Genomic DNA, 55,434 nt, shown 5'->3' with positions numbered 1-55,434 from the left:
CGGCGGTGGATGCCACGGGCATCGGTCTCGGCGCATGGATCCTGGGCCTCGTGTTCGGGGGCTTCCCGCTCGTGATCCCGATCGCGATCGCGGTGTTCCTCGGTTCCTTCATCCCGGTGGTCGGCGCACTCGTCACCGGCACGATCGCCGTGTTCATCGCCCTCGTCTACCTCGGGCCGCTGCCCGCCGTGCTCATGCTCGGCATAGTTCTGCTCGTGCAGCAGGTCGAGGGGCACATCCTGCAGCCGCTCGTGATGGGGTCTGCGGTGAAGGTGCATCCCCTCGCTGTCGTGTTCGCCGTAGCTGCCGGATCCTTCCTGGCGGGCATCCCCGGTGCCCTGTTTGCGGTTCCGGTCATTGCGACAGTCAATGTCATGGTGAAATACATTGCAGGCGGTGAGGGGAAGACCAACCCGCGTCCCACAGCGGAGGAACTTCTTCCTAATGCTTAACACCAACATTGGCCCCACCCTGGCTGAGTTCCAGGAGGCGCGCGATCGCGTGTCCGGCGTGGCAGACGTCACTCCCATGGAGAGCTCTCGATACCTCGCCGAGGTGCTCGGCTCGCCGGTGTTCCTCAAGTGCGAGAATCTGCAGCGCACAGGGTCGTACAAGATCCGCGGAGCCTATAACCGCATCTCGCGATTGAGCGACGAAGAGAAGGCACGGGGCGTCGTCGCGGCGTCGGCCGGCAACCACGCCCAGGGCGTCGCGTTTGCCGCGCGCGAGCTCGGCATCCCGTCCACCATCTTCATGCCGCTCGGCGTTGCCCTGCCCAAACTGCAGGCGACCAGGGCCTACGGCGCCGATGTCGTGCTGCGGGGCCATTCGGTCACGGAGCCGCTGAGGGCCGCGGCGGAATTCGCACGCACGACCGGGGCGGTGTTCATCCACCCGTTCGATCACCCCGATGTGGTCGCCGGCCAGGGCACAGTCGGTCTCGAGATCCTCGACCAGCGGCCCGACGTCGACACCATCGTCATACCGATCGGCGGGGGCGGGCTCATCTCCGGCGTCGCCAGCGCCGTGAAACAGCGCGCCGCGCTCGACGGGCGAACCGTGCGCATCATCGGGGTGCAGGCGGCCAACGCGGCGCCGTATCCGATGTCGCTGCAGATGGGCACGCCCACCGAGGTGCCCATGACACCCACGATCGCCGATGGCATCGCCGTAGCGCGCCCCGGCGAACTGAACTTCGAGATCGTGCAGGCGATGGTGGATGAGGTCGTGACCGTCTCAGAGGACGACCTGGCCCAGGCACTGCTCGTGTTGCTCGAGCGGGCGAAGCTGGTCGTCGAGCCGGCGGGAGCTGCGGGAGTCGCGGCGATCCTCGCAGGCAAGGTGACCGCGAGCGGCACGACAGTCGCCATCCTGAGTGGCGGCAACATCGACCCGCTGATGATGGAGCGCGTCATCAGCCACGGGCTGTCCACCTCGGAGCGCTACCTGCGCCTGCGCATTCCGCTGCCCGACCGCCCCGGCCAGCTCGCGCGCACGGCAGCCATCGTCGCCGAAGCGAACGCGAACGTGGTCGAGGTGCTGCACACCAGGCACAGCAACGGCATGCAGATCAGCCAGGTCGAGCTCGAGCTCCACATCGAGACGCGAGGCCCGGAGCACGCCGAAGAGGTGCTAGCCAGGCTTCGTGACGAGGGCTACGAGCCCCGCATCGACTTCTGACCTTTCATTATTCAGGAGTCTGTGGGGCTGGAGTGGTCCGCGAGTCTGATGTGACCCCGCAGATCACTGCAGCCACAGAGGTCACACAACCTCCTGAATGATGAAAGCCTGAATGATGAGAGTCAGGGCAGGTAGGTCTCGACGCTGATGATCTTTACGGCGATGGATTTACCGTTCGGTGCCGTGTAGCTGGTCTCGTCGCCGACCTTGAGGCCGATGATCGCTGTGCCCAGCGGGCTGCCTTCGCTGTACACATCGAGGTCGCTGTCGCCGACGATCTCGCGGCTGCCGATGAGGAAGGTCGACTCGTCGCCCATGATCGTGGCGGTGATGACGGTTCCCGGTTCGACGACACCGGTCGATGCCGGGGCCTCACCGACTGTCGCGTGCCTGAGCAGTTCGGTGAGCACGCGGATGCGCGCCTCGATCTTGCCCTGCTCCTCTTTCGCGGCGTGGTAGCCGCCGTTCTCCTTGAGGTCGCCCTCTTCGCGCGCGGATTCGATTTTCTTCGCGATCTCCAGGCGACCCTCACCCGAGAGCTGTTCGAGTTCCGCCGTGCGGCGGTCGAACGCTTCCTGGGTCAACCAGGTTTCCGAATGTGCTTGGGCCACGGTGCTCTCCTGAAAAAAAGGAACCGGCCGTTCCCGGCCGGTTCCGTGCTGAATCTACCCAGACTAGGTGAGCCAGCAGCGGTAGATCAACCCGGTGACGGCCAGCTCGGTCGTGAGCACGCGTTCGGTGAAGACACGGGTGATCTGCGTGGATGCCGGCACATCCACCTCTTTCCAGCCCACGATGGCGAAGGTCGAGTTCAGTGCCTGCACGGCGCACCGGGCAGCGGTTCCCGGCGGGGCGGTGAACTCCCACGTGACATCCACCTCGCTGTCACTGACGATCGTGTGCCGGGCGTCGACGGCGCTGAACTGTGCGTTGGGAGCCCCGACGAGCCCGCCCCAGATGGCCCAGGCGACGAAGACCACGGTGAACGCCGCCGCCGTGATGATCCCGATGAAACGGTTGCGCCTCGACGATGACGTCGAGCGCCCGTATCGTGCATCGAGCGAGGCCGCGGTGGTCGCGGCCTTGTCGTCGGTGACGACGGGTGACTCAGGTTTCGACACGCACGACTCCAGTAGAATTGGTACCTCAAGGCTAGAGGCACAACCTAGGAGTTCGGTGACACGTCGACTGCTCGCAGTACACGCTCACCCTGACGACGAGTCGAGCAAGGGTGCGGCGACCTACGCTGCGTACGCGAAGAGTGGCGCGCAGGTGGTAGTCGTCAGCTGCACCGGCGGCGAACTGGGTGATGTGCAGAATCCGACTCTCGAACCGATGGCCATGGCCGAGCGGGATATCGCCGGGCTGCGCCGCAGGGAAATGGCCGGCGCGCAGGCGTTGATGGGAGTCGAGCATCGCTGGCTGGGGTACCGGGATTCCGGACTCCCGGAGGGCACGCTCACCGACGAGGGCCCCACCGAGCCGCTGCCGGCGAACTGCTTCGCCCTCGTACCGCTCGAGATCTCCGCAGAACCGCTCGTGCGCATCATCCGTGAGGTGAAACCCCAGGTGCTCGTCACTTACGACGAAACCGGGGGGTACCCGCATCCTGACCACATCCGGTCGCACGAGATCTCGATGTACGCCTGGGAGGCCGCGGCAGATGCCGCCCGGTATCCGGAGCAGGGCCCGGCCTGGCGCATCCCGAAGGTCTACTACGACCGCATCTTCAACTCGAACAGGGTGTCGAAGATGATCGAGGTCATGGAGGCCCAGTCGCATTCCGGCCTCGACGGCATGAAGGAGCTTCAGGGCTGGATGGGGGAGCGACCGTCCCTCGCCACGAGCCACATCCCCGTCGGCGACTTCCTCGATGTGCGGGATGCCGCGCTGCGCTCCCACGCCAGCCAGGTCGCACCGGACAGCCCCTTCTTCTTCTGGCCGAACGACGTTCAGCGTGAGGCGTGGCCGTTCGAAGACTTCCAGCTGGTGCACTCGACGGTGGAATCACCGTTGCCCGAGAGTGACTTTTTTGCCGGCATCGATCTGACTGATGAGGATTCACCATGACTATCTTCGATTCGCTAGCGACGGTCTGGGCCGACACCACACCGACGCCGCTTCCCGCGTACGAGGGCGATGTCAACCTGATCACACCCGGCGTGGTCGGGTTCGCCGTCACGTTCGTGATCGCGATTGCCACGGTGCTGCTGCTCGTCGACATGACCCGCCGTGTGCGCAAGGTCCGCTACCGCGGCGAGATTCGGGAGCAGCTCGCGATAGAGCAGGCCGAGCAGGCGCTCGCCGCCGCTGATGCAGAACCGGGGTTACGCCCCGGAGTAACGCCGGCGGGCCGACCGTCGCCCGAGGGCGACGTCCCCCCTAAAACACCGGCGGGTTAGTCGCGACGATGAAGATTCCTGTCCAGTGCGACAGGAATGCGAGCAGCGTCAGGGTGTGGAAGATCTCGTGGAATCCGAAGACACCGGGCACGGGGTTGGGCTTCTTCAGGCCGTAGATCACGGCGCCGACCGTGTAGAAGACTCCTCCGACGAGAATCAGCGTCATCATGACGGGCGCTGAGGAGTAGAAGTCGAGAATGAACGCGAACGCGGCGTAGCTCAGCAGCAGATACAGCGGCACATAGAGCCACCGCGGAGCGCCGATCCAGAAAATCCGGAACAGGATGCCGAGGCCGGCGCCGATCCAGACCAGCCAGAGCAGCACCGCCGACTTCTCCGGCGGCAGGGCCAGCACGGTGATCGGCGTGTACGAACCGGCGATCAGCAGGAAGATGTTCGCGTGATCCAGTCGCTTGAATATCGCCTTGACCTTCGGGCTCCAGTTGATGCGGTGATACAGCGCACTCGTCCCGAACAGCAGCAGCGAGCAGATGAAGAACACCGAGGTGCTCGCCTTCGCGGCCGGTCCGTCTGCTGCCACGACGAGGATGATGCCCAGCACGATTGCGAGCGGAAATGTGCCGGCGTGAATCCATCCACGCCAGGTCGGCTTCTTCTCGATGGCGTCATAACTGATGGCGTCGTCGAGGAGCGGAAGATTCGGCAGATCCGCTGCTGGTTCGCCCTCTGAGGGGTTCGCTGGCGCGGAATCTGGGCGGTTCACGGTCATTGCGCCAGTGTACGTGAGCGGCAGTTCCTCAGGCTGCACGCCCACTTTGGACTAGCGTATGCATGTGAAAGACCGCCAGAACACCCTTGGTCGAGGCTTTCTGTATGGCCTCTACCAGAACCGTTTGCGCCGCTTCCTCGAGGGTGGCACCCTGCCCCACCACGTAGCGATGATCATCGACGGCAATCGCCGCTGGGCGAAGCTCCGCGAGATGGAGACTGCCGCACACGGCCACCGTGCCGGCGCCGCCAAATACCGTGAGTTCCTGGAGTGGTGCGACGATCTCGGCATCTCGGTCGCCACCCTCTACCTGCTTTCCACCGACAACCTGACGGGTCGCACGACCACCGAACTCGACGGGCTGTTCGAGATCATCGGTGATCTCGCCGAAGACCTGTCGCACTTCAGGGACTGGCGCATCCAGCACGTCGGATCGACCGATGGGCTGCCGGCCGGCCTCGTGGCGCAGCTCACCGCGGCGGCCGAGCGGACGACGTCGAACACGGGACTGCACGTGAACCTCGCCATCGCCTACGGCGGGCGCCGGGAGATCTCCGATGCGATGCGCAGCATCGTCCAGACGCACGAGAACGAGGGCGGTACCCTCGACGCTCTCGCCGAGATCCTCACCCCGGAGCTGATCGGCGAACATCTCTACACGGGCGGACAGCCCGATCCCGATCTGGTCATCCGTACGTCGGGTGAACAGCGGATCAGCGACTTCATGATCTGGCAAAGCGCCCACAGCGAGTTCTACTTCGTCGAAGCACTGGGACCTGACCTGCGCGAGGTCGACTTCCTGAGGGCTTTGCGCGACTACTCGAGACGTCACAGGAGGTTCGGCCAGTGACCACGCCCCTCTCGATGGTCGAGTTCAGAGCACGGTTCGACGAAGAACCCGGCTATCTCGACTTCGCCAGGAGGGCGCCGGTCGGCGCGACCCCTCTGGCCGAGGAATACGCGCTGATGAGCATGCTCGCCAGGGCAAGATACGGTTCCCTCTCGATTCTGGAGGAACAAGACCTGCGCGTCCGTGAGGCCGTCTCGGCACTGACCGGCTTCGGGGCTGACCAGATCGTGTTCCAGCCCAACACGAGCCAGGGGCTCATGCACGTCATGTTCGGACTCACCGGCAGGGTCGCCGTCAGCCCCGCCGAATTTCCGAGCAGCCCGTTCGCGATCACGCGGGCCGAGAAGGCTCTCGGAGTCGCGTCCCCACTGTGGCTCGAGACCGATCACGGTCGCGTGACCCCGGGCAACCTGCGCGACCAGCTCACTGACGACACGGTCGCCGTAGCGATCAGCATTGTGGACTTCAGGACCGGATACTTCGCCGACCTCGAAGGCATTCGCGAGGTCATCGGAGATCGCCTGCTCATCGTCGACGCCATCCAGGGCTTCACTGTCGTGGATGCACCGTGGGCGTTGGCTGACGTCGTGGTGTCTGGCGGCCAGAAGTGGGCACGCTCCGGATGGGGCACCGGTTTTCTGGCGCTGAGCGATCGCGCCGCCGAGCGTCTCGTCCCCGTCTTCTCCGGATTCTCCGCCACCGATGCGGAGGGCATGCCGCTCGACGAGGTGCCACCGCCGACCAGGGGTGCAGGCGCGTTCGAGGTGACCAACCCCGATCCGATCGCGCAGGCGAGATTTGCCAGTGCGCTCGAGGAGATCGCCGAGGTGGGTGTTCCCGCGATCAACGCCGCCCTCGCACAGAACACGGCGAGGGTCATCGCGCTCGCTGACGAATTCGCGCTCGAGATCGTCTCGCCCCGCGATGATCCGGAGCGCGCGGGCATCGTCGTGATCAGGCCGCCAGCAGAGCGGATGACCGCATTCACCGCTGCTCTCCACAATCACGGAGTCTCGGTCACCACGAGGCAGGGCACGGTGCGGCTCAGCCCCCACGTCACGACCGACGACGAGACCTTTGACATGCTTAGGGCCAGCCTCGTCGCATATTCGGTCTGACGCCCAAGATTTACCTGCAGGACACATTCTGGTGGCGTGTCGATTCGCGGCGCACGGTCGCGAGCGTTTAGCGTCAGATCTATCAGGCACGGCGCCTGGTCGAGGCGGCCATGTAAGTTCGCTTCGTAACTCCATGGCCGTCTTCGCAGACTGGATCCGGGCGCACAGCGCTCGGGGATGGAGTGCACGTGGCCGAGCTAACCAACCCGACGTCGAAGCTGAACGAGTCGCGAACGGGAGGCTCTGGCACATCCCAGCTCGAGCGCACCTACGTTCTCGATACCTCGGTTCTGCTGTCGGATCCGAAATCGATCTTCCGATTCGCCGAACACCATGTGGTGCTCCCGGTGATTGTGATTACCGAACTCGAATCGAAACGGAACGATCCCGAGATCGGCTACTTCGCCAGGCAGGCGTTGCGCAATCTCGATGAACTCCGCGTGAAGCACGAACGCCTCGACTTCCCGATCGCCGTCGGTGATGGCGGATCGCTGCGGGTCGAGCTCAACCACTCCAACATGTCTGTGTTGCCGTCGGGGCTCCAGCTCGGAGACAACGACTCCCGGATCCTCGCTGTCGCGCTGAACCTGGCCAACGACGGACTCGCCGTCACCGTCGTCTCGAAGGATCTCCCGTTGCGTGTGAAGGCGGCATCCATCGGGCTTGCCGCGGAGGAGTACCGGGCAGAACTCGCCGTGGATTCCGGGTGGACGGGCCAGCAGGATATCGACCTGTCGTCGGGCCAGATGGCCCAGCTCTATGAGAACGAGTCCCTGCATTCGCGGGTGATCGAAGACCTTCCCGTGAACACGGGACTGATCATCCACTCCGATCGCGGTTCGGCTCTCGGCCGGGTCTCGGCGAGGGGCGAGATGAATCTCGTGCGCGGAGACCGGGACATCTTCGGGCTGCATGGCCGGTCGGCCGAGCAGCGACTCGCCATCGACATGCTGCTCAACCCCGATATCGGCATCGTCTCGCTCGGCGGTCGTGCGGGAACGGGAAAGTCGGCGCTCGCCCTGTGTGCGGGTCTCGAGGCCGTGCTCGAGAAGCAGCAGCACCGCAAGATCATGGTCTTCCGGCCGCTCTATGCTGTGGGCGGCCAGGAGCTCGGGTTCCTTCCGGGTGATGCCTCGGAGAAGATGAACCCCTGGGCCCAGGCGGTGTTCGACACTCTCGGTTCGGTCGTGTCGCAGAATGTGCTCGACGAGGTGCTCGATCGCGGCATCCTCGAGGTGCTGCCCCTGACCCACATCCGCGGGCGGTCGCTGCATGACGCGTTCGTGATCGTGGATGAAGCCCAATCCCTCGAGCGCAATGTGCTGCTCACGGTGCTCAGCCGCATCGGCCAGAACTCCAGGGTCGTGCTCACGCACGACGTCGCCCAGCGCGACAACCTGCGGGTCGGCCGCCACGATGGGGTCGCCTCGGTGATCGAAACTCTCAAGGGCCACTCCCTCTTCGGGCACATCACGCTCACCCGATCCGAACGTTCCGCGATCGCCGCTCTCGTCACCGATCTGCTCGAGTCGAACGAACTGGCCTGATTCGAGCCTGACCCTGCGCGCCGCAGGGGTCGCATTATCCGATTCACAGAAGACCGCATAGGGTCTATTTGTGAGTTGGGTAATCGGGGCCCTTGCGGTGACGTTGGGGATTGTGTTCCTGTGGGGACTTTTCGCACCGCGGTCACAGTGGCGAACCCTCTCGGCCTGGCTCGTATCGAACCCCGGTGCCCATGAGCCCAGCGGTGCGGCCTATGGATGGCGACGATTCCTGTCCGGCGTGGGTGTGCTCGGCCTGCTGGTCGTCGCCGGTTCCGCCTATTCCGCCGATCTTGCCCGCCAACCGCGGCCAGGGCCTCCCGTGACCGCCGTTGAGCAGATGTGGGGCTCACCGACTCCCACCCTCGTGGATCGGGCGGTCAGCCCGCTCGACGCTCCTCCGGCGGGATTCGTCGACGAGCCCATCCTCGGGTTCCAGCGTTTCGACGACGGGCGACCGGAGTATCTGCGGGCGCTGTCCGCCTTCTCTATCCTCGGTGATGCGAACATGCCCGGATATGTCGGTTCTCCGGGTGATGGCACGGTGAGCCCGGTCGGCGCATCCAATCTCGTGGTAAATGTGCGGGGACCGCTGCTGTGCATACCGCGACAGGTCGTGGTGCTCGAGTCCGAGACGGCGATCCAGATCGCTGTCTACTACGGGCTCCGCGATCCGCTCACCGGGGCGGCGCCCGATCATGTTGCAGGCTGCCCGCTGGAGGGAGTGGTGACCAGTTCCGTGCTGATCCCCATCGAACTGTCGGGGCCCGTCGGCGAGCGGGTCGTGCAGAACCTCGCGGGCAACGCCGTTCCCGAGGTCGCTGTCGTCGAGTAGGGCATCCGCTGTCAGGGCATTCCGAGCGTGTGGCCTTCCGCGCCTGTGGAATTCTCGCAGGATGCCGGCGGCTCCCGCGCTAGCTTCTGGGGATGACCACGGCCTCCCCGGTGTTCGCGCGCTCGACCCTGTGGCAGATACCCGCCGCGGTCGCACTCGCTGTCGCCGCGGTGCTCCTGGTGGGCACGGGCCCGCAATCCCTGCCGCTGCTGTATCTCGCGGCCATCACCCCCGCGTTGTGCGAGTCTGACCTGCGTCATCACCGGCTGCCGAACCGACTCCAGCTGCCCGCCTACCCGGTAGCGGCCGTTGCTCTCGGCATCCAGGCCGTGCAGTCGTCGCAGTTCCCGCTCGTGGCAATTCTCTCCGGGGTCACCTATCTCGCGTTCATGTTCGCCCTGAGCGTCGCGGGCGGCATGGGCATGGGCGATGTGAAGCTCGCCGGAGCGCTGGGACTGTCGGCAGGCATGCTGGGGCTCGATACGGCGATTGCGTCGCCCGTCGTGGCATTTCTGGCCGGAGGGGTCGTGTCCGTTGTCGTCCTTGTCGCCGGGCGCGGCCGGCGGGGCATCCGCATTCCCTTCGGCCCGTTCATGCTCGCGGGCTTCTGGGTTGCCGTGCTGCTCGAGCGCTAGCCGGGGTGGGTCATCGACATGACGTCGAGGGCCACGTCCAGCTGTTCGAGCGTCACTTCGCCGCGTTCGACGAAGCCGAGGTCGATCACGGCCTCACGCACGGTCAGGCCGGCGGCGACGGAATGCTTCGCGATCTTCGCTGCGGCCTCGTAGCCGATGATCTTGTTGAGCGGAGTGACGATCGATGGTGACGATTCGGCCAGTGCGCGGGCGCGGTCGAGGTTCGCCTCGAGGCCATCGATGGTCTTATCGGCGAGTGCTACCGAGGAGTTTGCCAGAAGGCGGATCGACTCGAGCAGCGCGGTTCCCATCACGGGGATGGCGACGTTCAGTTCGAAGGCTCCGGATGCCCCGGCCCACGCGATCGTCGCATCGTTGCCGATGACGCGGGCGCCGACCATGAGCACGGCCTCGGGGATCACCGGATTGACCTTGCCCGGCATGATGGATGATCCCGGCTGCAGGTCGGGGATGCTCAGCTCGCCGAGACCGGTGTTCGGCCCCGATCCCATCCAGCGCAGGTCGTTGCAGATCTTGGTAAGGGACACCGCCAGCACACGGAGCGCGCCGGAGGCCTCCACGAGACCGTCTCGAGCACCCTGCGCTTCGAAGTGGTCGAGAGCCTCGGTGATGGGAAGGCCGGAATCCTCAGCGAGAACGGCGATGACGCGTTGCGGGAAACCGAGAGGGGTATTGATACCCGTGCCGGTGGCCGTGCCACCGAGGGGCACTTCGGCGACCCTGACGATGGTCGAGTTGACGCGCTCGATCCCGAGGCGGATCTGGCGGGCGTAGCCCGAGAACTCCTGGCCGAGGGTGACGGGAGTCGCATCCATGAGGTGAGTGCGGCCGGCCTTGACGGCGTCTTTCCAGAGCTCGGCCTTGACGTCGAGAGAGGAAGCGAGGTGCTCGAGAGCGGGGATGAGGTCGTGGAGCAGAGCGCCGGTCACGGCGAGGTGCACCGAGGTGGGGAACACATCGTTCGACGACTGCGACATGTTGACGTGGTCGTTGGGATGCACGTTCGCGCCGAGCGAGGTGGTGGCCAGATTCGCGAGCACCTCGTTCATGTTCATGTTCGAGGACGTCCCACTGCCCGTCTGGTACGTGTCCACCGGGAACTGGTCGTGGTGCTCCCCAGCGATCAGCGTGTCGGCGGCGGAGACGATCGCGGCCGAGATGCCGCCGTCCAGGATGCCCAGCTCGGCATTGGCGATGGCCGCCGCCCGCTTGATCCTGGCCAGCGCCACGATCTGCGCGGCCTCGAGGCCGGAGCCGGAGATCGGGAAGTTCTCGACCGCACGCTGTGTCTGCGGGCCGTACAGCGCATGGACCGGCACGAGCACATCGCCCATGGTGTCGTGTTCGATTCTGAACTGTCCGTCTGGGGTGGTGGGGCTGCTCACGGCGCTGTGTCGACTTTCTCTGTGGGCCGCCCTGCTTCGGCGGCCGATCGTACCTGGTAGGTAGTGCGAGGGGCGGAGAATCAGACCATGCCGACGATGATGTCGGGAACTGCCTTGCCTTCGAGCAGCCGGTAGTTCGCTCCCACCACTGCAAGAGTACCCGCGGCAACGGCGTCGCTGATGAGTTCCGAGTTCTCGAGCAGGTCGGCGATGGTGTCACGCAGGTGCTCGCGGCCGACATCCTGCGAGTCGATGGCATCGAGGTCGAGAACGCCGGAGGTTCCACCGACCCTGCGCACGGCGGGGACGATTTTCGAGATCAGGGATTTGATGTGCGGGGGAAGCTGGGGTGCCTCCGCACCCTGGGATTCGATGGCGGCAAGCACAGCGCCACAGCTGTCATGGCCGAGCACGACGATGAGCGGCACATCGAGCACACTCACGGCGTACTCGAGCGAGCCGATCACCGAATCCGAGATGATCTGTCCGGCGTTTCTGACGACGAACAGGTCACCGATGCCCTTGTCGAAGATGATCTCGGCGGCGAGTCTGGAGTCGCTGCACCCGAAGAGTGCTGCGTGCGGCGTCTGCTGGCCGACAAGTGCTTCCCGCCGTTCGACATCCTGTCGAGGATGAAGCGGCTCACCCCGAACGAAACGCTCGTTGCCGCGCACCATCTCTTCCCAGACCTTTGCCGGGGTGCGGCGCGATTCAGGTATGGCAGTATCTGTCACTGTCGAGTTGGTCACTGCTGCGTCAACTCGGCGGCGAGTGCCGTGGCGAGGGCTTCGAATTCGGACTGTTCTGCCGTTCCATGGAGCACGATGGTGCTTCCTCCCGATGTCGTGGCAAGAGAATACGCGAAATTGCCTGGCGAGCTTGAGTCGCGCTGATCGTACTCGGTCCAGGTAACACCATCGATGTCGATCGAGCCTGTTTCCGTCGAGTTGTTCAGAACCGCCGCCTCCCAGGTGGGGTTGGCGTCGATCCCCTGGTTGAGCGCGATGAACTGTGTATCGGGCGTCACGAATCCGATGTACCAGGTGGGCACCTGCTCGCGCGATTCGAATCGTGCGGCATTGGCCGTCCAGCTGGGGGGAAGCGCGGGCGCCAGCAGCGGCTCTTCGCTGTTGACCTGTGCCTGGCTCGCGACCGTGACGTAGTCGATGGATTCAGCCGGCGCCGGTGCCGGCCGAACGACGACGATGATCAGGAACGCGACGATGGCGAGCGACGCGATAGTGGCGCCGACGAGGTTCAGCGCCGTCTGGTTGGCGCGATGCTTGCGGGAGTTTTCCGCCTTGCGTGCTGCGGTCTCATCGGGAGTTTCCGGCCTGCCGAGTTCGGCGACGATGGCGGGTTCTTTTTGAGCCATGGTTCGCAGCCTATTCGGTCGTCGTGGTCGAGCTGCGAGCGGCATCCAGCCTGGCTCTCGCCCCGATGAGCCACTCCTCGCAGCGGGTGGCGAGAGCCTCGCCGCGTTCCCACAGGGCCAGTGATTGCTCGAGACTGGATGACCCATGCTCGAGCTCGCCGACAACGCGGATCAACTCGTCACGCGCCGCCTCATAGCTGAGGGCGCTCACGTCATTCTTCGGTTCGGCAGCCACGATTTCAGTCTATCCGCGACCGGAGTCGCTGGCTTCGCCGCTGGACTTCTGTGCGGTGATCGGTGCTTCGGTGACTGTCGCAGCGAGCCTGCCGACGGCGACCGTGAGCACCAGTCGTGTGCCTTCCGGTGCGACCGCGGCGTCCCTGACCGCTGTTCCGTCGGGGAGCTGCGCGATCGCGTAACCACGCTCGAGAGTGCGCTGGGGGGAGAGGGCCCGCAACTGGCCGGTGAGTTCGGCGACACCGGTGTGCGCCCGCTCGAGTCGTCGCTCGATCAGCTCGTGGCTCCTCGCGACGTATCGCGTGAGCTCTTCCGATCTCGAGTCGATCATCGAGACGGGGTTCGCCAGTACGGGTCGTGACCTGAGCGCTTCGAGCCTGTCGACCTCCGTCGAGATGCGCTGCGTGACGCGCAGCCGCATTCCGCTCCTGGCCTGCTGCACCCGCGCCAGTTCGTCGCTGACGTCGGGCACCACGCGCTTGGCGGCATCAGTGGGGGTGGATGCCCGCAGGTCAGCCACATCGTCGAGCATCGGCCGGTCCGCCTCATGTCCGATCGCGCTCACCAACGGTGTCGAGAGAGCCGCGGCCACGCGCAGCAGGGACTCGTCACTGAACACGAGCAGGTTCTGGAAGTCACCGCCGCCGCGCGCCACGATGATGACGTCGACCTCGGGGTCGGCATCCAGAGTCCTCATGGCCGAGATCACTTCGCCGACGGCCCGGTCGCCCTGCACCGCAGCATGGACGACCCTGAACCTGACGGCAGGCCAGCGCAACTGGGCGTTGCGGAGCACATCTTTCTCAGCGTCGCTGTCTTTTCCGGTCACGAGGCCGATGCAGCCCGGCAGGAAAGGTAGCGGCCGACGGCGGTCGAACAGCCCCTCCGCGCTGAGCTTCTGCCGAAGTCGTTCGAGGCGCTCGAGAAGGTCGCCCAGCCCGACGTGCTTCATCTCGAACACCTGCATCGAGAGCGTTCCGCCCTTGACCCAGTAGTTCGGCTTGACGAGCGCGACGACCCTGTCGCCCTGCTTCAGGTCGGCCGGCAGCCGGGATTTGACCGTAGACCAGATGGTGAACGAGATGGTCGCATCTTCGTCGACGTCTTTGAGCTTGCCGTAGACGTTTCCGCCAGACACCCCCCACTGGGTGATCTCTCCCTCGACCCACGCGGTGCCGAGTCGTTCGATCCAGCCGCGGACTTTGCCAGCGAAGACCGCGACCCCCCAGGGTGCGTCGGCCGTGGGCGGGGGAAGCTCGATCGACATGCTGCCAAGGGTAGCTGGCGGCGCCGACGCCCGAACGCTCCCAGCCAGCCACCGGTAGAATCGCCTGTGTGACTACCATCTCGAACGGCAATGTCTCGGATCTCGAGATGCCGCGCATTCCTGTACTGCGCAACCGGCTGGAAAACCGTCCGGTGGCTGGCGGCAAGCGCGTGCTTCTCGCGGCACCGCGGGGATACTGCGCCGGAGTCGACCGCGCGGTGATCGCCGTCGAGAAAGCTCTCGAGAACTTCGGTGCGCCCGTGTACGTGCGCAAGCAAATCGTGCACAACATCCACGTCGTGACGACCCTCGAGCAGAAGGGCGCCATCTTCGTCGACGAGGTCGGCGAGGTCCCCGTCGGCGCCCACGTCGTGTTCAGCGCCCACGGCGTATCGCCCGCTGTCGTCAAGGGTGCCGCCGATCGCGAGCTGCAGACTATCGACGCGACCTGCCCGCTCGTCACGAAGGTGCACAGGGAAGCCACCAGATTCGCCAGGGACGACTTCGAAATCCTCCTCATCGGCCACACCGGCCACGAGGAGGTCGAGGGCACGATGGGACACGCGCCGGAGCGCACGACTCTCGTCACCAGCCCGGCCGACGTCGCCAACATCGTCGTGAAGAACCCCGACAACCTCGTCTGGCTCTCCCAGACCACCCTCAGCGTCGACGAGACGATGGAGACGGTCAGACTGTTGCGCGAGAGGTTCCCGACCCTGCAGGATCCGCCGAGCGACGACATCTGTTACGCCACGCAGAACCGCCAGGTCGCGATCAAGAAGGTGGCACAGGATGCCGACCTCGTGATCGTCGTCGGCAGCGCGAACAGCTCCAACACGGTCAGGCTCGTGGATGTCGCGCTCGAGTACGGTGCGGCAGCCGCCTACCGCGTCGACTACGCGAGCGAGATCCGGCAGGAGTGGCTCGACGGCGTCAACACCGTCGGGGTCACGAGCGGGGCATCCGTGCCGGAGGTTCTCGTTCAGGAAGTGCTGGACGACCTCGCGGACGCGGGCTACGGCGACGTCAGCCAGGTCGTGACGGCCGAGGAGGACCTGATGTTCTCCCTGCCGAAGGAGCTGCGCAAGGATGCCGCGGGCAATCCGGATGAACGAGCCCTCGGTGGCCGCATCCGGCAGCTCGACTGGCAGAAGGCCGCCATCGCCTCGGACGACGTGGTCGTCAATGACTGACGACCGACCCAGGCCCAAATACGGCGAGTACGCGCCGGCGGGGAGCATCCCGATCGCCCCCACCCCGGCCGAAGTGGCCCTCCCGGCGGCCCCCGACCAGCCTGTCGAACCCACTCGCAAGCGCCGCACCTGGGACGTGGCCCTCACGACCGCCCTCATGCTCGTCGGTGTGCTCGACGTGGTCGGGTCGTTCGCACGATTCGGCGAGCTCGCCCCGATCCTGCGCGACCTTTTCGAACAGCAGGGCATCGGCACGTTTACGAGCGACCAACTCGCCGCCGACATGGGCACCGCGATCAACGTGGCGAGAGTTGTGGTGCTGGTGGTGGGTGTCGCGGGCGGACTGTGGAGGCTGAGACGCAACAGGATCGCATTCTGGGTTCCCCTCTCTGCCGGCGTGCTCGCTTTCGTCATCGTCTGCGTCTGCCTGCTGGTGGTCGTTATATCCGATCCGGCGTTCGCGGACTACGCTATGCAGCAGTCCAGCCCCTAAGGACCAGCCCCTAACAACCTCCGACGAGCAGGAATGAGCCGTGAGAGTTGCCGTCCTGCCCCGTGATGTTGCGGCGCGAGTGGTCTCCAGTGGGATCTCCCGCGGAGTGTGGGTGGTCAACGCCGTCAGCCTCATCCTCACCTTCCCGATCCTGGCCGAATTCGCCGTGGAGAACGGGCTGGTCGGTTCGATGCTCCTGCCGTTCCTGCTGCTTGGCGTTATGCTCACGATCGCCCTCATCGCGGCATGGAAGCCGACGGTGGGGCTCGCGCTGACCTTCCTCGCGGTGGGCTCGGTGTGTGCCGTCGCTTACGAACTGTCGCTGCTCGCGGCCTACCCGGCCTTCATCAGTGAGGCCTTCTTCGTGGTGAACAGGCCGGCAGTATCGCTCGTGATGATCGGGGCGATCAGCAGCACATGGATCACCGGCCTGCTGTGGACCTCCGTCGGGTTCATCGTGTCGTGTGTCGTCAGTGTTGTCGTCGCTCTCATCGGCGGGGTGCCCGTGGTCACGGGTGGGGGGCCGCTGCTGGCATTCCTGCTGTACGCGGTGGTCTATATGGTGCTCGGTGCCATCCAGCGCAGCCAGCGGCGGCTCGTGCCTGCCTTCGACGAGCTCGCGCGGGAGACCCTGCGGCTCACCGAGGAGGAGAAGCGGAGGTCCAGGACCTCAGCGGTGGTCCATGACACCCTCCTCAACGATCTCGCGCTCGTCATGAACGGTCCCGATCTGCTCGACAAGAGAATCGTCGATCGGCTCAGCGAGGATATCGAGACTCTCACGAGCGCGGAGTGGCTGCGCGCGACTGAGGGCACCGTCGTCGACGAATCCGATGCCGAGCTGCGCAACCAGGTGATGCTGATGGTAAGCGACCTGCAGTGGCGAGGGCTGACGGTTCATGTCACGGGCTCAGGCCAGGGCATCTACCGCATTTCTCCCGAGGTCGCCGCGACCATCGTCGATGTCCTCCGGGCCTGTCTTGAAAATGTGTTGAGGCACTCCGGTTCCGTGGTCGCTGACATCGACATCGCCTACACCGCCACCGATGTGACGATCGTCGTCAGCGACCAGGGAGCGGGATTCGACCCCGACGTCATCGCCGACGACCGGTTGGGTGTGCGTGTCGCCGTCATCGAGAGGATGACCGCCGCCGGCGGCACCGCGCGGATCTGGTCCTCGCCCGGAGCAGGGACGTCGGTCGTACTTTCTGCTCCCGTGCTCGAGATCGTCACCGCGCATCCGGAATCGACCCATGGCCACGCGTAGCGGCAAGCCGATCCTGTCGGCCCAGCATGTCGACCCGTTGAGCTGGTTCACGGGTCCGCTCGTGCCACTGTCGCTCGCGACCTTCGCTTTCGTCTATTCGACCATCCTGGTGATAGCAAACTGGGGCGTGTCGGAGCGGCCCTGGGTGCAGATCGTCGCCGTGCTGCTGTGTTCGAGCAGCGGAGTGATTGTGCACTCGGCCACGAGGCCCCTTCGGCAGCCGATCGGCTGGGAGATCAGCGCCCTGGCGATCGTGCCGTCGGTCGTCGGCATGTTGGTGTCTGCCGCTGACTATTCCCGCACCTCGCTGGCTGTCGAGTTCTGGTGGGCACCCGGTACTCTCGCTCTCGCGTTCGCCTCACTCGCGCCCTACATTTCGGCCCGGATGGTGCTGATCATCGGGGGAGTGGCGACCGTGGTCGCCGTCATCGGATCGGTGGCGATCCTGCACACCGGTTTCGAACGGTGGGGGCCGATCGGCATCGCGCTGGTGAGCGCCTACCAGCCGGCCCTCGGCCTTGCCGCCACAGCGGTGTTCTCCCACACGGTGGTCTCGACGATGTTGCGGATGCTGGAGAGTTCGTCTGGCCTGATGGTGGCGGGCCAGACCGTCAGGGACGAGGCCGCCATCGAGGCCGAAAAAGCCTCGGTCGCCCAACTCACCTCACGCGCCGTGCCGTTTCTGCAGTCGATCATTTTGGCGGGGCGGATCTCCGCGGCCGACCGGGCGCTCGCCGGGCAGCTCGCACGACGGTTGAGGGACGACCTGGTCACCCAGTCGAACATCAGCTGGCTCGACTCCATCGCGAGCGATTCACGACTCGTCATCGTCGACCCCGACCACAGGGCCCGGCGCCTCGACCACGCCCAGCGCGCGGCACTGCGGGGCATGCTGCGCGCCATCCTCGACACCCCTGGTACCGACAGGGGCTCTCTCATGGTCGAACTGCGTAAGGGGCCGGATGCCACGACCGCCGTGGGCGTCAGCCTCGACATGGCGCTACCGGAGGGCAGGCGCATCATGCACCTCGCGCCGCACTACCTGGCTTTGAGGACCGCGGTGGACGACCTCACCATCGACACGCGTGATCTGTTGCGCCTGTCGTTCACCGTCGACTCGAGTGATCGCACAAGCTGACCGCCCGGGCCGACCGCCACGGGCGGCCAGCCGGGCCGGGGACTGCTAGTTGCCGGAGTGACCGGCCGAGCCGAGCTGCCTGGTCGCTTCGATGACGCGCTGCGCCATGGCGGTTTCGGCGATCTTGCCCCAGGCGCGGGGGTCGTAGATCTTTTTGTTGCCGACCTCGCCGTCGACCTTGAGGAAGCCGTCATAGTTCTTCAGCACGGTGTCGGCGATCGAGCGGCTGAACGCGTACTGGGTGTCGGTGTCGATGTTCATCTTGATGACACCGTTTGCGACGGCGGTCGCGATCTCGTCGTCGGTGGAACCCGAGCCGCCGTGGAACACGAGGTCGAGCGGCTTGGCTGCGGTTCCGTACTTCGCGGCGATGCCGGCCTGGATCTCGCCGAGCAACTCCGGCCGCAGCTTCACGTTGCCGGGCTTGTACACGCCGTGCACGTTTCCGAAGGTGAGAGCGGCGATGTAGCGGCCCTGCTCGCCCATGCCGAGGGCTTCGACCGTCGCGATGACGTCATCCAGAGTCGTGTACAGGCTGTCGTTGATGTCATGGCTGACGCCGTCTTCCTCGCCACCGACCACGCCGATCTCGACCTCGAGGATGGAGTTGATCGCCTTCATGCGGGGCAGCAGCGTCCTGGCGATCTCGAGGTTCTCCTCGAGGGGCACGGCCGATCCGTCCCACATGTGCGACTGGAAGATCGGGTTGCGACCGGCCTTGACCTCGGCTTCGGATGCCGCGATCAGCGGTATGACGAATCCGTCGAGGGCGTCCTTCGGGCAGTGGTCGGTGTGCAGTGCGACGGTGACCGGGTAGTTCTTGGCGACCTCGGTAACGAAGGCGGCGAACGCGAGGGCGCCGGAGGCGCGGGCCTTGACGGTCTGGCCGGCGAAATAATCGGCGCCACCGGTGGTGACCTGGATGATGCCGTCGGAGCCCGCTTCGCTGAGCCCCTGCAGCACGGAGTTGATGGTGGACGACGATGAGACGTTGATGGCCGGGTAGGCGAACCCGCGCGACTTCGCCTTATCGAGCATCTCGGCGTACTGGTCTGGGGTTGCGACAGGCATTGTGGTCTCTCCTCGTACGGCACCGATCACCGCTCTGGTCCGGCTCGGGACGATTCTATCTACCCCTTTTGCGCGGCCGCGAACCACGCTGGCCGCTTCGGCTTGGGTAGGCTGGGGCCGTGCCGACCACCACCGGCGCGTCCCAGTCGACAGATCTCCACTAAGGATGCCCAGGTGAACTCAGAAACCGGAACGCTTTTTCTCCACCCCGACCGCAACCTCGCTCTCGAGTTGGTGCGCGCCACGGAGGCCGCGGCCATCCGCGCCGTGCCCTTCATCGGCAAGGGTGACAAGCTCGGCGCCGACGGCGCTGCGGTGGATGCCATGCGCAAGTTCCTCGGCACCGTCGACTTCGACGGACTCGTCGTCATCGGTGAGGGGGAGAAGGATCATGCGCCCATGCTGTTCAACGGCGAGCATGTCGGAACGGGCAATGGCCCGGCCTGCGACATCGCGGTCGACCCGATCGACGGCACCTCGCTGACGGCGTCCGGTCGACGCAACGCGATCTCCATGATCGCGGTGTCTGACCGGGGCAGCATGCTCGATGCTTCCACAGTCTTCTACATGGACAAGATCGTCACCGGTGCCGAAGGTCGCGGGGTCATCGACATCCGACTGCCGATTGCCGACAATATCCGCGCCTTTGCCGAAGCCAAGGGCAAGCCGGTCGACGAGATCGTGGTCGCCGTTCTCGACCGGCCTCGCCACGAACAACTCATCCTCGACATCCGCGCGACGGGTGCGGGCACGAGACTGATGCTCGATGGGGACGTTGCCGGGGGCATCAACGCGTGCCTGTACGGCACGCGGATCGACATGTGCGTCGGCATTGGCGGCAGCCCTGAGGGAGTGGCGACGGCGTGCGCCGTGAAGGCGATCGACGGCTACATGCAGACGATTCTGCACCCGCAGACCGACGACGAACGCCAGCGGGGAATGGATGCCGGGCTGCTCTTCGACCACGTCTACGACGCCGACGGGCTCGTCACGAGCGACAACACCTTCTTTGTGGCGACGGGGGTGACCGACGGCAACCTGGTCGGCGGCGTGAAGCGGCTCGGCCCGATCATCCGGACCGAAAGCATCGTGCTGCGTTCGCACTCCGGCACGATCCGCCGGGTGCACGCCGACCACCTCGCCGAGAAGTGGCTCGACTGAGTCGACTGGCTATTCGGTCTCGACGAGTTCCAGTTCGGCGGCGGTGAGCTGCCGGGGGGACTGGTCGATCATCACCGGGGCGCCGATGATCTTGGATTCGTCGAGGGCGCTGAGCTTGCGAGCGGTGACGAGCACCCTCGACTCCAGCGAGTTCGCGAACTGGTTGTAGCTCGTGACGGTCGAGTCGATGGAGCGGCGGAGCTTATCGGCGTGCTCCGACAGGGTGGAAAGCCGCTGGTACAGCTCTTTGCTGAGATCGAACAGGGTCTTGGCCTGGTCGGTCAGCACATCCTGCTGCCACGAGAACGCGATCGTCTTCAGCACAGACCACAGAGTGACCGGCGAGGCGAGGGCTACGCGCTTGCTGAAGGCGTAGTCCATGATGCCGGGGTCGGCATCGAGGGCGGATGCCACGAGGGATTCGCTCGGGATGAACGCGATCACGAGCTCGGGTGAGGCATCCAGCCCCGCCCAGTACGCCTTGCTCGCCAGGGCGTCGATGTGGGCACGGAGGGCCTTCACGTGCTGCTTCAGCAGCACGTCACGCCGAGCGCCCTCCTCGCCGGTCGCGGTCGCGGTCACCGGGATCTGGCTCGCCTCGAGGTAGGCCGTGAACGGCACCTTCGCGTCGACCGCGATGTTCTTGCCGCCGGGCAGATGCACGACCATGTCGGGGCGGCCGGCGCCGGAGTCGCTCGACACGCTGCGCTGGAGGTCGAAGTCGACGCGTTCGATCAGTCCGGCTGCCTGCACGACATTGCGCAACTGCGTCTCACCCCACACCCCTCGGGTGGAGTTGCTGCGCAGGGCCGACGCGAGCGATTCGGTGGTCATCCTGATCTGCTCCCCGGCGGCCTGGGTGTGCTTGAGCTGCTCCGCGAGTTCGCCGTGCTGCTGGCTGCGCTGCGTCTCGAGCTCCGTCACCTTCTGCTGCATCGTGCGCAGAGACTCCTGCACGGGGGTGAGGGCCTGCAGCACCCTGGACTCGCGCTGGTCGCGGTCGACCTGGGCCTGGGCATCCGCCCTGTGGCGTTCGACGAGCTCGCGATACTGCGCCCGCAGCGCGTCGACCTGCTCGCCGAGGGCATCGGACCGAGCCTGCATGGCCGCATGATCGGCGATGAGTCTCGACTGGACCGCTCGCTCGTCGGCCTGCAGTTGCGTGAGTGCGGCGGTGTGCCTGGCCTCCAGGAGCGCAGGATCGACAACCGTCGAGCGGCCGCGCGCGACCAGCAGCCCCACCACGAGACCGAGTACGAGACCGATCGCGAGACCGAGGATGAGTGTCAGGAGAGGATCCATGTCCGCAGTGTGCCACGGTCCGCGGACACTGCGGCCACGAACCACCCTGACCGAGAACGGCCGCTCCCGGCCGACACTATGGTGAGTCCATGAGCGCGCACGGTCCGGATCCGCTGGATGTCAGCACCGACGATCTGCGATACCTCCTGGCCGTGGCGCGGTCAGGCCGCCTGGTCTCTGCGGCCACCCTGCTGGGCGTGGACCACACCACCGTGCGCCGCAGGCTGGACCGACTGGAGGCGGCGCTCGGCGTCAGGCTGCTCGACCGTGGGGCCGACGGCTGGGAGTTGACCGCGATCGGCCGGGATGTGGCGGCGAGGGCTGCTCCGCTCGAGCACGTCGTCGAACAGGTGCTCGGTGCGGCATCCGGCGGCAGCGACGGCGTGCGGGGCACCGTGCGGATCGTGGCGCCAGAGGGCTTCGGAACCACGTTCGTTACACCATGCCTGGCCAGGGTGCAGGCGCAGCATCCCGGTATCGCCATCGAGCTCGTGACGGCGACGAGCCCGCTGAGCCTGCGCGGTTCCGGCTACGACATCGCGGTGACGATCGGGTCCGCCGCGAGCTCCAGGCTCACGGCAGAACCCCTCGCGCCCTACGCGCTGCGGTTGTACGCCACACCCTCCTACCTGGCGGCGCACCCACCGATCGAATCGCTGGCCGACCTGGAGCGGCATCCGCTCATCTTTTATGTGGATGCCCTGCTCACGGTGCGCGACCTCGACCTGGCCCCCGTGCTGAGCGGCATGCGCGTCGGCTTCGGCTCCACGAACGTGTTCGCCCAGCTCGAGGCGACCAGGCAGGGAGCGGGCATCGGCCTGCTGCACGCGTTCATGGCGGAGCCGGACGATCGGCTCGTCGGTGTGCTCCCGCGCGAGGTCGATTTCCGGCTGCAGTTCTCGCTGTCGGTGCGCAAAGACAGCCTGGCCGTCGATGCCGTGCGTGTGGTGCGGGATGCGCTCAAGAGCGAGGTGCGTTCTCGCGCAGCCGAACTGTTGCCCCCTGCGCGATAACGCACATTGGATGTGCGTGAATAGCACTTGAACGCAGATCATCCACCGTCCACACTGGGGTCATGGACATTCTCGATCACTGGGTCAGCGGCGCCTCATTCGCCGGCGTATCCACCCGCACCTCGCCCGTCTACAACCCCGCAGAGGGCACAGTCTCCCGCGAGGTGCGCCTCGCGACGGTCGGCGACGTCGACACCGCCGTGCAGTCCGCCAAGGCAGCGTTCCCGGCCTGGGCCGAGACCTCGCTCGCCAAGCGCCAGTCGATCATGTTCACCTTCCGCGAGCTGCTGAATGCCCGCAAGGAGGAGGTCGCCGCGATCCTCACCAACGAGCACGGCAAGGTCACGTCGGACGCGCTCGGCGAGGTCGCCCGCGGTCTCGAAGTCGTCGAGTGGGCGACATCCATCCCTCACCTGATGAAGGGCGAGCACAGCGAGAACGTGTCGACGGGGGTCGACGTGTACTCGGTACGCCAGCCGCTCGGTGTCGTCGGAATCATCAGCCCGTTCAACTTCCCCGCGATGGTGCCGCTGTGGTTCTTCCCCGTGGCCATCGCCGCGGGCAACACCGTCATCCTGAAGCCGTCGGAGAAAGACCCGTCGGCCGCGATCTGGATGGCGAAGCTCCTGAAGGAAGCCGGCCTGCCCGACGGTGTGCTCAACGTCGTGCACGGCGACAAGGAGTCGGTGGATGCCCTGCTCGAGCACCCCGACATCTCCGCCATCTCGTTCGTCGGGTCCACCCCCATCGCGAAGTACATCTACGAGACCGCCGCGAAGAACGGCAAGCGCGTGCAGGCTCTCGGCGGAGCCAAGAACCACATGCTGGTGCTGCCGGATGCCGACCTCGACCTCGTCGCAGACTCCGCCGTCAACGCGGGCTTCGGCTCGGCCGGTGAGCGCTGCATGGCGATCTCGGTCGTCGTCGCGGTCGAGCCGGTCGCTGATGAGCTCATCGAGAAGATCCAGTCGCGCGTCGCCGGGCTCACGGTCGGCGACGGCACCCGCGGTTGCGACATGGGGCCGCTCATCACGAAGGAGCACCGCGACAAGGTCGCGTCCTACATCGACATCGCCATCACCGACGGCGCGACCGTTGTGGTCGACGGCCGCGGTGTGACGGTGGACGGCGGTGCCGACGGCTTCTGGCTCGGCCCGACCCTCATCGACGGCGTCTCGACCGACTCCGACGTGTACAAGCACGAGATCTTCGGCCCTGTGCTCTCGATCGTGCGCGTCGCGTCCTACGACGACGGTGTCGCAATCATCAACGCGAGCCAGTACGGCAACGGAACGGCGATCTTCACCAACGACGGAGGCGCAGCGCGTCGGTTCCAGCGAGAGGTGCAGGTCGGCATGGTCGGCATCAACGTGCCGATCCCCGTGCCCGTCGGCTATTACTCCTTCGGTGGCTGGAAGGATTCGCTGTTCGGCGATACCAAGGCCTACGGCTCACAGGCCGTGCACTTCTACACGCGCGAGAAGGCGATCACGAGCCGCTGGCTCGACCCCTCGCACGGCGGAATTAACCTGGGGTTCCCGCAGAACTGAGCTTCGGGCCGAGCCTCTTGATCGCAGAACCGCTCGCGTCGCTCAACTCGGCGATGGTGGATGCCCCGTGGCGCTTCGCCGCGTGAACGATGATCGCGGCGCAGGCCAGGGCATCCGCCAGGGCGTTGTGGTGCTCGAAGTCTTCAAAGCCCGCGGCCATCGCCGCGGACGGCAGGCGATACGAGTCCAGGTGGTACGTCCTGCGCGCCACCTGCAGGCTGCAGAGGTAGTCGAGGGCGGGGGTCGGCTGGAATGACGCGGCGCACGCCGCCGCGATCACTCCGGTGTCGAATCCTGCATTGTGCGCGACGAGCGTGTCGCCGGAGGCGAACTCGAGCAGGCTGGGCAGCTGTTCGCTCCAGAGCGAGGCGTCCGCGACATCCACCGCCATGATGCCGTGGATGCGCACATTCCATTCCAGGAAGTGGTCGTGACCCAGCGGCGGCTTGATCAGCCAGTACGCGGTGTCGACCACGCGCCCGTCGCGGACCTTCGCCATGCCGACCGAGCATGCACTGGCCGCCGAACCGTTGGCTGTCTCGAAGTCGATCGCGGTGAAATCCAGGGGCACGATCCGATGGTCGCACGGGCCTCGGACACGGTGGAGTCGCCCACGCCGCTCCGCCCCGCGAGGGATGCCAGATTCCGACGCGAGGGGGAGGGCCTTCGGAGGCTCACCCCGTAGCGTGGACCCATGAGCGATTCGCAGAATCTCCTTGATACGCACGCTGACGTGCCGACCGTAGCCACGTCCCCGCCCGTCACCTACGACCACGCACTCAGCCGCATTCGCGGGGCGTGGCGCGGGATTGTAGCGATCGTGCTGCTCGTGATCGGCTTCCTGCTGCTGTCGATCGTCATCGGCGGCATCGGAATCGGCATCGAGATCGCCCGCGGCGCGATCACCTTCGAGCAGCTCGACTCCGGGCTCGTGCCCTTCACCCCGGGTGTGCTGCTGTCGACCAACATCGCCCTGGCGCTGACGATCCCGCTCGCCATGGGGCTGCAGAGGCTGTTCTTCGGCGCTCGCGTCGGCACGCTTTCTTCGGTCACGGGGCGGTTCCGGTGGAAGTGGATGGGGCGACTCGCCCTCATCATCATCCCCGTCTGGGTCATCTACATCGGTTCCAGCTTCCTGATCGAGCCAGCCGAATTCGTCGCCATCGACGGGACCGTGCTCGTCATGATCGCGATCGTGATCCTGACCACGCCATTCCAGGCGGCAGGCGAGGAGTTCGGCGCACGCGGGCTGATCCAGCGGGCGTCCGGATCGTGGTTCCGTAACCCGATCGCGGCCTTCGTGGTGTCCACGCTCATCGCGTCGTCGCTGTTCTCGCTGGCCCACCTCGCGGGTGATCCCTGGCTGATCGCCTACTACTTCATCTTCGGAGTCTCGATGTCGCTCGCCGCTCGCGGCACCGGCGGGCTCGAGGCGCCCATCCTGATCCATGCCACCAACAACGTGCTGATCTTCCTGCCGGCGGTTCTGCTGGGCCAGCTCGACCAGGGCATCGACCGCAGTGCTGGCACGGGAGGCCCGTTCATGCTCATCCCGATGGCGCTGTGTCTCGCGGCCGCGGGCATCAGCACACTGTGGGCCCGCCGCAACCGGGTGCAGGTCACCGCACCCGCGATCGAGCCGAGGATCCCGGCCCCGATGGCGCATCCGCAGGCCAACTCGCCCCAGGCCTGAGGCACCGCCCGGCACTCCTCGCCGAGGTGACGCAAACGGCGGTCACTGTCACGCCATGACCGCCCTTAGCGTCACCTCGACGACGCTGCGCAGGATGCCGCGGTCTGCAGCCCGGTACGATTGACCCCCGTGGCTCTCACTATCGCAATCGTCGGTCTTCCCAACGTCGGCAAGTCGACGCTCTTCAACGCACTCACAAAGAACCAGGTGCTGGCGGCGAACTACCCGTTCGCCACCATCGAGCCGAACGTCGGCGTGGTGAACCTGCCGGATAAGCGCCTCAACGCGCTCGCCGAGATCTTCTCCAGCGAGCGCATCCTTCCCGCTCCGGTGTCGTTCGTCGACATCGCGGGCATTGTGAAGGGCGCGTCCGAGGGGGAGGGGCTCGGCAATAAGTTCCTCGCGAACATCCGCGAGGCCGACGCGATCGCGCAGGTCATCCGCGGTTTCGCCGACCCCGACGTGATCCACGTCGACGGCAAGGTGGATGCCGCCTCCGACATGGAGACCATCAACACCGAGCTGATCCTCGCCGACCTGCAGACCCTCGAGAAGGCCGTCACCCGGTACGAGAAAGAGGTCAAGACGAAGCGCGTCGAGCCGATCGTTCTCGAGACCGCGCTGGCCGCACAGAAGGTGCTGAACGAGGGCAATCCGCTGTCGTCATCCGGAATCGACACAGAGCCGATCCGCGAGCTCGGCCTGCTGACCTCGAAGCCGTTCATCTACGTCTTCAACGTCGACGAGGCCGTGCTGCAGGATGCCTCGGCTCTCGCAACCCTCGCGGCCCTCGTCACACCCGCCAAGGCGATCTTCCTCGACGCGAAGCTCGAGTCGGAACTGATCGACCTCGACCCGGAGGACGCGGCCGAACTTCTCGCCTCGACGGGCCAGGACGAGAGCGGGCTCGACCAGCTCGCTCGCATCGGCTTCGACACGCTCGGGCTTCAGACCTACCTCACGGCGGGGCCGAAGGAGTCGCGCGCCTGGACGATCGGCAAGGGCTGGAAGGCACCGCAGGCCGCGGGCGTCATCCACACCGACTTCGAGAAAGGCTTCATCAAGGCCGAGGTCATCGGTTTCGCCGACCTGGTCGAGACCGGCTCCATCGCCGAGGCCCGCGCGAAAGGCAAGGCCCGCATCGAGGGCAAGGAATACGTCATGCAGGACGGCGACGTGGTGGAGTTCCGCTTCAACAACTGACGCGCATCTCGCAATCGCAGCGGTGGCTCCTAACGGATGCCAAGATGACTCATGACATCCACTCTGGTGCCGCGCACCAACACCCTCGCGCTGGTCGGGTTCATTGCCTCATTCATGATCCCGGTCGTCGGCATCGTGCTGGGCGTGCTGGCGCGCAAGCAGATGGATGTGAGCGGAGAATCCGGTCGTGGGCTCGCCCGTGCCGCAGTCCTCATCGGAATTTTGGGCACGCTCTTCCAAGCGGCGTTCTTCATCGTCTGGCTGATGCTTTTTACCAGTGCAGTGACCCAGAGCGGCGTCGCGGGGTAGCGGCTCGGTCAATCCGCGTGCAGTTGAGATGCTTTTACCGGTTGGACGTCGTGCCCTCTGGCGAAGAATGATGGATTCGGTGGATGCCGGGCGCGGCTCGTATGCGGGCGAGCGAATCGATGCTCCATCATGACGAATGCGCGACGTACTCAATTCGTAGCTGCCGTCGCGGCCCTGGTGACATTCTTCGCATTGTGGGCCGTGATCGGTGGGTTAGTCGACTTCTCGGGTGACTGGTCGGAGCCGCTGGTAGTCAGAATCCGAGGTACCAGGCTCGTCTTCGATCAAGCATGGATGTATTTGGTGCCGGCGCTCGTGATCTTTGCGGCAGCCGCAGTGACGATGTTTGGTTGTCTGATCGCTCTCGCCAGCCGTCCGCACGTGAAGCAAAAGTAAGTCCGTTCCCTCCGCGACAGTGCAGACTGGAATGACCACGACGTCATCGATCTAAGGAGACTTCATGCCCGTCATCGCCATCATCGGAGCCGGACCCGGACTCGGAGCAGCGGTTGCCCGCAGGTTCGGTCGCGAAGGTTTCTCGGTCGCTCTGATCTCGCGTGACCAGTCGAAGCTCGACGCCATGGCCGCCGAGCTCGAGACCGACGGTGTGACCGCGAAGGGTTTCACCGCTGACGTTCTCCAGCCCGCACAACTCGAGGATGCGCTCGCGCGCGCCGCGGCAGAGCTCGGCGCGATCACGGTGCTGCAGTACAGCCCGCTGCCGTCGCGCGACTACCTCAAGCCCGTGCTCGACCTGACTCCGGAGCTGGCGCTCGAAGCGCTGCAGTTCTCCGCGCTCGGCCTCATCCACTCGGTGCAGGCGGTGCTTCCGGCGATGCGCGAGTCGGGCGATGGCAGCGTCATCCTGATCAATGGTGGCACGTCGGTGAAGGCACGTGCCGGCTTCGCGGGCACCTCGGTCGCCTTCCCGGCCGAGAGCGCCTACGGTGAGATGCTGCACGATGCGCTCGAGGATGAGGGCATCCGCGTCAGCCAGTTGGTGATTCCCGGCGGCATCCCGCAGCTGCAGCTCCCCAACGGAATCGACGACGTCGCGGACCGCATTTGGGGCCTGCACGCCGAGGCCGGCCCGTTCCGCACGATGCTCATCCCGCTCGAGGACGGCCGGGAATAATCGCGGAATCGCGACACGTTATCGACCAGTGGGGGAGCCGCTCATGACCCGTGTTGCAGCGTTCGATTGCGGGACGAACTCCATCCGACTGCTGATCGCCGACCTCGACGGGCGCGGCGGATTGAGTGATGTCGTACGCACGCTCCAGCTGGTGAGGCTGGGTGAGGGCGTCGACCGCACGGGCCGGTTCGGTGCCGAGGCCCTGGTCCGGACTCTGACGGCGGTTCGCGACTACGCCGAGCTGTGCCGCGAGCACGAGGTCGAGCGCATCAGGTTCGTGGCGACCTCGGCGACGAGGGATGCCGCGAACCGGGCCGAATTCACCGACACCGTCGAGGCGATCCTCGGTGTGCCAGCGGAAGTCATCGCCGGCACCGAGGAGGCCGAGCTGTCGTTTCGTGGAGCGCTGACCTCTCTCGACGCCGCGGACGGCGCGCAGCATCTCGTCGTCGACCTCGGCGGCGGGTCTACCGAACTCGTTCTGGGCCGCAACATGCCGACGTCGGCATATTCGATGGACATCGGTTGCGTGCGTCTCACCGAGCGCCACGGGCACAGCGACCCGGCGTTGCTGGCCGAGCTAGCCAGCATCCGTCGCGATGTCGACTCGGCTTTGGATATCGCCGGCCAGACCGTCGACCTGTCGCAACCGACCGAGGTCGTCGGGGTAGCGGGCACCGTCACGACCGTTACGGCGCTCGCCCTCGGGCTGGATCGCTACGACCCTGTCGCCATCAACGGGAGCCGCCTGCCGCTAGGTGCCGTGCTCGACGCCTGCGACACACTCAGCCGGATGCCGCGCGCGGAACGAGCTGCGCTTCCGTTCATGCATCCGGGCCGTGTCGACGTCATCGTCGCGGGTGCCGTGATCTGGTCGGCGGTGCTGCAGCGGGTCGCGGATGCCACGGCAGCGGCCGGGCGCCCGCTCGAGTTCGTCACCACGAGTGAGCACGACATCCTCGACGGGGTCGCTCTCTCGCTGGGCGAGCAGCGCCCACCCCGCTGAACTCGTCAGGCCAAGGCGACAGCGGGGCGGGCGGCATCCGCGACTTTCGAGACCAGCACAGGTCGTCGGTCGAGGTGGATGCCCGCGATCATGCAGCGCACCGACCCCCCGGCGAGCTCGATCGTGGGGATGTCGACACTCACGATCCGGCAGCTGCGTTCGATGACTTTGCGCTGCGAGACCCTGAGCGTGGCGGCGGCGCGAGCCGACATCACGAGGATCCTGCCCTGTGACGACCGCAGCTCGATCGCATTTCCGGCGAAGTCTGCCACCTGTTCGGCGCTCAGGTCGATGAGCTCCCGACCGGGTTCGGTCAGCCGGTCGGCGACCTCCTGGCGGCGCCGGGGATTGTCTATGAGCGACAAGCCGACGAGCACGAACTCTGTCGCGATGCACATCATGACGTTGGTGTGATAGATCGGGATGCCTCGGGGGTCGCTGGCCACGAACATCATCGGTTCGTAGCCGAAGGTGGCGCAGAACCGCTCCAGAGCAAGGGAATCGGCGCGGTGGGATGACGCCGTATAGGCGACCCGGTTCGTGTGGTCGAGCACCATCGCGCCGGTGCCCTCGAGGAAGATGCCGTCGTGCTCCAGTCCCGAGAAATCGATGATGTCCTGCACCCTGAACCGTTCCTTGAGCAGTTCGATCACGTCGGTTCGGCGCTCGGTGCGGCGATTCGGCGAATACATCGGATACACCGCGATGCGACCACCGGGGTGCGTAGAGAACCAGTTGTTCGGGAACACGCTGTCCGGTCGCACGCTCTCCGTGTCTTCGAAGAGGTGCACCTGCACACCGGCCTGCTCCAGCGCCTCGGCCAGCCGGGTGCTCTCCGTGTACGCATCCCGGGCGATCTCCGCGGCGTTCCGCGTCGGGTCGATGGACTGGAAGGCGTTGTCGAGCGCGGTCGCCGGATTGGGCCCGAAATGGTGGGGCCGGATCAGCACGACGGCCGACGGGCTCTGGACGCTCATGTGCGGGTAGTGGTGGGCGGTGTCAGGCGGGGACAACGGCGGCTGCCGCGACCAGGGAGTACAGGTTCTTCGGGTCGGCGGGCTCGGCGATCAGGTCGACCTCGGTGAAGAAGTCGGTGCCGTCGACCGCGTCGCGCGCGTATCGGAGGGCGGAGAAATCCTCTATCGCGAATCCGACGGAATCAAAGACCGTTACCTGCTCGTCGCTGGTGCGCCCGGTGGCCTCGCCGACCAGCACCCGCCAGAGTTCGGTGACCGGGAAGTCTGCCTCGACCTGCTGGATTTCGCCCTCGATGCGGGTCTGCTCGGGGAACTCAACGAACACGTCCGAGCGGCGGAGGATCTGAGCGTCCAGCTCGGTCTTGCCGGGGCAGTCACCACCGATCGCGTTGAGGTGCATGCCCGGTTCGATCATGTCATCGGTGACGATGGTCGCGTTGGCCTTGTCTGCCGTGCAGGTGGTGACGATGTGTGCTCCGCGAACGGCGTCGGCGGCATCCGTCGCCCTGTGGATCTCGAAGCCGAGCGGGCTGACGTTCTCGATGAACTTGTCGAGCGCTGCCGGGTCGGTGTCCCACACGCGGAGCGCGGTGATGCCGAGACCGGCGCGGAACCCGAGTGCCTGGAACTCGGCCTGTGTGCCGGTGCCGATCATCGCCATGACGGTGGAGTCGGGTCGCGCCAAGAGTTTCGCGGCGAACACCGAGGTGGCGGCGGTGCGCAGCGCGGTCAGGAGCGTCATCTCGGCCCAGAACGTCGGGTAGCCGGTGTCCACGTCGGCGAGAACACCGAAGGCCGTGACTGTCTGGTGGCCGCGCGAGGGGTTGGAGGGGTGACCGTTCACATACTTGAAGGCGTAGGTTTCACCATCGCTGGTCGGCATGAGCTCGATGACGCCGAGCGGGGAGTGGCTCGCGACCCTGGGGGACTTGTCGAAGATCGGCCAGCGCGCGAAGTCGCTCTCGAGGTAGCCGACCATGCCGGTGATGATGGACTCGATGCCGGTCGTGGCGATCCAGCGGCTCATGTTTCCTACGTCGACGAAGCGCACCATGATTTCTCCCTAATCTCGTACCACCAGCCTACGAATGGGCAGTATGCAGCAACAATGACCAGAGAGTGATCCTTTGGATCAGTCCGTGCGCGAACTGCATAGCACTGACTTACACTATGCGTATGGATGACCTGGATCGACGCCTCATCGGCCTGCTCCGAACCAACGCCCGCGAGCCGGTGGCGGTGCTTGCGAGGGAGCTCGGCGTCACCAGGACCACGGTCACCAGCCGGCTGGACCGGCTGCTGGACAGCGGCACGATCCTCGGATTCTCGGCGAGGGTGCGCGTCGAGAACGACCCCGACACCATCCGGGCGGTGTCCCTCATCGAAGTCGAGGGGCGCACCACCGATGACGTGATCCGTCAGCTCCGCGGATTCCCGGAGGTGCACTCGCTGCACACGACCAACGGCGCATGGGACCTCGTGGCGGAGCTCCGCACCGACACCCTCGGGCATTTCGATGGGGTTCTGGCGCGCATCCGGTCGCTGGATGGAGTGGTGAACAGCGAGACGAGCCTGCTGCTCAGCTCGGTGATGATCTAGGCGCGCCCCGCCCGCGGACGTAAGCTGCCGCATGACCGAAATCCAGCCGTACGTCGTCGAGAGCGAGCATGACGGATTCGAGGTGCGGAGCTATCCGGAGCACCTGCTCGTCGAGGTCGACGTCGGCGGCGACTTCTTCGAGGCCGGCAATCGCGGCTTCCGACCCCTCATCAGCTATATCAGCGGCAATAACGCGGGCCAGAACAAGATCGAGATGACCTCACCCGTGATCCAGGCGCCGGTGGGCGAGCAGTACACGGTGAGCTTCGTGCTCCCGGACGACATGGATGCCGCATCAGTCCCCGCCCCGAACGGTGCCGGTGTGCGCACCAGGGTGGTGCCTGCCGGTCGTGTGGCGGCTCGCCGGTTCAGCGGAGGTGCGGATGAGGCCCGCTTCGCGGACAACGCGATGCAACTGATGGCCGCAGTCGCGGCATCCGGTTTGGCAACCGTCGGAGCGCCGTACTTCGCGCGCTACGACGCCCCGTGGAAGCCAGGTTTCCTGCGCCGCAACGAGGCCCTCGTGCACCTGGCCGGCTGATCGCTCGGCGTGGGGACGATCGGGATCAGCTCACGCGGTCTGTGGCTTTCCTGCCGGAGAAGGTCTGCACGAGGTAAAGCACAAGGCCGACGGCCAGGAGCCCCGCGACCCACACCAATGCCCCAGGGTCGTTGATCAGGGTGTACGCCAGGACTGCGAGGTTGCCCACCATGCCGACGATCAGCAGCGGAGTGTTTGCGCGATAGGTATCGTCTCTCTCATCGTGGCCTCGCAGCTTGAGGCACGCCACGATCACCAGTGCGTAGATGAACAAGAGGAAGACCACCGTGATGGTGGCGAGCCGATTGACGATGTCGAGTTGGTCTTCCGCAGGAAGGCCGGTCTGGGTCGAGCGGATTATCGCGCCGATAATCAACAGCGCGCTGACAATCGCAGCGCCGAACAGCAGAGCGACGTAGGGGCTCCGCCGAGTGGGATGCACTTTGGCAAAAACGGCCGGCACGATGTTTTCCCGCGCCATGCCGAAGAGTATGCGCGACTGGGCAACCACCGTGACCAGGGTGGTGTTGCTGATCGCGACCATCGCAATCAGCCCGAAGACGACGACCATGATGGCGGCAGGGACGATAAACAGGTCGGCGCGGATGACCTCGAGTAGCGTGTTTCCCGCCAGATCCCCGATGGGCACCGCAAGCGCCGCAGCGATAGAGACGAGCACGTAGACGATCCCGGCGGTGACCATTCCGCCGATCAGAGCCCGTGGGTAGGCGCGGGAGGGGTTGATGGTCTCCTCTGCGACATTCGCGACGTTCTCGAAGCCTGTCATCGCAAAGAAGGCAAGAGAGACTCCGGCAAGCACCGCGAGGATCGCCGAACCGGTGCCGCCGTCGACGCTGAACTGGAGAAGCACGGAAGGATCGTTGACTCCCTCGACGAGCGCGATGACCCCGATGATCACGACGATGATGAGCCCGCTGACCTCGATGAAGGTCATCACCACTGTCGCCACGACCGACTCCGCGATGCCGATCAGGTTGATCACGGTGATGATTGCCACGAAGGCTACGGCGATGCCGGTGGAAGCCCAGATCGCGTCCTGCGGCAATCCGACGACGCCACTGAAGTACCGTACGAACCCTGCAGCGAGCGAACCGACAGCCGCCATGTTGGCCGAGAGCATGCAGATCGTGATGAAGAAGGTCAACACGGGGCTACGGAACGCTTTATTGATATAGAGCGACGCTCCCGCGGCCTGCGGATACTTCGTGACGAGTTCCGCGTAGGCGAGTCCCGTGATGGTCGCGATCGAGACGCCAACGAGGAACGCCATCCAGAAGGCTCCACCGACGGCCGCGGCGACGAGCCCGACGAGAACATAGATGCCGGACCCCAGCACATCGCCGACAACGTAGAAGTAGAGCTGTTTGACGGTGATGGAACGTTTGAGATGGTGCGGCTGCGCCACGGTCGATTCTGTTGTGATCCCCATTTTTTCACGCTACGGCATTTATTCGGATGCGGTTTCGACTGGGAAAAGGGTCTGGATGGGTGTATGGGTGGCGGGACGGTGCTCGGTTATCCGGGACAATTGGGGGGACACGGGGGAGAACCACGGCATGAGCCTGATCAGGTTGAACGATGTGGAATTACGCATCGAGAACACGCAGGTGCTGCGGGAGGCGTTCTTCAGGCTCGAGCCCAAGGATCGTGTCGGCCTGATCGGCCGCAACGGTTCGGGGAAGTCGTCCCTGCTCAAGCTCGTGCTCGAGCAGCTGGCACCGACGAGCGGCACCGTGACGATCGAGCCGGGCACCAGGTTCGGGTACTTCTCGCAGTTCTCCGAGCTGAACGGCTCGGCAACCATCCTCGAGGTGCTCGACGACCTGTTCGTCGACATCCGTGCCATCGAAACGGAGCTCGCGAGCATCGACGCGACCATCGCTGCCGATCCGAGTGCCGACCTGGATGCGCTCATCCATCGCCAGGCCGCATTGTTCGAAGACATGGACCGCCTGGATGGCTGGGACTACAAACGCCGCATCGACCAGGCCCTCACGACGCTGGGATTCACCGAGGCGCATCGACACAGCGCCATCGACGACCTCTCCGGTGGATGGCGTAACCGAGCGGCGCTCGCCAAGATCGTGCTCGAAGATCCCGACGTGCTGCTGCTCGATGAGCCCACCAACTTCCTCGACGTCGCCGGCGTCGAGTGGCTCGAGGCGTGGTTCCGCGGCTTCCACGGCGCCGCGATCATCGTCTCGCACGACCGGCGCTTCCTCGATTCGGTGGTCACGCGCATCATCGAGGTCGAGAACTTCCACCTTCACGAGTACCCCGGCAATTTCGGCGAGTACGTCATCCAGAAGCAGTTCAGGCTGAAGACCCTCGAGCAGCAATTCGTGCACGAATCGGAGCTGCTCGCGTTCGAGGCCGAGGGAATCGCCGATCGTCGTGAGGCCGCGAAAGCCGCCAGTCGCGGGCTCGACAAGCAGCTCTCGAACATCAAGAAGAGCCGCGCACCCCGTCCCGTCGACCAGATCATCACCGAGATCTACGGTGGCCTCCACATCAAGGATGTGCTCTGCCGGGTCGACCGCATCAGCAAGTCCCACGACGGCCGTGTGCTGTTCTCCGACCTCAGTTTCGAGATCCGACGACGCGATCGCATCGTGATCCTCGGATCCAACGGCAGCGGAAAGTCCACACTGCTGCGCGTGCTGACTGACGAGAAACCCGACACGGGAGAGACGGTCTGGACGAAGGGCAGCGATGTCATCTCCTACAACCGTGTGCTCGACGAGCTCGACGACGAAGACACCGTCACCCACGCGGTCAATGCGATGCCGAACAGCCTCGCCCTGACCGCGACCCGAAAATCGGTCGCCAGGTTCCTCGCGATGTTCCAGTTCTCCGAGGCCGACCTGAAACAGCGCATCGGAAACCTGTCCGGAGGCCAGCGGGCGAGGGTCGCGATGGCGCAGTGCCTCTTGTCAGGGGCATCCGTGCTGCTGCTGGATGAGCCGACCAACCACCTCGACATGGCGAGCACCCAGGTGATGGAGCGCGCCCTCGTTCATTTCCCTGGAGCCGTGGTTGTCGTCAGCCACGACAGGTTCTTCACCGACAAGATCGCGAACCGGTTCCTGGTGTTCGGAGCCGACGGTGCCGAGCCCGGCGAGATCGACGTGCGGGTCGCCTAGGAGCGCCTGCCAGACGCCTCAGTGGCTGCCGTCGACCAGCTTCAGCCCGACAATGCAGCCCACCAGCCCGATGAGCAGAAGCACCTTGATGACGGATGCCGGCTCGCCACCGAAGATCATCGCGTAGGTGACGGCGAGAGTCGCGCCTATCCCGACCCACACGGCGTAGGCGGTGCCCGTGGAGATATCGCGCATCGCGAAGGCGAGCCCCACCATGCTGAGCGCCAGGGCGACGCCGAAGATGACAGTCGGCCAGAGTTTGGTGAAATTCTCGGACTTGCCGAGGGCCGTGGCCCACACGGCCTCGAGAACACCGGAGACGATAAGAATTACCCATGCCATGACGAACACATCCCTGTGGCCAGTCTTGTCGCGTTCCGGGTACTGATCCGTCGTCCGGGGGTTGCAGTGCACACCCTGCTGTCAGGTTAGCAAAAACAGCGCGTTCTGGCAGGGGCCGGATAGTTGCGGAAACGAGACGAACGGCCTCGGACGTCGGCTGTGTCGGGCTTTAGAGTCGGCACATGAGCGAAGTGGAGCCTGGCGCACCGGTGAAGAAGCGACCCTGGGCTCTGATTGTTGTTGCAGGACTGCTGGCCGCGGCCGTAGCGACCATGTTGGTGGTTCTCGCGGAGACCGGCTCAACGGGCACTCCATCCACTCTGCCAACAGCAACCGCGGAGCCCACTCCTGCCGCCACTCCGACTCCGACTTCTACTCCTACTCCAACCGCCTCCCCGACGGCGACTGCCGAGCCGCCAGCTCCGCAGCGTGATCTGGTGCTCAGCGAGGTTGGGCTCGACGACCTACTCCTGGGCGATACCGCGCAGCAGTTGAATGCGTCGCCACTATTGACGGCTTTTGAACTCGACTGTGGCGATGGCCCATTTCCTGCGTGGAAGAGCGCGCCGCGAGAGGGGCTCGAGGGCGGTGCGATTTTCGGAGTGTTTGCCTACGACGGTGTGCTTAAGCACATCCAGGTGAGGTCTGACGTGGTCGTGACTGACCGCGGTGGCGGCGTCGGAATGTCGACGGTGGAGATGGCCGAGCTTTATCCGGAAGCATCTTTCTTCTCTCAGACCGGTTACATCATGCGTTACGCAGCGGAGTACGACCAGACGACCTTCTATTTCGACGTGTGGGTGGGAGAGAATGAGGAGCGCAGCCGTAACCGCACCGACCACGTGTTGTTGATGGGGATCTCGCCCGGCGGGCTCGACAGTCTCGAGCGCCCGAGCTACCACCCCGTTTCGATGTCGTGCCTGTAGGCAGCTCAGCCCACACCGTCGGGCGGATTGCTCAGGAGCGCCGCGCGCGCCACCACTTCCATGCGCCGGTCGACCACAGCGCCCACGCAACCAACAGCGGCTGGAACAGCAGGCGCACGCCGAGCACGATGGCCGTCGTGTTGTCCCAGCCTTCCGCCGCGGTGTGCACGAAGAGTTGCGAGATATTGCCGGGGAAGATCGCCAGGAAGAACAGCGCGACGATCCAGCCGACCGCCACCCGATAGCGCCGAAGCAGGAGCACCGCGAGCCCGAGGGTGATCTCCACGATCCCGGATGCCACGACCACGAAGTCGACGTCGAACGGAAGCCACGGCGGCACCTGGGTCTGGAACCCCTGTCGCGCGACGGTGAGGTGTCCGACCCCGGCTCCGACGAGGAAAAGGCCGAGCAGCACCCGGCCGATGGTGCGACCCAGGGAGCTGTTGCGGGTCGGCGTGGTCTCGGGTTCGTTCGTCATGACTCAACTCTGGGGGATCGGCCCGCTCGGCGCGACCAGGCGACCGCGAGGATGGTGACCCCGAACAGGATCTCCGAGGCGGTGATCGGGTAGACCGAGAACCGCTCGACGAGCCCCTCGGGGAGGCCCACCCCGTCGAACCCGAGCAGCACGAGCGAGACGATGCCGAGCGATCCGAGGGCTATTCCGGCAGCTCCGAGCGCGCGTCGACCATGGCGCAGCGCCGACGCTCCGGCCAGGATCGCGGCGACATTTCCGAACAGGATGGCCAGCAGCGCTCCGACGACATGGATGCTCGGCGCCCCACCCACGGCCGGTGTGGTCTCGTCGAACAGCCCCACGATGACGTTTCCGATTCCGTGCAGCAGTGCTGCCGCCAGGAACACATACCTGAGCGCTCCGGAGAACAGGGTGGCCAGCAGCACGCTCCCGATGAAGAACAGCGCACCGTCGACGATGAAGCCCGCGTTCATGAGGCCGGCGAGCGGGGAGCAGATCTCGCGACCGGAATACACGGTGCCGCAGTCCGCGACTCCGAGGTCGCTGATGTAGTTCTCGGCGTAGTCGTACGCGGGGGTGAAGACCGCTGCGGATACGGTTTCGGCGGCCAGGTACTGCAGGCCGGCCAGCAGCATGGCGTTGGCGCCGACGATGACTCGGATGCGGGGCATCCACCCAGTCTGCCGCACGCGTTGCTAGGCGGTGGATGCCCGCCCGGTGGCCGTTCGTGTCGTGCGGTAGCTCGATACTCTCGGCGCCGCCACCCTCAGTGCGATCGCCGAGAAGAAGGACGCCGTGAGCGCGAACCAGACCCACTCGGGGCTCGAGTAAACGAGCGCGGTGACCGGCCAGATTCCGGATGCGGCGAGCGGCCACAGCAGCATCGAGGTTCCCAGGAGGAACCAGATGATCCGCGGGGGACGGGACAGGCCCGCCGCGATCCACAGCATCGCGACGATAACGGGTGGCAGCATGCGGGCAGAGATGCCGGTGAACGGGACCGAATACGTGACAGCAAAGACCGCGATGGTCGACAGCACGATGATCGAGATCGACGCGATAGCCAGGACGTCCCAGACGACGCTGCGGTGTTCGACCGGGGTGGCGCGAGAGGCCGGGCGGAAAGGGGTGCTCGGTCGCGGGACGTCGCGGCCGAACTGCGAGGTGCGCTCGGCTGTCGGAGCCGGGTGGTGCGGGCTCGCGCTGTGCGATGCCGGCCCATCCACGCGCGAGCGAAGGGCAGGGTCGAGAAGCACACGCTGCGCCTCGTTGAGTCGCAGCGTCATCGCCGCACCCGCGGCACCGGCTACATCCGGGTGGTACATCCGGACTAACCGTCGATACGCTGCACGAATCTCGTCTGCCGTGGCGTCGGGTGTCACGCACAGCAATTCGTAATGGGTCGGGGATTCCATTATGGGTTCAGCATAGGGCAGATTTGCCCCCCGAACGCGGGGTGCTGTGAATTCGCGCGAGGTGGGGCGTGACGTGCCCTAGCTGCGCTGCTTCACAACGCGCGCGATGCGTCGCGCGTCGATCGCGAGCTGCCGGATGTTGCCGGTGATCGGGTTCGAATAGCCGATGAAGTAGAGCCCCGGCGCGTTGTCGAGCTGGGCATCCGCGTTCACTTTCGGCCGTCCATTCCCGAGCAGTATGTCGAGGCCACCCACGAGGGATTCGAGCCCGCGCCGGTAGCCCGTGGCGACGACGATGGCGTCGGGGGCGATGGTGCTTCCGTCCGACAACCGCACCGCGCCATCCTCGAATCGATCGATCGATGCGACCACCATGACGGTCCCGGCCTTCAGTGCCCTGATGAGGCCCACATCGATCGTCGGCACCACATCGTCCCGCTCGAGCTGGGTCACGATTCCGCGCGGAGCCCTGGTGATTCCGTACCTGCTGAGGTCACCGATCACGATCTTCTGCAGCGCGCCGGAGATGATGTCCCTTGCCCGCCGCGGCAGCGGGGAGATCGACAGTACGAGCAATTGATTCGGGATCCCGACAACCGCGCGCGGCACGATGTTCGGCATGGTGCGCACCGAGAGCAGCACAGTGTGGCCACCCTCGGCGAGGTCGGCGGCGATCTCGGCCCCACTGTTGCCCGTGCCGACGACGAGCACGGTCGATCCCGTCACCTGGTCGGGATTCCGGTACTCGCTGGAATGGATGATCTGACCATGGAATGAGTCGACCCCATCCCACTCGGGTCTGAATGGCGTGTGGTTGTATCCGGTCGCGACTACCACGACCGTCGCATGGATGGTGCCGCGGTCCGTCGAGGCGAGCCATCCGTCCCCGTCCCTGGTCACCGATAACGCGGTGACCCCGAGCCGCACGTCGAGGGCATGAGTCTCGGTGTAGTCGCTGAGATACCTGAGAAAGTCGTCCCTGGCGACCCACTGGCCCATGGTCGAGGGGATCGGTGTGCCCGGCAGTGAGCTCAGACGCCGAGCTGTGTGCAGGTGGAGTCGGTCGTAATGCCGCGACCAGCTGGAGCCGACTCGATCGGCTTTATCGATGACGAGCACCGCCAGCCCCTGCGGCGTCAGTTCGGCGGCGGTGGCGAGGCCGGCTGGACCGGCCCCGATGACCAGAGCATCGACGCTCGGCGGAATCGCGGACATGTCGCAATTGAATCCGCGAAGCGGGGTCAGCGCAATACGTGGTGCCAGTCTCGGAATTAAGAGTGGAGTTCGCGTCGCCGCATGTTGTAGTGTCCCCTCTGGGGGATGGCGTGTTGTCGGTCCGACGGCTACGTGGCGCCGCTGCACCGACTGGAGAGCTCGTGGGCACCACCCGGCACCGACACCGAACCTCTTTTTTCACCCGGTTGAGACGGCGATGGTGGGCCATCCCGATCGTGCTCATCACCGTGGCCGCGGTAGCCGTAGCCGGCCTGCAGTTTCTCGGTCCTCGCCGGTTCGCGGACGCCGCGACGGCGCTGACCGGCGCCGTGACATCCGTCTCCGGAGAGTGTTCTGAGCGCGAGTCGATCGTCGTCGCGGCCGACCCGTCCATCGCACCGTCGCTGACGACGGTCGCCGAGGAGTTCGACCGGTCGAGCGGCAACTGCACGAGTACCGAGATCCGCTCCCAGGATTCGGCAGACACCTCTGCTCTGTTTGCGTCCGGGGTTGCCGGCGACCTGGATGCCTGGGTTCCCGACTCGAGCGCGTGGCTCGATCGTTCTGCGAGCGTGGCAACCTCGCTTGGTCGCGACGCTCCGCGCTTCGAGGTGGGGGATTACATCGCGAGTACTCCCGTCGTGTTCGCGACACCGGCGTCGAGGGTCTCCGATTTTTCGTCGGCACCGCTGAGTTGGGGGAGCCTGCTCACGGGCACCGTCGTGACGCTTCTGCCCGACCCCGAGTCGTCGGCGGCGAGTCTCGCCGGACTCGCTCAACTGAAGACCGTCACGTCCCCGGACGACCCGCGCCAGTTCGGAGGCGCGATGATCGAACTGGGCAAGACGATTCCGCAGTCAGCACAAGCAGCGTTCGAGACCGCCGGATCCGCGGCCGTGCCCACCGTCGTCCTGACCACTGAGCGGGAGGTTGCCGCATACAACTCATCCTCGCCGACGTCCCCGGTCATCGCGCTGTATCCGAGCGATGGAACCGTGGAACTGACGTATCCGTTCGTCGGGATCCTCGACGATTCGCAGGACAACGAGCCAGAGACGACCGGTGCTCCGCGCAAGATTCTCGCCGCGCTGGCCGCCGCCGCCCGCTCGGCCAGCGACGTACTCGCCGAGGCAGGCTTCCGTGACGCGAAGGGTGCGGGCGAACTGCGGCTGGCGGGGGTGCTCGCAACACCCACCGCGGCACAGTCGTCAGCGGAGCCCGCTGTGCAGATCGAGATCCTGCGCGCCTGGAGTGTGCTCACCCTGCGCTCCCGACTGCTCGTCGTGATCGACACCTCGGGTTCGATGCTCGACCCGGCCAGCAACGGACTCCGTCGAATCGACGTGTTCCAGCTGGCGGCAGGCGAGGCGCTATCCAGGTTCTCGGGAGAGGCCGAGCTCGGAGTGTGGGTCTTCTCCCAGAACCGGGTCGGAACCCAGGACTGGGAAGACCTGTCGCCGATCGCTCCGCTCGCCGACCCGGCGCATGTGCAGCAGATCAACGGCATAGTCGCGTCACTGCCGGACCGGGCCTTCGGCTACACCGGCCTGTACGACACGATCCTGGCGGCGGTGACCAGGGTCAAGGAAGACTACGACCCGTCGAAGGTCAACTCCGTGCTTCTCATCACCGACGGCTACAACGAGGACGACAATGGCATCGACCTCCAGACTCTGCTCAGCAGCCTGAAAGCTATCGAGGATCCGTCCAAACCGGTGCCCGTGATCCTCATCGGATTCGGACCAGACACCGACAGCGCGTCGATGAAGCAGATCGCACAATCGACCGGTGGCGCCGCGTACTCGGCGGTCGTGCCAGAAGATCTGGGCAAGGTGCTCGTGGATGCTCTCACGCAACGAGCGTGCCGTCCGAACTGTTCGTAGCCAATCGTTCCCTCGTGGGACTGGCAACCGGGCTCGAAGCATGGTTCGCTGGGGAAATGACCGCCCTGGCGATGTTCCCCCTCGGTTCCGTGCTGTTCCCCCACATGCCGCTCAGCCTCCGCATCTTCGAGGAGCGGTACATCGTCATGCTCTCGAGGGTGCTTCAGGATGAGCCGTCCGAATTCGGCACTGTTCTCATCGAGCGCGGCCAGGAGGTGGGCGGCGGCGAGAAGCGATTTTCCGTGGGCACCGTCGCAAGGATCGTGCAACTGGAGGCCGCGGAGGGATTCATCGGGCTCGTCGCCGAGGGGCAGGGTCGCATCACGATCGAGGAGTGGCTCGACGAGGATCCACACCCCAGAGCAACGGTGAGCGAACTTCCCGACCTCGAATGGGATGAGTCGTTGCTGCCTCTCCGGGAGCGGGCAGAGCAGCTCGTGCGCCGTACGCTCTCGAGGGCCAGCGAGTTCTCAGACCTCAGCTGGTCTCCGGATGTCGAACTCGCAGACGACCCTGTGGCGCACGTGTGGCAGCTCGCGGCGATCGCGCCGCTCGGCCCGCTCGACCAGATCCGGTTGCTCAGGTCGGCCACGATGTCCGAACTGCTCGACGGCATCATCGAGCACACGCTCGGTGTCGAGCTCTCCCTCGCGTCATCGTGGGTGGAGGATGGCGTCGACGATGAGGACTTTCCCGAGCCGTGACACGGCCGGTCGTCGCCCGCAGTTGCTAGGCTGGCCGCACAACTGAACATCTGGCCGCCACACGATGCGGGAGAGCCGAACGCTGCGCCTGGCGCAATGGTCGGCACCGAAGGAGCAAGCCTCCCCGCCAATCTCTCAGGTTCACGTACCGCACCGAGTTGTCCCCGCTGAGAAGCCCGGGCACGGCCGCTCTGAAAAGCGAAGCCCGCTGGGGACAGCACGGCTTCCGCCGAAGGTGAAAGCGAACCGAGGTCACTCTCGGTGCCGCGAAACTCTCAGGCCCATGACAGAGGGGGAGTTCCACCCGCAGCCATGCTTACAGGAGAACTCCGTGACCGATGATTCACCTGCCGTAGAAACGCAGCCCAGGCAGTCGCCGCTGCACGATGTGCACGCCGCTGCCGGCGCCAGCTTTACGGACTTCGCGGGATGGCTGATGCCGGTCCGTTACAGCTCAGACCTCGCCGAACACCATGCCGTTCGCACTGCTGCCGGCATCTTCGACATCTCCCACATGGCCGAGATCCTGGTCTCCGGCCCGGATGCCGCGGCCTTCCTCGACTTCGCGCTGGCCGGCAAGCTCTCCGCCGTCGCGGTGGACCAGGCCAAATACAGCCTGCTGCTCGACACGGCAGGCGGAATCATCGACGACCTCGTGGTCTACCGCAAGGCCGACGACTCCTTCCTCGTGGTCGCCAACGCCGGCAACCGGGTTCCGGTCGCCGAGGCTCTCGCTTCCCGCTCCTCCGACTTCGACGTCACGGTGGATGACCAGAGCGACGAGGTCTCTCTCATCGCCGTGCAGGGGCCGCGCTCACGCGAGATCGTTGCTGCGACTGCCGGCATCAGCGGCGTCGAGCTCGACGACCTCAGGTACTACTGGTGCACCAACGGCACGTTCGAGTCACTGCCGCTCATGATCGGCCGCACCGGATACACGGGCGAAGACGGCTTCGAGCTCTACATCCAGGCGGATGCCTCGGCTGCCCTCTGGGCGGCGCTCACGACCGCGGGTGAGCTGTTCGGCCTGCAACCCGCCGGGCTCGCGAGCCGGGACACCCTGAGGCTCGAAGCGGGAATGCCGCTGTACGGCCACGAACTCGGACTGGATACCCTCCCCGCTCAGGCCGGACTCGGCAGGGTCGTGAATCTCAAGAAGGAGGGCGACTTCGTCGGTCGCCAGGCCTCAGAGGTCGGTTCACCGGACGGCTCGCGAGTGCTCGTCGGGCTCGCGTCCGAGGGCAAGCGCGCCGGTCGGGCCGGGTACGCCGTGTTCGACGGCGACGTCGAGGTCGGAACGATCACGAGCGGCGCACTTTCGCCCACCCTGGGCTACCCGATCGCGATGGCGTATGTCGATCCGGGTGTGAGCGCACCAGGCACCGCGCTGGCAATAGATGTGCGGGGGTCGCGAGTCGCGGCATCCGTCGTAGCACTTCCCTTCTACAAGCGAGAGGCATGACCATGGCTGAACTGAATGAACTCAAGTACACGGCTGAGCACGAGTGGGTGCTCATCGAGGGCGATGTCGCGACAGTCGGCATCACCGCCTATGCCGCCGAGAAGCTCGGTGACATCGTCTTCGTCGAGCTGCCGAAGGTCGGCTCGACCCTGGCGGAGGGAACTGTGGTCGGCGAGATCGAATCCACCAAGTCGGTCGGCGAGCTGTTCGCCCCGGTCAACGGCACGGTCGTCGAGGCCAACGAGGCCGTCAGCGACAGCCCAGAGCTCGTCAACAGCGACCCGTTCGGTGAGGGCTGGCTTGTGAAAGTGCGATTCACCGAACTGCCCGAGCTGCTCGACCTCGCCGCATACACGGAACTGACGGGCGAGTGATGACCGAGCCGACTTTCGAGGAGCGTTTCGCCCAGCGTCATATCGGAACGGATGCCGCGGCTCAGGCCGCGATGCTCGCCGCGATCGGCTACGACACCGTCGAGGCCCTCGTGACCGCCGCTGTTCCGGCATCCATCGCGGTATCGCCGACGGTGCGCTCCAGCATCCCGGTCGCCGCCACCGAACGCGAGGCGCTAGCGGAACTCCGCGCATTCGCCGACCACAACACCGTCAACCGATCCATGATCGGCCTTGGCTACTACGACACGATCACCCCGGCGGTAATCAAGCGCAACGTGCTCGAGAACCCCAGCTGGTACACCGCATACACGCCATACCAGCCCGAGATCTCCCAGGGCCGGCTCGAGGCCATCCTCAATTTCCAGACCATGGTTTCCGACCTGACGGGCATGACCACCGCGAACGCGTCGATGCTCGACGAGGGCACCGCCGTCGTGGAGGGGATGTTGCTGGCCAGGCGCGCATCCGGAGTCGAATCGAACGTCTTCATCGTCGATGCCGACGCCCTACCGCAGACCAAGGCCATTCTCCGCAATCGCGCGGACGCCGTGGGAATCGAGCTCATCGAACTCGACATCGATTCTGCGGACATGGTGGACGCCTTCGGCCTCTTCGTGCAGTATCCCGGAGCCTCCGGTCGCATCGTCGACCCCTCGGCGGCCATAGCGGCGGTCAAGCAGAACGGCGGCCTCGCCGTCGTCGCGGCCGACCTGCTCGCCCTCACCCTCATCACCTCGCCCGGCGAGCTCGGCGCCGATGTCGCCGTCGGCACGACCCAGCGCTTCGGCGTGCCCATGGGCTTCGGCGGACCACATGCCGGCTACATGGCCGTGCGCAAGGGGCTCGAACGGCAGCTGCCCGGTCGCCTGGTCGGTGTGTCACAGGATGCCGTCGGCCACCCCGCCTACCGCCTCACCCTGCAGGCGCGCGAGCAGCACATCCGTCGCGAAAAGGCCACGTCCAACATCTGCACCGCGCAGGTGCTGCTCGCAGTGATGGCCTCGATGTATGCGGTCTATCACGGGCCGGATGGCCTCAAGCGCATCGCGACCTCTGTGCATCGCACCGCCCTGAACGCCGCCGCGCGCCTGCGGGCGTCGCAGGTCGAGGTCGTGCACGCCGAATTCTTCGACACCATCCTCGTGCGCGTGCCCGGTCGCGCGGCCGAGATCGTGGCAGCGGGATACTCCGCAGGGATCCTCTACGGCCTCGTCGACGATGACACTGTGCGACTCGCGTTCGACGAATCGAGCGCCGCAGACGCGGAGTTTGCCGACGCTGCACTCGCGCCTTTCGGCGTCGAGCCTGTCGCGGCCCGCGAGGCAGGCACGTGGCAACCGGCCTCCCCGGTGCCCGAAGCCCTGCAGCGCACCTCCGACTACCTCGCGCACCCCGTATTCAACACGCACCGCAGCGAGACGTCGATGATGCGCTACCTCAAGTACCTCGCAGACAAGGATTACGCGCTCGACCGCGGCATGATTCCGCTCGGCTCGTGCACGATGAAGCTCAACTCCGCCACGGAGATGGAGTCGGTCACGTGGCCGGAGTTCGCGGGCATCCACCCCTTCGCTCCGGTCGAAGACGTCGCTGGCTATCTTGTGATGATCTCCCATCTCGAGACCTGGCTGGCCGAGGTCACCGGCTACGACACAGTCTCGCTGCAGCCGAACGCCGGCAGCCAGGGCGAGCTCTCGGGCCTGCTCGCGATCCGCGGGTACCACCGCTCCCGCGGCGACGACCAGCGAACGGTGTGCCTGATCCCGTCGAGTGCCCACGGCACGAATGCCGCCAGCGCCGTGCTCGCCGGCATGAGTGTCGTCGTGGTCGCGACAGACAGCCTCGGCAACGTCGACCTCGACGACCTGAAGCTCAAGATCGCGCTGCACGCAGACTCGCTCGCGGCCCTCATGATCACCTACCCCTCGACCCACGGGGTCTACGAGCATGAGATCCGCGCGATCTGCGACTCCGTGCACGACGCCGGCGGCCAGGTCTACGTCGACGGAGCGAACCTCAACGCGCTGCTCGGTTACGCGAGGTTCGGCGACTTCGGGGGAGACGTGTCCCACCTCAACCTGCACAAGACGTTCTGCATCCCGCACGGCGGAGGCGGCCCTGGCGTCGGTCCCGTCGCCGCGAAAGCCCACCTTGCTCCGTTCCTGCCCGGCCACCCGATGGCCCAGAGCGCGCAGCACCCGGCCTTCGACCTGAACACCGGCCGTGAGGGCGAGTTCGTGCATGGGGGCGGACCCGTCAGCGCTGCGCCGTACGGCAGCCCGAGCATCCTGCCCATCTCCTGGGCCTACGTGCGCATGATGGGGCTGGATGGCCTGAAAGCCGCCACCGGTGCCGCGGTGCTGGCGGCGAACTATGTCGCCGCGCGCCTGCGCGATCACTACCCGGTGCTCTACGCGGGTGACAACGGGCTCGTGGCTCACGAGTGCATCATCGACCTGCGGCCGCTCAAGGAAGCGACCGGCATCGACAACAATGACGTCGCGAAGCGCCTCGTCGATTACGGATTCCACGCGCCGACCATGTCGTTCCCCGTCGCGGGCACGCTCATGATCGAGCCGACGGAGAGCGAAGACCTCGCTGAGATCGACAGGTTCATCGATGCGATGATCGCGATCAAGGATGAGGCCGACGCCGTGGCATCCGGAGTCTGGCCCTCCGACGACAACCCGCTCGTGAACGCGCCGCACACCGCGCAGGCCGTGATCGAGGGGGAGTGGGAGCACGCGTACTCGCGCGAGCAGGCGGTCTATCCGCTGCGCTCGCTCATCAGCCGCAAGTACTGGCCGCCCGTGAGGCGCATCGACAACGCGTTCGGCGACCGCAACCTGGTGTGCGCGTGCCCGCCGATCGAGGCGTTCGCCGACTGATCGGTTCCCCACGCCACTTTCATTATTCAGGAGGTGGTGTGAGGGGTGGGGCAGATGTGGCGGGTGGGGTCCCGTAGGTGACTCCACCCCCTCCAGCCCCACAACCTCCTGAATGATGAAAGGGTCGAGTGGATGCCGCGGCTCAGGCCGCGGGCAGCCCGAACAGTTGCGGGAACGCCGCCGCGGCCCACGGGTAGCCGATGAAGATCACCGAGTCGATGATCACGTGGGCGATCACGAGCGGAAGCACACGTCCGAAGCGGGTGTACAGCCAACCGAACAACATTCCCATGATGACGTTGCCGACGAACGCGCCGAAGCCCTGGTAGAGGTGTACGTGCCGCGCAGCAGGGCAGCGCCGACGATGATCTGCCACCGTCCCCAGCCGAGGTCGCGCAGCCTCGCGAACAGGTAGCCGATGACGATCACCTCTTCGGTGACACCGGCGTCGATGGCCCGCAGCAGCAGCACGGGCACCGTCCACCAGTACGTGTCCAGCGCTGAGGGATTGACCGTGGTGTTGAGGTTCAGCGCCACGCCTCCGAGGTAGACGACGATTCCGCCGGCACCGACGATGAGTGCGAGTCCGAGCCCGGTGAGGGCGTCACGGCCGGGTCTCGTGAAGTCGATTCCCAGTCGGCCGAGGTGTGGTCGTGTCGCCTGCCAGAGCAGGAACACCACGAGAGCCACCGGGACCAGGTCGAAGAACACGGCCATCAGCTGGTAGATCAGGTCGAAGATCGGCCGGTCGCTGAGCGAGTTGTTGATCGAGGTGGTCTGCTGTGAGAGAGCCTGTTCCCGCGTGAGTTTATTGGCGAGGGAGACAACCGAATACGCGGCGGATGCCCCGAGTGAGAGCCCGAGCACGATGCCGATCTCGGCCCAGAGCCTCGGTCGCGACATCCCATCACGCTGCAGGCCCGACAGCGGCCGACTCACTCCGGAGCCGCCGTGAAGGCTGGCATTCCGTTGGGGAACGCACCGTCACACCGCGAGAAACCTGTTGTGCGGACTCGACAGTAACCGGTACCCACATCGACGGATGCTCTGGGAGTTTCCGACAGTGTGCTGTTGCTCACCTTTCGATCGTACGCCGATCACCTTGCTGATTATGAGCGCCCGGGCCAGATCAACGCAATATTCATGTGTGCGAGATCGATTCAGCGACATAATCCATCACGAAAAGAGAGAAATTCACGTTCGCGTCATTCGGGCTTCATGTTTCCGTCTACAGTTTTGAGAAGAGTATGTCCCCGATTAGGGTGCTAACACCAAGCGCGCCGTTGCACACGATGCCACGTTGTCGCTCATCTTTCACCAGGAGGAAAATTGCGAAACTTTAGAATCGCCTCTGCAGCGGGAGGCCTGGTTTTGACCGCGGCACTCGTGCTCACGGGCTGCGCTGCCACTGATGGCGGCGGCGACAACGCCGGTGATTCCACCGCCGTCATCACGGTGAATGGCTCAGAGCCGCAGAACCCGCTGATCCCGACCAACACGAACGAGGTCGGTGGCGGCAAGATTCTGGACAGCATCTTCGCAGGGCTCGTCTACTACGACGCCGACGGTGCGCCGAAGAACGACGTTGCAGAGTCGATCGAGACGACCGATTCCCAGAACTACACCATCACGATCAAGGCAGACCAGAAGTTCAGCAACGGTGAGGCAGTCACAGCGTCCTCCTTCGTCGACGCCTGGAACTACGGTGCCCTGCTCAGCAACGAGCAGCTCAGCAGCTACTTCTTCGAGTCGATCGAAGGCTTTAGCTATGACGAAGACAGTGAACTGAGCGGTCTGGCCGTCGTCGATGACACCACCTTCACCGTGAAGCTGAAGCAGCCGGAGTCCGACTTCCCGCTGCGCCTCGGCTACTCGGCGTTCTTCCCCCTGCCGGCTGACGCACTGACCGATCCTGCTGCTTTCGGCGAGGACCCGATCGGCAACGGACCGTACATGCTCGACGGCGAAGGCGCCTGGAAGCACGACGTCAGCCTGAAGGTCATCCCGAACCCGGAGTACACGGGCGACCGCGTGCCGCAGAACGGTGGGGTCGACTTCATCTTCTACGCGACGCAGGATGCCGCATACGCCGACCTCCAGGGTGGAAACCTCGACGTGCTCGACGCCGTGCCCGACAGCGCATTCGCATCGTTCGAAGACGAGTTCGGCGACCGCGCCATCAACCAGCCGGCCGCGATCTTCCAGTCGTTCACGATCCCGCAGGATGCCCCGCACTTCTCTGGCGACGAGGGCAAGCTCCGTCGCGCAGCGATTTCGATGTCGATCGACCGCCGACAGATCACCGACGTGATCTTCGAGGGCACCCGCACCCCGGCAACCGACTTCACCTCACCGGTGATCGATGGTTACTCAGACAGCCTCGAGGGCGCTGACGTGCTGGACTTCAACCCGGACGAGGCGAAGGCGCTGTGGGCTGAGGCCGACGACATCTCGCCGTGGGACGGACAGTTCCAGATCAGCTACAACGCTGACGGTGGGCACCAGGGCTGGGTCGAGGCCATAAGTAACTCGATCAAGAACACTCTCGGCATCGAGGCCTCAGGTAACCCGTATCCCACGTTCGCTGCGATCCGCACCGAAATCACCGACCGTACGCTCAAGACGGCGTTCCGCACGGGATGGCAGGCCGACTACCCGGCGCTGTACAACTTCCTCGGCCCGATCTACGCCACGAACGCTGGCTCGAACGACGGTGACTACTCGAGCGCCGAGTTCGACGGTCTTCTCAGGGAAGGAGCGGGGGAGTCGGACATCGAGGCTGCCAACGGTCTCTTCCAGCAGGCACAGGAGGTTCTGCTGAAGGACCTTCCCGCCATCCCGCTCTGGTACTCCAACGCGACCGGCGCCTACGGCTCCGACGTGGACGGTGTCGAGTTCGGCTGGAACTCGGTACCCACGTACTACGAGATCACCAAGTAATAACCTGCACGGCCGGATGATTCCGGCCCCCGGGGCGGCGGCACGTTGCCAATGGCACAGTGTCGCCGCCCCGGGCATGTCCAGACCCGGACACTTTTGAAGGAGAATCCTGTGTCAATTCTGCGAAACCTCGCAAAGGTAGAAGACTAGAACGATGGTCTGGTACATCCTCCGGCGTATTCTCCAGGTCATTCCGGTGTTCCTCGGGGCAACGCTTCTCATCTATTTCATGGTCTTTGCCCTGCCGGGCGACCCGATTGCTGCGCTGGGCGGCGACCGTGGACTCAACCCGGCCGTGGCCGATGCCATCCGTTCCCGGTACCACCTCGACGAGCCCTTCATCGTGCAGTACCTGTATTACCTCCAGGGCATCTTCACCGGAAACCTCGGCACGACCTTCTCGGGCCAGCCGGTTTCCGAGATCCTGGCCAGGACCCTCCCCGTTACCTTCAGGCTCGCGGTCATCGCGATCATCATCGAGGCCGTCGTCGGCATTCTGATCGGTCTCACCGCCGGGCTGCGCAAGAACGGTGTCTTCGACACGGTGTCCCTGCTTCTCTCGCTCGTTCTCATCTCGATGCCGATCTTCGTGTTGGCCTTCCTGGCGCAGTTCGTCTTCGGGATACAGCTCGGATGGGCCCGCACGACAGTGAGCGGCGAGGCTCCCCTGAATGAGTTGATCCTTCCGGCGTTCGTTCTGGCGTTCTTCGTCGTCGCGAACGTGATCAGGCTCACCCGCACCTCGGTCATCGAGAACCTCGATGCCGACTTCGTACGCACGGCTACAGCAAAGGGGCTCAGCCGGCCACGCATCATCCGCGTCCACGTGCTGCGTAACTCTCTCATCCCCGTCGTGACGCTCATCGGAACCGACTTCGGCCTGCTCATCGTCGGTGCGACGGTCACCGAGGGCATCTTCAACGTGCCCGGCGTGGGAAACACCCTCTTCAAGGCGATTCTTCTCAGTGAGGCGCCGACGGTCGTGTCGTTTGTGACCGTATTCGTAATCGTGTACCTGGTTTCCAACCTGCTGGTGGACATCCTGTATGCGTTCCTCGATCCAAGGATCCGTTATGGAAAATAGCCCGAACTCACGGTCGTCGCTCAGCGAGACCCATTTCGTCGCGTCGCTCGACGAGACGCCGCTTCAGGAGACCGACAGCGTCGCTGAAGACTCGAGACCGAGCAACCTCTACATCGACGCGTGGCGTGATGTCAGGAGCCGTCCCCTGTTCTGGATCTCGGGCGTCTTCATCCTCCTGATCATCGTCGTCTCGATCTTCCCCGGCCTCTTTACGCAGATCGACCCCCGACTGTGCGACCTCGGCCAGAGCAACGCCGGCCCGTCGGCGGCTCACATCCTCGGTACGACAAAGCAGGGCTGCGACGTGTACGCGCGGATCATCTTCGGCACATCCACGTCCCTGACCGTCGGCATTCTCGCGACGATCATCGTGACCATCATCGGAGTGATCTTCGGAGCACTCGGTGGATTCTTCGGCCGCTGGGTCGACGCGATCCTGTCCCGCATTGGCGACATCTTCTTCGCCATCCCGTACTTCCTCGCTGCGGTAGTCGTGATGTCGGTATTCGTGCAGTACCGCAACGTCTTCGTCATCGCGCTGGCGATCGGAGCGTTCGCGTGGCCGGGAACAGCAAGAATCCTCCGAGGGCAGGTGCTGTCTGTCAAGAACGCCGACTACGTCACCTCGGCGACGGCACTCGGAGTCGGAAAGTTCACCATCCTCTGGCGTCACGTGCTTCCCAATTCGATCGCTCCCGTGATCGTGGTCACGACCATCGGTCTCGCTGGCGCGATCGTGGCCGAGGCGACGCTGTCGTTCCTCGGCGTCGGATTGCCGCCGTCGGTGATGTCCTGGGGCAATGACATCAGCGCCGCGCAGCGCGACCTCCGCAACAATCCGATGACTCTCGTGTGGCCATCGATCGCCCTCACCAGTACCGTGCTGGCGTTCGTGGTCATGGGCGAAGTGATTCGAGACGCGCTAGACCCGAAAGCGAGGGCCCGCCGATGAGCCAGCCAACTCTCAACAACCCGATGGACGATCGTCGCATCGGCGCTCCACTGCTCGAGATCCGCGACCTGCAGGTGGCATTCGCCACCCAGAGCGGCATGGTACCGGCCGTCAACGGCGTCGACCTCACCCTGCTCCAGGGCGAGACGCTCGCCATCGTGGGCGAATCCGGATCCGGCAAGACCACCACCGCGCTGTCTGTCATCAACCTCCTGCCCGGCGCTGCGCAGATCACCGGCGGCAGCATCCTGTTCGATGGTGTCGACCTGACCAAGCTCTCGGAGAAGGAACTCGAGAAGGTGCGTGGCAAGCAGATCGGATTCGTGCCACAGGATCCGATGTCGAACCTCAACCCGGTCTGGCGCATCGGTTTCCAGGTGGAAGAGACTCTCGTGGCCAACGGTAAGGCGACACGTGGAAAAGACGCCAGGGCCAAGGCCATCGCCGTGCTGGAGCAGGCCGGGCTAAGCGATGCGAAGGATCGCATGCGCCAGTACCCCCACCAGTTCTCGGGCGGAATGCGCCAGCGAGTGCTCATCGGTATCGGTCTGTCGTCCACGCCAAAACTGCTCATCGCGGATGAACCCACCTCCGCCCTCGACGTGACTGTGCAGCGCGTCATCCTCGATCACCTCGCGAAACTCACCGCCGAAAGCGGCACGTCGGTGCTGTTCATCACGCACGACCTCGGTCTCGCGGCTGAGCGGGCCCAGAAGCTCGTCGTCATGTACAAGGGTCGCGTGGTCGAGGCCGGCCCGTCGGTCGAGTTGCTGCAGAATCCGCAGCATCCATACACCAAGCGACTCGTCGCCGCAGCGCCGAGCCTTGCATCCCAGCGACTGCAGCGCAGTTCGACGACAATCTCCACCCCGGATCTTCGCAACGATGAAGGGGTCGACGTCGACCTGGTCGCCACGGCAGAGGATCGTGCCGCGCGCGCGGCAAAGGCGCTCACGGCGCCCCCGGCCGTGCAGGTCGAGAATCTGACCAGGGTCTTCCAGATCAGCTCGGGCAAGTTGCGCAGCGAGCCGTTCACCGCGGTCGACTCCGTATCGTTCTCGATTGCCAAGGGCACGACCACGGCGCTGGTGGGAGAGTCCGGATCGGGAAAGTCGACAGTGGCCAGGCTCGTCCTGAAGCTGGATGAGCCGACCTCCGGTCGCATCGTCGTCGACGGTCGCGACCTCGCAGACACCAAAGGCAAAGACCTCCTTGCGCTTCGTCGCCGTATGCAGCCGGTGTTCCAGGATCCGTTCGGATCCCTCGACCCGCTGTACAACATCGGGTCGACGATTGCCGAACCCCTGGTCGCTCACCGCGTGGGAGGCCGCCGAGAGCAGCGCGCCCGCGTGCTCGAGCTGCTCGACCAGGTGTCCCTGCCGAAAAAGCTCGTCGACCGTTACCCCAACGAACTCTCGGGCGGCCAGCGCCAGCGTGTCGCGATCGCCAGGGCGCTCGCGCTCAAGCCGGATATCGTCGTGCTCGACGAGGCAGTGTCTGCGCTCGACGTGCTCGTGCAGGCGCAGATTCTCGCGCTGCTCGGTGAGCTGCAGTCCGAGCTCGATCTGACCTACCTCTTCATCACGCACGACCTCGCCGTCGTGCGTCTCATCGCCGATAACGTGTGCGTGATGCGCAAGGGGAAGATCGTCGAGGCGGCATCCACCACCGAGGTCTTCGACAATCCGCGAGAGCAGTACACCCAGGAGCTGCTCGCAGCTATCCCCGGGGCCGGCATCAAGCTCGGCGTCTGATTCTCCCGGGCCCACACGGGTGGCTCATACACGCTGGGCGGACAGCGCGGTGCGCGGTCACCGCGCAAGAATTGTGCGTCTCGATGAAATTCGGCGCAAAATTGTCGCGCTGGTTGTGGATTAATACACTTCTCGTTACCAACGTGTAACGTTTCGCGCCAGCTATGCCGACCGGGGTCTACCCCCGTTTAGGGTGTGAACATCAGGCGCATTGCCGCGCTTCGTCTTGCCGCGGCGTTCGCTCATCTTGCACAGGAGGAAAATTGAGAATCAGACGATTCGCAGCAGCAGCTGCCACGGTCGCCGTCGGTGCTCTCGTCCTCTCGGGCTGCGCTGCACCGCAGTCAGAGATCGTCGAGGGGTCATCACTGTCGGTCGCGTGGAACCAGCCGTTCTACTCATACAACAACCTGACCTCGTTCGGTAATGCGACGGCCAACGCCAACATCACGTACTCGACGAACTCGGCGTTCAACTTCTACGACGACACCCCGGAGCTCATCCAGGACACGTCGTTCGGAACGTACGAGAAGGTTTCAGACGACCCGCTGGTCGTCAAGTACACGATCGCTGACGGCGTCAAGTGGTCCGACGGCACCGCCGTCGACGCCGCAGACCTCCTGCTCAATTGGGTCTCGCTGTCGGGCGCTGAGAACACGCCTGATTTCGATTCCACCGAGTTCACCGACCCTGATACCGGTGAATTCACCCCGGACTTCCCGACCGACGTCGTCTTCTTCGACTCCGGCGCTGACCCGACAACCGGTCCCGGCCTCGTGAGCGAGCTGCCCGAGGTCAGTGACGACAAGAAGTCGGTCACGATGACCTGGGATGCTCCGTTCGTCGACTGGGAGCTCTCCTTCACCAGCGCCGGGCTTCCCGCTCATGTCGTGGCTCAGCAGGCTCTCGGAATCGAAGACCCGCAGGAGGCGAAGGACGCCCTCGTCACGGCCATCACCGACAACGACGCAGAGTCGCTGGCGAAGATCGCCAGCTTCTGGAACACGGGATTCAACTTCACCGAGATGCCCACCGACACCAGTCTCGTCGTCAGCAACGGGCCGTACACGATCACGAACTTCGTGGCCGACCAGTACATCAC

The 55,434-nt window shown here is 65.2% G+C and carries 57 protein-coding genes and 3 riboswitches (2 of these 60 only partly in view); of the genes, 36 read left to right on the top strand and 21 right to left on the bottom strand.

The window, feature by feature from the left end:
- Both IWX81_RS06195 and ilvA read left to right on the top strand, forming a co-directional pair.
- Positions 1-452 carry the final stretch of an AI-2E family transporter gene (locus IWX81_RS06195; protein WP_334593262.1) on the top strand. 706 nt of this gene lie to the left of the window's left edge, so 452 of the gene's 1,158 nt are visible here — the last part of the coding sequence; the start codon falls outside the window, past its left edge; it ends in the stop codon at positions 450-452.
- A complete protein-coding gene (ilvA, locus tag IWX81_RS06190; RefSeq protein ID WP_199280316.1) occupies positions 445-1,680 on the top strand; it encodes a threonine ammonia-lyase in 1,236 nt (411 codons plus the stop codon). The genes IWX81_RS06195 and ilvA overlap by 8 nt, the downstream gene beginning before the upstream one ends.
- 122 nt (positions 1,681-1,802) lie before the next feature.
- Here ilvA and greA read toward each other — a convergent pair whose 3' ends face one another.
- On the bottom strand, positions 1,803-2,291 hold the full coding sequence (greA, locus tag IWX81_RS06185; protein WP_199280315.1) for a transcription elongation factor GreA: 489 nt from the start codon (positions 2,289-2,291) through the stop codon (positions 1,803-1,805).
- A 63-nt stretch (positions 2,292-2,354) separates the two neighbouring features.
- The gene (locus IWX81_RS06180; RefSeq protein WP_199280314.1) at positions 2,355-2,801 is read right to left on the bottom strand and encodes a DUF4307 domain-containing protein; all 447 of its coding nucleotides are present in this window, start codon (positions 2,799-2,801) and stop codon (positions 2,355-2,357) included.
- A gap of 55 nt (positions 2,802-2,856) precedes the next feature.
- Between IWX81_RS06180 and mca the strand changes: the two genes are divergently transcribed.
- Together mca and IWX81_RS06170 are read left to right on the top strand one after the other, a co-directional pair.
- Complete coding sequence (gene mca, locus IWX81_RS06175; RefSeq protein WP_334593260.1) at positions 2,857-3,750, top strand: mycothiol conjugate amidase Mca; 894 nt, start codon at positions 2,857-2,859, stop codon at positions 3,748-3,750.
- Positions 3,747-4,082, top strand: a complete 336-nt coding sequence (locus IWX81_RS06170) for a hypothetical protein (RefSeq protein WP_199280312.1) — start codon at positions 3,747-3,749, stop codon at positions 4,080-4,082. The genes mca and IWX81_RS06170 overlap by 4 nt, the downstream gene beginning before the upstream one ends.
- On the opposite strand, the gene trhA is transcribed toward IWX81_RS06170, so the two are convergent.
- Positions 4,063-4,812: a PAQR family membrane homeostasis protein TrhA gene (trhA, locus tag IWX81_RS06165; protein ID WP_199280311.1), complete on the bottom strand. Its 750-nt coding sequence runs from the start codon at positions 4,810-4,812 to the stop codon at positions 4,063-4,065. The genes IWX81_RS06170 and trhA overlap by 20 nt on opposite strands.
- A gap of 64 nt (positions 4,813-4,876) precedes the next feature.
- Here trhA and IWX81_RS06160 point away from each other — a divergent pair, with 64 nt between their 5' ends.
- The 5 genes from IWX81_RS06160 (at position 4,877) to IWX81_RS06140 (ending at position 9,794) form a co-directional block, all read left to right on the top strand.
- Positions 4,877-5,662 (top strand): isoprenyl transferase, encoded by a 786-nt coding sequence (locus tag IWX81_RS06160; protein ID WP_334593256.1) that lies wholly within the window; start codon positions 4,877-4,879, stop codon positions 5,660-5,662.
- A complete protein-coding gene (locus IWX81_RS06155; RefSeq protein ID WP_334593254.1) occupies positions 5,659-6,780 on the top strand; it encodes an aminotransferase class V-fold PLP-dependent enzyme in 1,122 nt (373 codons plus the stop codon). The genes IWX81_RS06160 and IWX81_RS06155 overlap by 4 nt, the downstream gene beginning before the upstream one ends.
- 218 nt (positions 6,781-6,998) lie before the next feature.
- Complete coding sequence (locus tag IWX81_RS06150; protein WP_334593354.1) at positions 6,999-8,327, top strand: PhoH family protein; 1,329 nt, start codon at positions 6,999-7,001, stop codon at positions 8,325-8,327.
- 70 nt (positions 8,328-8,397) lie between these two features.
- Positions 8,398-9,159, top strand: coding sequence for a fumarate hydratase (locus tag IWX81_RS06145; RefSeq protein WP_199280308.1), 762 nt, complete (start codon positions 8,398-8,400; stop codon positions 9,157-9,159).
- Positions 9,160-9,251: 92 nt separating this feature from the next.
- Positions 9,252-9,794 (top strand): prepilin peptidase, encoded by a 543-nt coding sequence (locus IWX81_RS06140; protein ID WP_199280307.1) that lies wholly within the window; start codon positions 9,252-9,254, stop codon positions 9,792-9,794.
- Here IWX81_RS06140 and IWX81_RS06135 read toward each other — a convergent pair.
- From IWX81_RS06135 to xseA, 5 genes are all read right to left on the bottom strand, one after another.
- Positions 9,791-11,149 carry a class II fumarate hydratase gene (locus IWX81_RS06135; protein WP_442977632.1) on the bottom strand — a complete coding sequence of 453 codons (1,359 nt, stop codon included), beginning with the start codon at positions 11,147-11,149 and terminating at the stop codon, positions 9,791-9,793. The two genes, IWX81_RS06140 and IWX81_RS06135, sit on opposite strands and share 4 nt — an antisense overlap.
- Positions 11,150-11,280: 131 nt before the next feature.
- Positions 11,281-11,877 (bottom strand): carbonic anhydrase, encoded by a 597-nt coding sequence (locus IWX81_RS06130; RefSeq protein WP_199280485.1) that lies wholly within the window; start codon positions 11,875-11,877, stop codon positions 11,281-11,283.
- A gap of 68 nt (positions 11,878-11,945) precedes the next feature.
- A complete protein-coding gene (locus tag IWX81_RS06125; protein ID WP_199280306.1) occupies positions 11,946-12,575 on the bottom strand; it encodes a DUF4245 domain-containing protein in 630 nt (209 codons plus the stop codon).
- A gap of 10 nt (positions 12,576-12,585) precedes the next feature.
- Positions 12,586-12,810, bottom strand: coding sequence for an exodeoxyribonuclease VII small subunit (locus IWX81_RS06120; RefSeq protein WP_199280305.1), 225 nt, complete (start codon positions 12,808-12,810; stop codon positions 12,586-12,588).
- Positions 12,811-12,819: 9 nt separating this feature from the next.
- Positions 12,820-14,079 carry an exodeoxyribonuclease VII large subunit gene (gene xseA, locus IWX81_RS06115; protein ID WP_199280304.1) on the bottom strand — a complete coding sequence of 420 codons (1,260 nt, stop codon included), beginning with the start codon at positions 14,077-14,079 and terminating at the stop codon, positions 12,820-12,822.
- Positions 14,080-14,186: 107 nt separating this feature from the next.
- Here xseA and IWX81_RS06110 point away from each other — a divergent pair, with 107 nt between their 5' ends.
- Genes IWX81_RS06110 through IWX81_RS06095 form a run of 4 tightly spaced genes read left to right on the top strand, consistent with a single transcriptional unit; the run spans position 14,187 to position 18,170 of the window.
- Complete coding sequence (locus tag IWX81_RS06110; RefSeq protein WP_199280484.1) at positions 14,187-15,272, top strand: 4-hydroxy-3-methylbut-2-enyl diphosphate reductase; 1,086 nt, start codon at positions 14,187-14,189, stop codon at positions 15,270-15,272.
- Positions 15,265-15,765 (top strand): DUF6264 family protein, encoded by a 501-nt coding sequence (locus IWX81_RS06105; RefSeq protein WP_199280303.1) that lies wholly within the window; start codon positions 15,265-15,267, stop codon positions 15,763-15,765. The genes IWX81_RS06110 and IWX81_RS06105 overlap by 8 nt, the downstream gene beginning before the upstream one ends.
- A 40-nt stretch (positions 15,766-15,805) precedes the next feature.
- Positions 15,806-17,032, top strand: a complete 1,227-nt coding sequence (locus IWX81_RS06100) for a sensor histidine kinase (RefSeq protein ID WP_199280302.1) — start codon at positions 15,806-15,808, stop codon at positions 17,030-17,032.
- Positions 17,019-18,170, top strand: coding sequence for a hypothetical protein (locus IWX81_RS06095; RefSeq protein ID WP_199280301.1), 1,152 nt, complete (start codon positions 17,019-17,021; stop codon positions 18,168-18,170). The genes IWX81_RS06100 and IWX81_RS06095 overlap by 14 nt, the downstream gene beginning before the upstream one ends.
- Positions 18,171-18,215: 45 nt before the next feature.
- Here the strand turns inward: IWX81_RS06095 and fbaA are convergent, their stop codons facing one another.
- A complete protein-coding gene (fbaA, locus tag IWX81_RS06090) occupies positions 18,216-19,241 on the bottom strand; it encodes a class II fructose-bisphosphate aldolase (protein ID WP_199280300.1) in 1,026 nt (341 codons plus the stop codon).
- 174 nt (positions 19,242-19,415) lie between these two features.
- Here fbaA and glpX point away from each other — a divergent pair, with 174 nt between their 5' ends.
- Positions 19,416-20,402 carry a class II fructose-bisphosphatase gene (gene glpX / locus IWX81_RS06085; protein WP_199280299.1) on the top strand — a complete coding sequence of 329 codons (987 nt, stop codon included), beginning with the start codon at positions 19,416-19,418 and terminating at the stop codon, positions 20,400-20,402.
- Between the two features lie 9 nt (positions 20,403-20,411).
- On the opposite strand, the gene rmuC is transcribed toward glpX, so the two are convergent.
- A complete protein-coding gene (gene rmuC / locus IWX81_RS06080; RefSeq protein ID WP_199280298.1) occupies positions 20,412-21,704 on the bottom strand; it encodes a DNA recombination protein RmuC in 1,293 nt (430 codons plus the stop codon).
- Positions 21,705-21,793: 89 nt separating this feature from the next.
- Between rmuC and IWX81_RS06075 the strand changes: the two genes are divergently transcribed.
- Entirely contained in the window at positions 21,794-22,717 is a 924-nt protein-coding gene (locus IWX81_RS06075) for a LysR family transcriptional regulator (protein ID WP_199280297.1), read from the top strand.
- A 62-nt stretch (positions 22,718-22,779) separates the two neighbouring features.
- Positions 22,780-24,267, top strand: a complete 1,488-nt coding sequence (locus IWX81_RS06070; protein WP_199280296.1) for a CoA-acylating methylmalonate-semialdehyde dehydrogenase — start codon at positions 22,780-22,782, stop codon at positions 24,265-24,267.
- Here IWX81_RS06070 and IWX81_RS06065 read toward each other — a convergent pair.
- Positions 24,242-24,838 carry an exonuclease domain-containing protein gene (locus IWX81_RS06065; RefSeq protein WP_199280295.1) on the bottom strand — a complete coding sequence of 199 codons (597 nt, stop codon included), beginning with the start codon at positions 24,836-24,838 and terminating at the stop codon, positions 24,242-24,244. The two genes, IWX81_RS06070 and IWX81_RS06065, sit on opposite strands and share 26 nt — an antisense overlap.
- A gap of 123 nt (positions 24,839-24,961) precedes the next feature.
- Here IWX81_RS06065 and IWX81_RS06060 point away from each other — a divergent pair, with 123 nt between their 5' ends.
- The 6 genes from IWX81_RS06060 (at position 24,962) to IWX81_RS06035 (ending at position 29,613) form a co-directional block, all read left to right on the top strand.
- Positions 24,962-25,960, top strand: coding sequence for a CPBP family intramembrane glutamic endopeptidase (locus tag IWX81_RS06060; protein WP_199280294.1), 999 nt, complete (start codon positions 24,962-24,964; stop codon positions 25,958-25,960).
- Positions 25,961-26,089: 129 nt separating this feature from the next.
- On the top strand, positions 26,090-27,163 hold the full coding sequence (ychF, locus tag IWX81_RS06055; RefSeq protein WP_199280293.1) for a redox-regulated ATPase YchF: 1,074 nt from the start codon (positions 26,090-26,092) through the stop codon (positions 27,161-27,163).
- Positions 27,164-27,214: 51 nt separating this feature from the next.
- Positions 27,215-27,472 carry a DUF4190 domain-containing protein gene (locus IWX81_RS06050; RefSeq protein ID WP_199280292.1) on the top strand — a complete coding sequence of 86 codons (258 nt, stop codon included), beginning with the start codon at positions 27,215-27,217 and terminating at the stop codon, positions 27,470-27,472.
- A 129-nt stretch (positions 27,473-27,601) separates the two neighbouring features.
- Positions 27,602-27,868, top strand: coding sequence for a hypothetical protein (locus IWX81_RS06045; protein WP_199280291.1), 267 nt, complete (start codon positions 27,602-27,604; stop codon positions 27,866-27,868).
- Between the two features lie 64 nt (positions 27,869-27,932).
- Entirely contained in the window at positions 27,933-28,607 is a 675-nt protein-coding gene (locus IWX81_RS06040; protein ID WP_199280290.1) for an SDR family NAD(P)-dependent oxidoreductase, read from the top strand.
- A gap of 43 nt (positions 28,608-28,650) precedes the next feature.
- Positions 28,651-29,613, top strand: coding sequence for a Ppx/GppA phosphatase family protein (locus tag IWX81_RS06035; protein WP_199280289.1), 963 nt, complete (start codon positions 28,651-28,653; stop codon positions 29,611-29,613).
- Between the two features lie 5 nt (positions 29,614-29,618).
- Here the strand turns inward: IWX81_RS06035 and ctlX are convergent, their stop codons facing one another.
- Together ctlX and IWX81_RS06025 are read right to left on the bottom strand one after the other, a co-directional pair.
- Complete coding sequence (gene ctlX, locus IWX81_RS06030) at positions 29,619-30,590, bottom strand: citrulline utilization hydrolase CtlX (RefSeq protein WP_199280288.1); 972 nt, start codon at positions 30,588-30,590, stop codon at positions 29,619-29,621.
- A 22-nt stretch (positions 30,591-30,612) separates the two neighbouring features.
- On the bottom strand, positions 30,613-31,644 hold the full coding sequence (locus IWX81_RS06025; protein ID WP_199280287.1) for an ornithine cyclodeaminase: 1,032 nt from the start codon (positions 31,642-31,644) through the stop codon (positions 30,613-30,615).
- 122 nt (positions 31,645-31,766) lie between these two features.
- Between IWX81_RS06025 and IWX81_RS06020 the strand changes: the two genes are divergently transcribed.
- Together IWX81_RS06020 and IWX81_RS06015 are read left to right on the top strand one after the other, a co-directional pair.
- Positions 31,767-32,189: an Lrp/AsnC family transcriptional regulator gene (locus tag IWX81_RS06020; RefSeq protein WP_334593238.1), complete on the top strand. Its 423-nt coding sequence runs from the start codon at positions 31,767-31,769 to the stop codon at positions 32,187-32,189.
- Between the two features lie 31 nt (positions 32,190-32,220).
- Positions 32,221-32,730: an SOUL family heme-binding protein gene (locus tag IWX81_RS06015; protein WP_199280285.1), complete on the top strand. Its 510-nt coding sequence runs from the start codon at positions 32,221-32,223 to the stop codon at positions 32,728-32,730.
- A 25-nt stretch (positions 32,731-32,755) separates the two neighbouring features.
- Here the strand turns inward: IWX81_RS06015 and IWX81_RS06010 are convergent, their stop codons facing one another.
- Positions 32,756-34,180: an APC family permease gene (locus tag IWX81_RS06010; RefSeq protein ID WP_199280284.1), complete on the bottom strand. Its 1,425-nt coding sequence runs from the start codon at positions 34,178-34,180 to the stop codon at positions 32,756-32,758.
- A gap of 127 nt (positions 34,181-34,307) precedes the next feature.
- Here IWX81_RS06010 and IWX81_RS06005 point away from each other — a divergent pair, with 127 nt between their 5' ends.
- A complete protein-coding gene (locus tag IWX81_RS06005) occupies positions 34,308-35,894 on the top strand; it encodes an ABC-F family ATP-binding cassette domain-containing protein (protein ID WP_199280283.1) in 1,587 nt (528 codons plus the stop codon).
- An 18-nt stretch (positions 35,895-35,912) separates the two neighbouring features.
- Here IWX81_RS06005 and IWX81_RS06000 read toward each other — a convergent pair whose 3' ends face one another.
- Positions 35,913-36,236: a DMT family transporter gene (locus IWX81_RS06000; protein WP_199280282.1), complete on the bottom strand. Its 324-nt coding sequence runs from the start codon at positions 36,234-36,236 to the stop codon at positions 35,913-35,915.
- A gap of 14 nt (positions 36,237-36,250) precedes the next feature.
- Positions 36,251-36,316, bottom strand: a riboswitch (guanidine-III (ykkC-III) riboswitch).
- A gap of 102 nt (positions 36,317-36,418) precedes the next feature.
- Between IWX81_RS06000 and IWX81_RS05995 the strand changes: the two genes are divergently transcribed.
- A complete protein-coding gene (locus IWX81_RS05995; protein ID WP_199280281.1) occupies positions 36,419-37,162 on the top strand; it encodes a hypothetical protein in 744 nt (247 codons plus the stop codon).
- 31 nt (positions 37,163-37,193) lie between these two features.
- Here IWX81_RS05995 and IWX81_RS05990 read toward each other — a convergent pair whose 3' ends face one another.
- The 4 genes from IWX81_RS05990 to IWX81_RS05975 form a co-directional block, all read right to left on the bottom strand.
- Positions 37,194-37,640 (bottom strand): DoxX family protein, encoded by a 447-nt coding sequence (locus IWX81_RS05990; RefSeq protein WP_199280280.1) that lies wholly within the window; start codon positions 37,638-37,640, stop codon positions 37,194-37,196.
- Entirely contained in the window at positions 37,637-38,311 is a 675-nt protein-coding gene (locus IWX81_RS05985) for a DUF998 domain-containing protein (RefSeq protein WP_199280279.1), read from the bottom strand. Before IWX81_RS05985 ends, IWX81_RS05990 begins: the two co-directional genes overlap by 4 nt.
- A 24-nt stretch (positions 38,312-38,335) precedes the next feature.
- Positions 38,336-39,055 (bottom strand): J domain-containing protein, encoded by a 720-nt coding sequence (locus IWX81_RS05980; protein WP_199280278.1) that lies wholly within the window; start codon positions 39,053-39,055, stop codon positions 38,336-38,338.
- Between the two features lie 78 nt (positions 39,056-39,133).
- The gene (locus IWX81_RS05975) at positions 39,134-40,270 is read right to left on the bottom strand and encodes a flavin-containing monooxygenase (RefSeq protein ID WP_199280277.1); all 1,137 of its coding nucleotides are present in this window, start codon (positions 40,268-40,270) and stop codon (positions 39,134-39,136) included.
- A gap of 206 nt (positions 40,271-40,476) precedes the next feature.
- Here IWX81_RS05975 and IWX81_RS05970 point away from each other — a divergent pair, with 206 nt between their 5' ends.
- The 5 genes from IWX81_RS05970 to gcvP all read left to right on the top strand — a co-directional run bounded on the left by IWX81_RS05970 (position 40,477) and on the right by gcvP (position 47,602).
- Entirely contained in the window at positions 40,477-42,153 is a 1,677-nt protein-coding gene (locus tag IWX81_RS05970) for a VWA domain-containing protein (RefSeq protein WP_334593233.1), read from the top strand.
- Entirely contained in the window at positions 42,132-42,857 is a 726-nt protein-coding gene (locus IWX81_RS05965) for an LON peptidase substrate-binding domain-containing protein (protein ID WP_334593231.1), read from the top strand. The genes IWX81_RS05970 and IWX81_RS05965 overlap by 22 nt, the downstream gene beginning before the upstream one ends.
- A 57-nt stretch (positions 42,858-42,914) precedes the next feature.
- Positions 42,915-43,018, top strand: a riboswitch (glycine riboswitch).
- 20 nt (positions 43,019-43,038) lie between these two features.
- Positions 43,039-43,157, top strand: a riboswitch (glycine riboswitch).
- A gap of 31 nt (positions 43,158-43,188) precedes the next feature.
- Positions 43,189-44,319, top strand: a complete 1,131-nt coding sequence (gene gcvT / locus IWX81_RS05960) for a glycine cleavage system aminomethyltransferase GcvT (RefSeq protein WP_334593229.1) — start codon at positions 43,189-43,191, stop codon at positions 44,317-44,319.
- Positions 44,320-44,321: 2 nt separating this feature from the next.
- Positions 44,322-44,693, top strand: coding sequence for a glycine cleavage system protein GcvH (gene gcvH, locus IWX81_RS05955; protein WP_199280274.1), 372 nt, complete (start codon positions 44,322-44,324; stop codon positions 44,691-44,693).
- Entirely contained in the window at positions 44,693-47,602 is a 2,910-nt protein-coding gene (gcvP, locus tag IWX81_RS05950; RefSeq protein WP_199280273.1) for an aminomethyl-transferring glycine dehydrogenase, read from the top strand. The genes gcvH and gcvP overlap by 1 nt, the downstream gene beginning before the upstream one ends.
- Positions 47,603-47,744: 142 nt before the next feature.
- On the opposite strand, the gene IWX81_RS14960 is transcribed toward gcvP, so the two are convergent.
- Complete coding sequence (locus IWX81_RS14960; RefSeq protein ID WP_334593352.1) at positions 47,745-47,888, bottom strand: hypothetical protein; 144 nt, start codon at positions 47,886-47,888, stop codon at positions 47,745-47,747.
- Positions 47,837-48,505, bottom strand: coding sequence for a CPBP family intramembrane glutamic endopeptidase (locus tag IWX81_RS05945; protein WP_334593226.1), 669 nt, complete (start codon positions 48,503-48,505; stop codon positions 47,837-47,839). Before IWX81_RS05945 ends, IWX81_RS14960 begins: the two co-directional genes overlap by 52 nt.
- Positions 48,506-48,931: 426 nt before the next feature.
- Between IWX81_RS05945 and IWX81_RS05940 the strand changes: the two genes are divergently transcribed.
- The 5 genes from IWX81_RS05940 to IWX81_RS05920 form a co-directional block, all read left to right on the top strand.
- Positions 48,932-50,542: a peptide ABC transporter substrate-binding protein gene (locus IWX81_RS05940; protein WP_199280272.1), complete on the top strand. Its 1,611-nt coding sequence runs from the start codon at positions 48,932-48,934 to the stop codon at positions 50,540-50,542.
- Between the two features lie 154 nt (positions 50,543-50,696).
- Complete coding sequence (locus IWX81_RS05935; protein ID WP_199280271.1) at positions 50,697-51,626, top strand: ABC transporter permease; 930 nt, start codon at positions 50,697-50,699, stop codon at positions 51,624-51,626.
- Entirely contained in the window at positions 51,616-52,578 is a 963-nt protein-coding gene (locus IWX81_RS05930; protein ID WP_199280270.1) for an ABC transporter permease, read from the top strand. The genes IWX81_RS05935 and IWX81_RS05930 overlap by 11 nt, the downstream gene beginning before the upstream one ends.
- The gene (locus IWX81_RS05925; RefSeq protein ID WP_199280269.1) at positions 52,575-54,332 is read left to right on the top strand and encodes a dipeptide ABC transporter ATP-binding protein; all 1,758 of its coding nucleotides are present in this window, start codon (positions 52,575-52,577) and stop codon (positions 54,330-54,332) included. Before IWX81_RS05930 ends, IWX81_RS05925 begins: the two co-directional genes overlap by 4 nt.
- Before the next feature lie 263 nt (positions 54,333-54,595).
- On the top strand, positions 54,596-55,434 hold the beginning of the coding sequence (locus IWX81_RS05920; protein WP_334593222.1) for an ABC transporter family substrate-binding protein. The gene runs 967 nt beyond the window's last position; the window shows 839 of its 1,806 coding nt (coding positions 1-839); its start codon is at positions 54,596-54,598; its stop codon lies off the right edge, out of view.

The sequence above is a fragment of the Salinibacterium sp. CAN_S4 genome, assembly GCF_015752305.1.
Lineage (GTDB): Bacteria > Actinomycetota > Actinomycetes > Actinomycetales > Microbacteriaceae > Rhodoglobus.
This window is presented reverse-complemented; position numbering and strand designations above follow the sequence as displayed.

Excerpts from the sequence above, each read along its gene's own strand:
- ilvA (WP_199280316.1), top strand. The coding sequence starts at position 445 with ATGCTTAACACCAACATTGGCCCCACCCTGGCTGAGTTCCAGGAGGCG.
- IWX81_RS06170 (WP_199280312.1), top strand. The coding sequence starts at position 3,747 with ATGACTATCTTCGATTCGCTAGCGACGGTCTGGGCCGACACCACACCG.
- trhA (WP_199280311.1), bottom strand. The coding sequence starts at position 4,812 with ATGACCGTGAACCGCCCAGATTCCGCGCCAGCGAACCCCTCAGAGGGC.
- IWX81_RS06140 (WP_199280307.1), top strand. The coding sequence starts at position 9,252 with ATGACCACGGCCTCCCCGGTGTTCGCGCGCTCGACCCTGTGGCAGATA.
- IWX81_RS06135 (WP_442977632.1), bottom strand. The coding sequence starts at position 11,149 with ATGGGCGATGTGCTCGTGCCGGTCCATGCGCTGTACGGCCCGCAGACA.
- IWX81_RS06130 (WP_199280485.1), bottom strand. The coding sequence starts at position 11,877 with ATGGTGCGCGGCAACGAGCGTTTCGTTCGGGGTGAGCCGCTTCATCCT.
- IWX81_RS06125 (WP_199280306.1), bottom strand. The coding sequence starts at position 12,575 with ATGGCTCAAAAAGAACCCGCCATCGTCGCCGAACTCGGCAGGCCGGAA.
- xseA (WP_199280304.1), bottom strand. The coding sequence starts at position 14,079 with ATGTCGATCGAGCTTCCCCCGCCCACGGCCGACGCACCCTGGGGGGTC.
- IWX81_RS06110 (WP_199280484.1), top strand. The coding sequence starts at position 14,187 with ATGCCGCGCATTCCTGTACTGCGCAACCGGCTGGAAAACCGTCCGGTG.
- IWX81_RS06105 (WP_199280303.1), top strand. The coding sequence starts at position 15,265 with ATGACTGACGACCGACCCAGGCCCAAATACGGCGAGTACGCGCCGGCG.
- IWX81_RS06095 (WP_199280301.1), top strand. The coding sequence starts at position 17,019 with ATGGCCACGCGTAGCGGCAAGCCGATCCTGTCGGCCCAGCATGTCGAC.
- fbaA (WP_199280300.1), bottom strand. The coding sequence starts at position 19,241 with ATGCCTGTCGCAACCCCAGACCAGTACGCCGAGATGCTCGATAAGGCG.
- rmuC (WP_199280298.1), bottom strand. The coding sequence starts at position 21,704 with ATGGATCCTCTCCTGACACTCATCCTCGGTCTCGCGATCGGTCTCGTA.
- IWX81_RS06075 (WP_199280297.1), top strand. The coding sequence starts at position 21,794 with ATGAGCGCGCACGGTCCGGATCCGCTGGATGTCAGCACCGACGATCTG.
- IWX81_RS06070 (WP_199280296.1), top strand. The coding sequence starts at position 22,780 with ATGGACATTCTCGATCACTGGGTCAGCGGCGCCTCATTCGCCGGCGTA.
- IWX81_RS06060 (WP_199280294.1), top strand. The coding sequence starts at position 24,962 with ATGAGCGATTCGCAGAATCTCCTTGATACGCACGCTGACGTGCCGACC.
- IWX81_RS06050 (WP_199280292.1), top strand. The coding sequence starts at position 27,215 with ATGACATCCACTCTGGTGCCGCGCACCAACACCCTCGCGCTGGTCGGG.
- IWX81_RS06045 (WP_199280291.1), top strand. The coding sequence starts at position 27,602 with ATGACGAATGCGCGACGTACTCAATTCGTAGCTGCCGTCGCGGCCCTG.
- IWX81_RS06040 (WP_199280290.1), top strand. The coding sequence starts at position 27,933 with ATGCCCGTCATCGCCATCATCGGAGCCGGACCCGGACTCGGAGCAGCG.
- IWX81_RS06035 (WP_199280289.1), top strand. The coding sequence starts at position 28,651 with ATGACCCGTGTTGCAGCGTTCGATTGCGGGACGAACTCCATCCGACTG.
- ctlX (WP_199280288.1), bottom strand. The coding sequence starts at position 30,590 with ATGAGCGTCCAGAGCCCGTCGGCCGTCGTGCTGATCCGGCCCCACCAT.
- IWX81_RS06025 (WP_199280287.1), bottom strand. The coding sequence starts at position 31,644 with ATGGTGCGCTTCGTCGACGTAGGAAACATGAGCCGCTGGATCGCCACG.
- IWX81_RS06020 (WP_334593238.1), top strand. The coding sequence starts at position 31,767 with ATGGATGACCTGGATCGACGCCTCATCGGCCTGCTCCGAACCAACGCC.
- IWX81_RS06015 (WP_199280285.1), top strand. The coding sequence starts at position 32,221 with ATGACCGAAATCCAGCCGTACGTCGTCGAGAGCGAGCATGACGGATTC.
- IWX81_RS06010 (WP_199280284.1), bottom strand. The coding sequence starts at position 34,180 with ATGGGGATCACAACAGAATCGACCGTGGCGCAGCCGCACCATCTCAAA.
- IWX81_RS06005 (WP_199280283.1), top strand. The coding sequence starts at position 34,308 with ATGAGCCTGATCAGGTTGAACGATGTGGAATTACGCATCGAGAACACG.
- IWX81_RS06000 (WP_199280282.1), bottom strand. The coding sequence starts at position 36,236 with ATGGCATGGGTAATTCTTATCGTCTCCGGTGTTCTCGAGGCCGTGTGG.
- IWX81_RS05995 (WP_199280281.1), top strand. The coding sequence starts at position 36,419 with ATGAGCGAAGTGGAGCCTGGCGCACCGGTGAAGAAGCGACCCTGGGCT.
- IWX81_RS05990 (WP_199280280.1), bottom strand. The coding sequence starts at position 37,640 with ATGACGAACGAACCCGAGACCACGCCGACCCGCAACAGCTCCCTGGGT.
- IWX81_RS05985 (WP_199280279.1), bottom strand. The coding sequence starts at position 38,311 with ATGCCCCGCATCCGAGTCATCGTCGGCGCCAACGCCATGCTGCTGGCC.
- IWX81_RS05980 (WP_199280278.1), bottom strand. The coding sequence starts at position 39,055 with ATGGAATCCCCGACCCATTACGAATTGCTGTGCGTGACACCCGACGCC.
- IWX81_RS05975 (WP_199280277.1), bottom strand. The coding sequence starts at position 40,270 with ATGTCCGCGATTCCGCCGAGCGTCGATGCTCTGGTCATCGGGGCCGGT.
- gcvH (WP_199280274.1), top strand. The coding sequence starts at position 44,322 with ATGGCTGAACTGAATGAACTCAAGTACACGGCTGAGCACGAGTGGGTG.
- gcvP (WP_199280273.1), top strand. The coding sequence starts at position 44,693 with ATGACCGAGCCGACTTTCGAGGAGCGTTTCGCCCAGCGTCATATCGGA.
- IWX81_RS14960 (WP_334593352.1), bottom strand. The coding sequence starts at position 47,888 with ATGTTGTTCGGTTGGCTGTACACCCGCTTCGGACGTGTGCTTCCGCTC.
- IWX81_RS05945 (WP_334593226.1), bottom strand. The coding sequence starts at position 48,505 with ATGTCGCGACCGAGGCTCTGGGCCGAGATCGGCATCGTGCTCGGGCTC.
- IWX81_RS05935 (WP_199280271.1), top strand. The coding sequence starts at position 50,697 with ATGGTCTGGTACATCCTCCGGCGTATTCTCCAGGTCATTCCGGTGTTC.
- IWX81_RS05930 (WP_199280270.1), top strand. The coding sequence starts at position 51,616 with ATGGAAAATAGCCCGAACTCACGGTCGTCGCTCAGCGAGACCCATTTC.
- IWX81_RS05925 (WP_199280269.1), top strand. The coding sequence starts at position 52,575 with ATGAGCCAGCCAACTCTCAACAACCCGATGGACGATCGTCGCATCGGC.